The organism is Paraburkholderia atlantica, from assembly GCF_009362785.1.
GTDB classification, from domain to species: Bacteria; Pseudomonadota; Gammaproteobacteria; order Burkholderiales; family Burkholderiaceae; genus Paraburkholderia; species Paraburkholderia atlantica.
This window is the reverse complement of sequence record NZ_WHNQ01000033.1, coordinates 1-57,671: the sequence shown is the minus strand read 5'-3', so window position 1 is coordinate 57,671 and position 57,671 is coordinate 1. Positions and strand designations below refer to the sequence as shown.

Genomic DNA, 57,671 nt, shown 5'->3' with positions numbered 1-57,671 from the left:
GCCCTGCTTCGAAACGCGCACGCGGCCGGCCCGCGAGGCCCGCGGCGTCGAGCACGTCGGTGAGACGTTCGCCCTGCCGGTTGGTCGCGACGCGAATCGATTCGTCGACTGCCTCGCCGACGAAGCTGCGGCTACCGAGCAGGCCCGAGAACGTGCCCTCCTCGTCGATCCACGACGCGACGTCGACGGCGAGGTGCCGCGTCGCGTCGTTCTCCGCGAGCGCACGGGCGATTTCGAGCCCGTAGATCACGCCCATTGCGCCGTCGAGCCAGCCGCCGGTGGGCTGCGTGTCCGTGTGCGAACCGATCACGAGCGCGGGACCGCTATTGCGCGAGCGTCCGAACACGGTGCCCACGCCGTCGATACGCGCGTCGAGCCCCGCGTCCGTCATCCTGCCGACCAGCCATTCGCGTGCCGCCAGATCGACCGGCGACAGCGCGAGCCGGACCACGCCTGGGCCGGCCGCGCCAAATCCGCGCAACCGTTTGAGGTCGGCCATCAGCCGGTCCGGATCGATCTTTACCACGTTGTCATCTCCCTGAATTGATTGCGGATGCCGCCGCGCGAAAATCGCCCGGCGACATATCGTACGCACGTCTGAACGCGCGGTTGAAATCCGACGCGCTATTGAAGCCCCAGCCGTACGCGACGTCGATCACCGGCCTGCGCGGGTGGCGATACAGTTCGTCGGCCGCCTCGCGCAGGCGCCGGTTGCGAATATACGCGTGGAGCCCGCCCTCCGGCTCGAACAATCGATACAGCGTGGGCCGCGACAGCTGCGACATGGCCAGCACGCTGTCGACGGTCAGATCAGGTTGGCCGAGATTCGCGTCGATATAGCGGCGCGCCGCCGCGAACATCGCGGTGCGTGCCACCGCGCGCGCACTGCCGGTCAAGCCCGTCTCCTTGCCGAACGCCGCCGCCATCAACAGCCCGCAGGTGTGGAGCGCTTCCTGAGCCGCGGGCGCGTCCATCGTGGGCAACCTCCGGCATAGATCGTCCAGATGCGCGGGAATCAGCCGCGCAAGCGGCGTTTGATATTCGATCATGCGGCCATGTATCGACTCCGCTTCCGGCAGCACCGGATCGATCAGATGGCGCGGCAAAAACAGCGCGACCAGGCGGCACGGCCCCAGCGTCATCTGCATCGGCTGATTCATGTCGAGCGCGAGGACGCTCGGCCGCGTTTGCAGCGCGACGCGCTTCGGATAAAGGCCGGTGGTGGTTTCGAAGGTCCCTTCGACAGCTACATGAAACACGATCTGGCGCACGTTGTCGGTCGAAATGCGCGCAACCGAGCGCGTTTGCGCGACCGGATCGGTGCGGCAATCCGTGAAGGCCATGCCGCCGGCGCGATAGGTATCGATGCTGCCGCGAAAGCCGTCGGCGAGTTGCCGGCGCGAGATCGGCACGTCGAGAAAATGGCCGACGCGCTCCCGCCACATAGGCAATTGCCCGCGCGGCGCCATGGAGTAGGTGTCGAAGTGGGTGTAGTCGAAAGCCGCTGGCATTGCTGCGGCCGCGGTCGCGGTGCGGTTGGCTGCCTGATCGGTCGTCAAGGTCTCCCCGCCGGTTTTGTAGTGTGCGCGGCATGATAGCCGCGGTTGGCGAAAACGTCATGAGCCTGTTGCTTGTGCGTCGATGCCACGGCCGTCGAAGCTCATGCGCCTTCGCTCCGACCATGCCTGACAGGCATGAACACGAGCCTACAAAGTCTTTTTTCTTTGCGCAAGGCCTCGAGCCACCGCTCGAGCTCGCCTTCGTTGATGTCGGAGGCGCTCGCCCAGTCCCGCCCGGTGGCACCGGCCCCCTCAACATCGATACAGCATAAAAAATGGCCTCTAGACAGAGGCCATTTTATTTTTAACGAATCGCTTCGAAACGTAAATCGATTCAGATGAGAGCGCACCCAGCGGCTATCGTTTCGTCATCGCGGCTCGAAGCATTGCTGCCAACGTAATTAGCCCCGCCCCCAAAGGAGGTCCGTAGTCGTAAAAACGCAAGTGCCGCGCAAAGAAAATGGTGGAAGTCGAAATCACTATCAAAACTACAGCGGCAATAATGGAAAAAACCACCAGAAAATCTTTATTCACGATTGGCTCCTTGCGTCGAATTTTCCCGCTTCCGCATTCCGTCCCACAACCAGAAAGGTTCTGCTTTGACGCGACAAAAATTTGCATAGTACCCTCCGTACGCCAGCAACAGCCCTCCTGTCAACAGCAACTCCTGGAAGCCGGTGAACAGCTCGCGCGGATCGGGCGAAACGAAAAGGTTCAGGAAGACAATCGTGACGCTGATGCCAGCCATTATGATCAATGCGAGCGGCACCCCGATGTTTAGCAGCAGCATAGACCCAAGTACAACTTCCAGATACTTGACCATTTGGTAGAAGCCGACATCCGCCATAGCCCCTATGTAGGAGCCCACTTTTCCTGCGTGGCTGAAATCCGGAATGTATCTGAAAACCACGAAATTCAGACCGGAAGAGAGATAGTGGAAAGCGAAATATAGCCTCATCCACATGACCACGAACTTCCAAGGTGATTCATTTGCTATTTTCATCGCTTTTTATCCTTTTTGCGGATTAGAAATTCTGCCATCGGCCGTGGGGGTCCGGAGACCGTGATTTAAATGGCGCGTGCGATCTTGAAGTTAGTAACCAGTGTCTGCAGGCGTTCGGCTTCCGCATGAACGCCACGGGCAGCCGCTGCGGCCTCTTCGACCAAGGCTGCGTTGTGCTGGGTCACCGTATCGATTTCGCCGATCGCCTTGTTTATCTCCATGATGCCCCGGTGACCGTCATCGGATGCATGGGTGATCTCCTCCATCAAGGTCGATACGTGGGCGAACTCACTCACCACCTCGTTGATCTTGGACCCGGCATCGTTCACCAGCTGAGATCCCTGGTCGACGCGGGTGACCGAATTGCTGACCAATTCCTTGATTTCTTTGGCGGCCGATGCCGAACGTTGAGCCAGCGTGCGGACCTCTTGCGCAACGACGGCGAAGCCACGACCTTCGTTGCCAGCACGGGCGGCCTCAACCGCCGCGTTAAGGGCCAGGATATTGGTCTGAAAAGCGATACCCTCGATAGTCGCGATGATGTCGGCGACTTTCCTGGATTGATCGGCAATGCCTGTCATGGTGGTCACGACCACTTTCATGACCTCTCCACCGCCGTTTGCCAGATCGGACGTAGTCTGCGCGAGTTTGAGGCCCTGTCTGGCATTCGCCGCGTTGTTCTCAACGGTCGCCGTCAACTGCTGGATCGAAGCTACCGTCTGTTCGAGAGACGTCGCCTGTTCCTCAGTGCGCTGGCTCAGGTTCTCGTTACCTGCGGCGATTTCGGATGCGCCGGTCAATACGGCCTCGCTACCGGACCGGACCTGCATCACGATATCCACGAGACTCTCATTCATGCTGCGAAGCGCACGCATCAATTGGCCGAGTTCAGTATCCGAATGCACCCTGACCTGTGACGTCAAATCGCCCGACGCAACTGCCTCGGCAATTCTGACGGCGTCATTTAACGGGAAGACGATTGACGTGGCAACCGTGTTGCAGACATATATCGTCGCAATGATAGCGATACAGATCACGGTAAATGTCAGCATCAGAGCCATGTCATAGTCATGAATGGCCTTTTCCGCAGCTTGATCCGCCTGCTTCTGAATGAAGTCCATATGGGCGGTGAGCGTGTTCTCCGTGGACTTGAAAACAGTAAAGATCTTGGAGTTGGCAAGCGCCCGCTCGGTAGCAAAATCTGGATTATCAGACATTGCGAGCGTGTAGAGTTCCTTGTTGATCACCGCGTACTCGCCGATTGCTTTCTTATCGTTCTCGAAATACTGACGATCTTCGCCCGGCAACGCATTTTTCTCGTAGCGATTGACACCCTTTCTCAGCTGCTCCAAGGCTTGGGCCCGGATCGCAGCATTGGTATCTTTGGCTTGTTTGGAATCAGACAGGACCAGACCCAGCGTCGCGCGGCGGTCCGTACTGAGGGCCAGACGAAGATCAGCAATCGTTTTGATCGACTCCATCCAATTCTGTTTGATATCCAGTAGATGCGATTCAATCCGATGCGCCTGAAACAGCGCAAAACCCGCTGCACTGCATAGCAGGAGGATAACGATTGCGAAGCTAACAAACAGCCGGTTGCGTACCTTGAGATTGCGAAGAAGCATTAGCATGTTCTTTTGCCTACATTGATTGTATAACCTTTGATTTCGGCACAAACCCCCGGACTATGGATAGGGGGCAAGCATGATTGCGAAATCCGGCTTTGTGTGTTAGTGCCGGGCCCAAATGCGCCGGCCACGTTGTAGTGCGAAAGAGGGAGCGGTTTCGTTCACGCCGGTGCGCCCATGGCGCAGGAGAATCTTGGGCTCCCCGTCAGGGCGACGGCCGACACATCGGCTGGCCAATCCGTTGCGGAATTAACGAGTAAGCGCTTGAGCAACACAATGAAAATATCCGCTTCGTCCTCCGTTAGGAGGCTAATCAATTTCTTGTCGGTTGCCCCGAGAAACGCTGTAATTTTCGCGACCATTGCCACGCCGCTTCCCGTAAGCTGAACACACCAGCAGCGACAGTCGTCTGGATGCCGAGACCTCATGACAATTCCCGCGTCGATGAGGCGCGGAATGATTCTGGATAGCGACCCCATGTCGTAATTCAGCCGGCGGGCGAGTTGAACCTGCGTCATGAATTGCCGTCCAGCGAGGCTTGCGACGACCTTAGCCTGTGCAAATGAAATCCCAAGCGATGACTTCAGATGTCGATCAGCAGACTCGGAGATCGCCTTGTCGATTTCAACAAAACGAATTTGCCAATCCAAAGCTAGCGCTTCAGCCGCATGGCTTAGAGGTAGACCCTCCTCGCTCCTCATATCTGCTGCTCCTCAAATGTGATCGGAACCAGTAGGTCGTATGGGCCTATTCGTCCGAACACCTCCTCGTACTATGGGTGATCATCCGGTCCGACGCCGCTACTACCGCGTGCCCAGCGCACTAAATTGCTCCCAGCTTGCAGGTCCCGAATGTCGCCGACGTCGCTTGACTTCACTATCTAATTCTAAATTGTCTACTATCTGCGTGGTGATTTTTCTACTGCATTCCCGTGGCAACCACGGCAGCGATGACGGAAAACATGCTCATCGCTGCCGTTTCTCAACCAAGCATCAGAATCGATGCATCATGCCAAGCTGAAAAACTGACTGGATATTGCCGCTTGCCACGATGTTGCCGATTTCCGCGGCATATGCGCCATTGGTGCGTTGATATACGCCAGCCGCATAGAGCGAGGTGCGTCTCGACAACGTGTATGTCAACTGCAATGCGGCCTGGTTGATCGTCACGTTCTTCAGCAACTCGTTACCATTCTGGTAGGTGTAGGCGCCGCCGAGATTCCAGGCCGGTGAGAAGTCGTACCCGACGCCACCTGCTAGCGCATAAATCCTGGCACCCGTATGGGTGTTGCGCGCCTGGCTGTACATGCCCGAGACCGTGAAATGGGCGTACTTCGTCCTTGCGCCGGCGAGCAGGTTGGCGATGCCGCTATGTCCGTTATTGACCGGCGCGTAGTTCTGCTCAGTGTAAACAACGGCGGCACGTGTTTCCCCGTTCCTGTAGTTGATCGCGGCGCTCTTTCCGGCCCCGTTGTTGAAGTCCCCCGCCGTGCCGCCGAAGCTATACATCAAGCCAACCGACAGCCCCGCATATTCCTCAGAGACGACCTTGACGGCATTCGACATCCGTTTGCCGCCGACACGATCCCAGTTGATGGCCGCCAACCCAGTAATCTGGCCGTTCGTCGTGATAGGTGCGAACGGCCCGCCTGCAACGGCACCGGCAATCTGGGCTGGACCCGAAACCCCGAGCAGGTCGGCACCGAAGCTACCGGTACGGAAATTGAGCATACCGCCAGCGATGCCCGTTGCCGGATCGATACCGCCGAGCAGGTAATAATCAAAGGCGAAGTCGTTCTGCCGCCCGAGGCGGAAGCTGCCAATTCCTGCTTGACTGAGTCCGACCCAAGACGAGTTCTCGAACATCGCGCCGCGCGACTGCGGATCAAGAGCCCCTGTGCTCAGGCTGATCATCGAGTCGAGGCTGAAGTTGGCGCGCAGGCCGCCCCCCATGTCCTCGCTCCCGCGGAAGAAAAACTTGGTGGGAAAAATGGCGGAATCCTGCATTTGAAACAAACGTGACCCATGTGAATCACGATAGGTAGCGACACCCTCGTCAAGGAATCCTCCAAGCATGACGCTACTTTGCGCATGCGCGGCCGTAATGCTCATGCAAACTGATGCACATGCCAACGGTACCGTGGCCCATCGGTGTTTCCTCCCGGCCCCCTGGTGATTCATACATTCTCCTGATTGTTATATGTGATCTCTGAACCTGACTGCTGGTGAGTTTGAAAACACGACTACCTGAATTTGTTTCGCTGGTCGGTTGTCCTCCTGAAGTCGTGCAGCATCCGATGCGGGCGTCGGGATCCCTGTTGGACACCCGAAGCAACTCGTGAATCGTGCGAGCCGTGGCTGGCGCCAGTCGTCCGGAGGCACCGGCCGAATCGAGAAGGAAGCCGATCTCGGCCTGGCGGACGACCGAGCCCACTACGTTGGCGATCAAGCTGCTGTGTTCATGCCGGCTTCGATGACTTGCCCTATCTGGCATTCAAACGTTGCGAAGGCGTTGGCGAAAGACTGGCAGCCCGGTCTCGCCCACCTTGCCAGCCGCCCTTCGCGAACTTCTCCTCCAGCGGTATCGGGCCGGCGAATCGATTGGTCAGATCGGGCGCTGCCTCACTGCGATACATTTGCGGTGAACTGCCGGGCCGCTCAAATCTTGGCGCGGGCCGCGCTAGCAATACCCCACCAAATTCGAGCTGCGCGACAAACCACAACCGGATTCGCACTACACCCCGGTACCATCGCGTCGTGATTAGAATTCGTTATCATCAGTCAAAATAGTATTTACGACAGCCTACAATGTCAACGAACCATGCTCCGGTAAAAACCCTGGGCTTATCAGAGCGCCTCTATTGAGTCGAGCGTTATCAATTCGCAAGACCGGCGACCGCAGCGCGGCGGCCAAGTTCTTCTCGTGCTGGTACGCGTTTGCCCTAGTACAATGGTAGTCTTTTTTGCATACAAAATCGCGACCATCGCATCTTTTTAACCCAGCACAAAGGAGACGCTACTTGAACACGAATCGAAAAATCTTCGTTGGTGCGGCACTCGCTTTCGCCACAGTCGCCGGTATCACGATGTCGAGTCGTGGGTTCGCGGCACAGACGGCACCCGCCAAGGCCTCGGTCGCCAAAGCATCGGTGAAGTCGGCCCCGGTCAAGCTGATCGCCGCCGGGCCGAACCAGAATTCGGACATGGTTGCCCGCGCACTGGCGCCGGCATTGAGCAAGGCGCTGGGTACCGACGTCGTCGTCGAAAACCAGGTGGATGCAGCTGCGGTGTCGGCTGCAAAAGCAGCGCCGGCTGACGGGCTGACGCTTCTCGTCGGCGATACCGACCAGGTGGACGCCGCCCGCCAGGATTTGACTCCCGTGGCACAAGTCACCGGTCACGCGGGCCTCGTTTTGGTAGCCGGCAACGGCGCCGGTTTGAGCGGCACCGACATCAAGGACTACGCCGATCTGATCAGCCGTCTGAAGGACAATCCGAACTGCTATATGTTTGGATCGACAGGCACCACGTCGCGTGAATACCTGGCGATGGTGGCGTTCCAGAAGCGTGCGGGCGTCAAATTGATTCATACCGCCTACAAGAGCGACGCTGAACAGACTCAGGCGCTCTTGAGCGGCAAGGTGCAAATGATTGAGATTCCGTACGAAATGGCGGTGCCACAGATCAAGGCCGGCAAGATGCGTGCGTTAGCGGTCCTGGGCTCGCGCCGTATTCCCGAGATTCAGAACGTTCCCGCACTCGGCGAAATGTTCCCAGGCTTCGATTTCGCGTCGCACACGGGCGTGTTGGCGCCGAAGGATCTGCCGGCGCCGGTCCGCGATAAGATCGCGGATGCTGTGAAGACCGCAGTGCAGGACCCGAACGTCCAGAAAGCGCTGAACGTCAACGGTCAACAGGCTGCCTATCTCGCATCCGCTGACTATGCGAAGATTATCGCCACTGACCACGACAAGCTGAGCCAGCCCGCAAAGTAACGTTGTTCGTTGCGTCGGTAACGACAGGAACTCGATGTTCTGAAAAGGCATCGAGTTTTTTTCTTCTGTCGCTCATCAATCGCTTGTGGCAGCTTGAGGGTACCGCAGCCAGCAGTTACGCGTTAGCTTTGCGATCTAAGGTGTGATTTTATTTTATTGATCGCACGCCCACCGGTATGATGCTCATTCTCGAATTCGGTAAGGCCGCCCTTCTCACGGTACTCGCAACTACGCTCGTGGAATGTCGACGCCGTCGTGGTCATGCAGCCTGCGTGGCGCTCTATTCGACGTCAAATTCGAACTTTACTCCCTCGCTGACTCTGCTGCGCTTCATCTCGCGGCATCTCCTGCAGTTCGGCTGCTTGATCGGCCACGCGCCGGTCGTAAAATTCTGCATCGAAAGCACCGAAGTGATCCGCCAGGTCTCGACCGTAGTCACTTGGGCCCGGATGTGTGTTTGCGTGGGACTTAAAGGAATAGCTCATATCGTTTATCGCAATTTAGCCAGTCGAGCGAATGCCATGATCGACGGGCAAGTTAGTGCAACGGCGGCTCAGATTCACTCGCTACAACGTTACTTTCCGTTTTATCTATCGCAGCTCCTGGCCTTCCTCCTTGGGAAGACCGGCGAATGCCACGACAGACAGCAGCGTAAAGGTCCCGACGACGAAAAAAGTCATCGGGAAGTCATCGATTACCAGATGATCTGCGCCGTGCCCATGAACCTGCGCTGTGATCGTCAGGCATGACGCGCAGACTGCGACACCAAAGCTGATCGACGTTTGCTGCATCATCGTCGAAAGTGCCGTGGCCTTACTCATCAGGGTCTTGGGAATGCCAGAATAGCCGACCGTATTCATGGTTATCATCGCCAGAGAGTTAACGATACCCGCAACGAAAAGCACGAAGCACATAAGACCAATCGACGTGGTTGGTCTGAACAATCCATAGCAAGCGAATGTCGCGCCGGTCATCGCGGCGCCCAGCATCATGATCGGCCTGAATCCGAACTTCCTGATTGCACGATCCATGATGGGACGTACACCGAATGCGCCGACAGAGAGCCAGGCGCTCATCAAGCCAGATTGAACGGGCGTTAATCCCAAACCGACCTGCAAGAGCAGCGGTACAAAGATTGGAGCCGAGCCCACCGCGAGTCTCAGTGGCATGCCGCCAATCGTCGTGATGCTAAAAGCTTTATATCCAAAAATCTTGAGAGGGATAATGACATCGAGACGTCCACGGCTATAAAGTCCGTATGCGATCATTGCCAGCACTCCAATGACCGTGATTCCGATCGTTACGTTCACTGGGACGAAATTACGACCGACGGTTTCCAGACCACACACGATGCCGGAAAGCCCTATCGCCATCAGGATGAATCCCGTCATGTCGAACCGCTCAGATTTCTCCGGGCGCGAATCCGGCACAAACTTTAACGACAGCAGGATGCCCAACACACCGAATGGAATGTTGAGCAGAAAGATCCATCGCCAGGATCCCATCGTGACGATCAGTCCTCCGAGAAGCGGCCCAATCACACGCCCAATGGTACCTGGAACGGTAAACCAAACCATCGCGGCCACCAGCTGCGCTGCCGGAATACTTCGCAGCAGAATCAGCCGCCCTACCGGCACCATCATGGCGCCGCCCAGACCTTGCAAGACCCGGAATAGAACGATTTGAGTGATCGAAGTGGCCACGCCGCATAGCGCGGATGCCAGCGAGAAGATGGCAACTGCCGAACAGAAAACGCGCCGCGTTCCGAACCTGTCGGTGAGCCACCCGCTTGCCGGCAGGAATAGTGCGAGGCTCAACAGATACGCGGTAATCGCGAAGTTCAGATGAAGTATCTCGACATCCAGGGAAGTTGCAATCGACTGGAGAGCCGTGCCCAATATCGAGGTATCGAGACTCTGCAAGAACATCGGCACCGCGACGATCATCGGAATCAGTCGCGTACGCCTGGATGCAGATCGAGACTCCGAAGTGCGGTCTCGCACTTCCCCGACAGTTAAGTTTTTCTCAATCACCGGATTGGCTAGCGCTTTGCGATTTCACGTCGATAGATGTCGACAATCGTGGGATCGTAGTTGAGGAAGAATTGCTGTCTGACGGGCTCCGTCAGGCTGACCAGTTTTGCAATCTCGTCGGTGGTGAAGGTATAAACCGTCATTCCGTGACGCTCGAGCTCAGCACGATTGGTTTTCACCTGTTCTCGAATAAGGTCGCGCTCAAAGCGCCCAGCTTCTAGCGCAGCGTGTTGTAAAACGCTTCGATCCTGAACCGTCAACTTCTGCCAGACCGCCGAATTGGCAACCACTGCAATTGCGCTGTATGAGTGATTCGTGACCGAGACGGCCGATTGAACATCATAAAGGTGGCCGGCAAGGATTTGTGAATAGAAGTTATCTTCTGCAACGATACGTCCACTCTTTAACGCTCCGTATAGTTCGGCATACGGGAGTCCGACGACGTCAGCGCCCAAGACTTTAAACGTCTCCACAAACGCGGGTTCCGGGATCACACGAACCGGCCGGTTCGCCAGGTCCAGCGCGTGCCGGAACGGCTGGCCCGACGTCGTGATCTGTCGGAAGCCGTTCTCCCACCAGGCGAGACCCGTCAGGCCGTGACCCTCGAGGCGCGACAACAGAGCTCGTCCGAACGGACCATCGAGCAGCGCGTGTGCCTGACGTTCGCCGCGGACAACAAACGGCAGATCCATGATTTCGAATTCGGATTCGAGATGACGCAGTGCAGGCGTCACCAGCAGCATCAAATCCGGCGCGCCTGGGCCTCCTGCCTGCAATGTCTTGATCTGCTCACCCGGCGAACCCGGAACTGTATCCGCGCTCACGCTCACCACCAGACGACCGTGCGAGTCCCGGTTCACGATATCTGCGAACCTGGCCATGCCGCGCATTGTCGGCTGGTCCGGCGACATATGCGATCGATACTCTACGATCGTGAGCGTTTGAACGGGCTGCCCATGCCCCACCAACGGCTGCACGATCAACAGCATGCCAAATACCGCACCCCTGATATCGCTACAAACCCGGCTCAATGACCAACCCGATTTAAGACTTGAAAATCTTTTCGTCATGTTTTCGGAAATATCGCCAAATACTTAAACAAAAAAAGCTACGTTACCGAAGCAACGTAGCCAAATCCCTCACTTCACATCCGAAGTCAGATCAAATCAACAGTGTCCGATTTGAAAATTCTGGGCAACTTCTTCCAGTCGCTGATGCGGCCGATCGTCGTTTTGAACGTCATCATCGGCAGGTAATACTTGATGTACCAAACCATCAGGATCAGGTTCATATACAGGCAACCGACGCCCATGTACGGCGTGAACATCTTGTCAAAGCGATGGTTCAATATGATCGCGTTGTACCAAACGACGAACGACACCGGCAGAAGCATAAGCAGGCCAACCGGGACGAAGATACCGAGAATGAGCGAGAGGCCACCCAGAATTTCGCACGTCTTTACGATATGGAAAAATTGCGTGTGAACCATCGTGACCAGCAGCTCATTCGACGCGGGTAGCGTGCCGAACGGTTGCGGGAAGATCGGCGACATGCCGAGAGCCGTGCGCCAGTAGCTGGTACCGCTGACGACCATCCAGCCGCCGAGATACAGCCGGCAGAACGTCAGGATGACTTTGCCGATGAGTTGCGGCATCGTTTTGCGATCATCGTTGTCCATAGTGTGCTTTCATCCTTTGCTGTTTAGTTCGCAGCCTGCACCGGCGCAGCCTTCTGTTGCGTAATGCGATCATGGCGAATGATCCAGCCAGATCCGCTGATCTCATAGACATCGACGACGTCTTGCGCCGGTTGGCCGCGGGTGGCGCCGATGGTCTGATAAACCGCGACGTCCATGCCTTGGACGATGACCTTCTTCACTTGGTGGGGAATGGGTTCGCCATCCTGATGATCGATCGTGTTCGGCGCGTTATCGACAGCCTTTTCCGAAAAGTAAGTTTTGTACGCCTCGGCGCCCTTGCCCTCCGTATACGCCAGGTCCATGAACTCCTGAACGATGTCATGCGGCAGTTTTCCGGTGCCTGCATGCCAGTGCCAACGCGGATCCGAATGCAGACCGTAAGCGATCTGCGCGATGAACAGGAAGCCCACGATTGCCGTGACCACGCGTCCGGTCATACTGTCCATCCACACGTTGATGCGTGTGGCGATACACCCCGAGGAGAGAACTCCTTGGTTATTCGACATCCTGCCTCCTTGAAAGCATTGTGAAGAGTGAAACGCTTCGGCTTGAGATGGTTCGGTCCGGCGTTTTTGTATTTAATTTAGCCTACTGAATCGTATAGGCCGACAGGTCGTATGTAAACGTCGGGGTTTCCCTATTTCCGTTGTCGGCGGATAGGTGCTATTCCTTCGCGCGGAATGTAATCCGCGCGAAGCGAAGGCGCTGGGCCGGCGGCAAGGCGGGTTTAGGCGCTGACGGATGCGCCAGCACTGAGTCGGTCAGAGACGAGGAACCCGTAGGCCGGGATACTTAACCCCGCATGGTGGCGGAAGCCTTTGCCATCCTAGGCCGCCCGCAATGCCCCAGTCCTCGCCCCGAAGGGTAGACAGGAATATTCAATTCGTGAGCGAACACGATCCGCCACCGGCATTGGCCCTTGCGGCGCCCGATGCCGGATGATTGGCGTGTTGCGGTTACGTTACTACTGGGGCATCTGGCCAGCTGGAGTGCCGGCAGCCGCACGCCATTGCGCGACTATCGCGCCTGCGCGGATCGCGCTACCGGGGTAGTCGAACCAGTCGTCGGACTGATCGTAGCCCGCCTTCCGCCATTCGATCAGATCGGCGCGCACTTTGGCTCGTGTGAGCGGCACCGTCGAATCGTACGGTTGGGCCAGCGCCGCAACCGGCGCGAAGCAGCACGCCGCGGCAAGGACGCCGAGCGCTATACGCGGAAGGGGGTTCATGGCAAGGCCTTTCTTATCGGGGTTATCGCTAAAAGTATAGGCGCTGTCTTGACAAACGAAAGGCAAATCGAAACATATTCACTTCTCGCGTAATGCACAGACAAGGGACGAGAAATATGGTCCCGCAGGCGGCCGACAAACGGATCACTAATTGCGCATCGTTCGGCCCTGTCCCGGGTCAGCGGAGGAATTTCGAGCACACGGCCACCGCCAGAGCGAAGCGTTCGATAGATCGCGCAGCATCGAGGCGCGCCGCAATTGTCGATAGAATGCGCGCCGGAAGCCTCTGGCTGCGAGCGCCTTCTGTTCCGCCGAAAAAATGTTCGCCCCGCGGCCATTCACAACGCCGGCTTAAGACGCCTTGAACCAGTTGCGCAGCGGTTGCCTCGACATGTCCAATTTGCGCGCCATGGCTCCCATGCGTGGCAGCAGGTAAGTCGATTAACCAATGGTGTTTTATTTTATTTTGGAGAATCGATCCACACCATCGCTCTTTCCTTTGCAATCCCAAGCAATGACCACAAGGGAAAAGAACGGGCATCAGATGTCATCTAGGGAATACCCTCGAACACAACATTTTTGAAATTCCCTATCAGCCATATTCAACATAGTATATTCTTTTGCATTCGCACTGTTGTGCATCGCTTCGCTCGTGTGCAACGTCGGCCACTCTACGAATTAACACCACATGTAGGAGACACTGGAATTGCGTAAACTGCTCGTTAGCTGCGCCGTTGCGGCAGCAATCGCGCCTGTGATGGCACAGGCACAGACCAGCGTGACGCTGTATGGCGTTGCCGATGCGTTCGTCGGCTACTTCGGAAACTCCGAAGGCCAACACGTCGTCAGCATGAACAGCGGCGGCGCCGGTGGGTCCCGTTGGGGCATTCGCGCGAAGGAAGACCTTGGCGGCGGTTTGTCAGCCATCGCCGTGCTCGAAAGCGGCTTCAACATCAACAACGGTACGTCCGGCCAGAGTGGCCGTTTGTTCGGTCGTCGCGCCTACGTTGGCATCGACAGTCGCGACTTCGGCCAGATCATTGCGGGTCGCCTGCAAACGGCCGGCTACGAGTGGGGCGGCACCTTCGATCCGATGCTGCTGGCTGCAGCGTCGCCGCTCGGCTCGATCGGTGGCGAGGAACCGCGTCCATGGATTTTCAACATGCTGCAGGATCCGGCTCGCCAAGATAATACGATCCAGTACTCGTCGCCGACGTGGCATGGTCTGAACGGCACGGCGGCCTATTCGTGGGGCAACAATCAAGGTCTGCAGAACGCGACCCACTACCAACTCGCGACGCTCACCTACGCCAACGGCCCGTTGCTCACGAGCTACGGCTTCGGCCACAGCCTGCAACCGTCAGCGAGCATTGCACGCAACACGTACGAACACGTGCTGGGTGTCAGATACGACCTCAGCTTTGTAGCGCTCTACGGTTCGTACCAGGTGCGTCTGAACGATCCGGGCCGTACCGATAAGGGCTGGCAAGCCGGTGTCACGATTCCGACCAGCCCGTTCGGCACCATTCGCGCTTCTTACGGCGGACTGAGCGACCAGAACATTACCTATCTCGGCACAACCGGTCCGCAAACGGGTAACTGGGCGATTCGCTCGGCTGCTATCGGTTATACGTATCAACTCTCGAAGGCGACGATGCTGTACGGCTTCTTCAAGAAGCTCTGGAACAGCGGCATCGCTCACCAGACGATCTACCCGCCCGGTGGTCTCCCTGCCCCGACTGGCAACCACGCCAACGTCACGGCAATCGGTCTGGGTCTGGCAACGCGCTTCTAAGCCTACCTATCGTGAAGAAGAGCCCGCCTCGTGCGGGCTTTTTTATTCATAGTCCTCTGCATATCAAAACGTCGATGGTCTCCGTGTTCATAGGCTCCCGCCCATCGATCAATCCCTGCATACTCTCTTCTCGGTCGAGTCGGTCCAATGTGGTCATCATCCTCTTCTCGAGCTGAGCCTTCTCGCCCCCCTGAAAGCGGGTGCAATCCAGCCGAGAATGACAGGTGCCTCTGCGTCAGTCTAACCAGACTCCGGGCCTCTGTCTCAGGACTTTTGGATGCACTCGGGAACAAAGCGAGATCGGTATAAGTGTCGATGCTCCATCGTTCGACAGTTCAGACACGAAGAGCCTATGACTCGGATCGTGCGTAAATGGCACCCTACGCCACCAGCAGATTGCTCATGCTGAACCCCAAATCAGATGAAAACTCCAAGCCCGTATGCAAGCAAAAAGTCCGGAGAGAGAATTCTCCCCGGACTTTCTTGAATCTACAACTGCGGTGGCCGAAGCCTTATGCTTCGCCCTTGATCTTGTCGCGCACGAGCACGAAGATGAAGAGCAGCCAGGAGACGCCGAGGCCGAAGTAGTCGAAATTACGTAGCGGACGGTATTCCGTCCAGCCCCAACCCGTCGAGCCGTCGACGGCCGCCAGCGTCAGGACGATACAGATGGCGATTGCGATCCAGGTATTCTTTTTCATCGCGTGTGCTCCTTAAGCCAATTCTTTTTGCCGCTGTTCGAAGCCGGCCACATTTTGCTGCTGTTCGACGGCGGGTACACCCACGAGGCTCCCACCTTTGCCCTTCAGGCTGAAACCCTTCCAGCCGTCCCACAACCACATCGGGTTGAGCGTCGGACGGAAGCAAACCGCCATGTAGCCGCTGTACGCGAGGAGCAGGATGCCGTTCATCAAGAGTTCTTGCGGACCCGAGAACAATTGACGTGGCGTCGCCGAGATGAAAGTGTTCAGCCAGAAAATCGTGACCGTCGTCGGCATCTCGAGAATCAGCGTCAGGAACACGAAACGGTTCATCAGCAGCAATGCGCCGTAAACCGCTTCCATGTACTTAACCCAGTGATACATACCGATCGCATCGGCTCCCGCCACATACTGGCCGGCGAGACCTGGAATCATTGGCACATAGCCGTCGATTACGAATCGGATACCTGAGAAGAAAAGGTGAGCGCCAAAATACAGACGCAACCACGTGATGACATACTTCCACGGGGAAGAATTTGCGCTTTTCATGGGAGGGGCATTTCCGTAAAGGTTCTTGCAGAACAACGTTGAAATATGGTGCCGCACAAATTGCAATACGACAGGATATCTCGAAGGTGATGGGATTTTCCCCATCACCTAAGAGCCGTTTTATACGATGCCTTTACGGCGATCGCGAATCAGTACAGTAATGACGCAGATCCACGGAATTGCGAGGCCAAACATGTCACGCGCACGCAGAGGACGGTATTCGGTGTAACCCAATCCGGTCGATCCGAAGAAGACCCAGCACGTCATGACAAGACAAACGGCGAGACCGATATAAAGGTTCCGGTTGCTCTTCATCGCAGTTCTCCCGATTCGACGATGCCCCTTCGCATTTCAGGTGTCTTCTTCAACTTGAGAGACTCTTTCCAGACATCGACCTTAAACCCCTCCCACAATGCCAGAGGCGTGAGTTTTGGCTTAAATACCGAAGCCATGTAACCACTGTAGGCCAAAATCAATAGACCATTCATCAGCAGTTGATTCGGGCCGGAGAACAATTGGCGCGGAGCCGCAACGATGAAGGTATTAATCCAGAAAATCGAAACCGAAGTCGGAAACTCGAAAATCGCCGCAAGCAGCACGAAACGGTTGCTCAGCATCAGGATACCGAGCACGCATTCCATATACTTGACTACCGGAAACATGTGAATCGCATCCAGCGCTTGCACGTATGCACCTGCAGTGCCCGGAATGAATGGAACCCACCCGGTGGAGATATAACGGAAGCCCGACCACAGCAAATCGGCGCCGAAATAAATCCGGAGCCAAAGGACAGCGTACTTCCACGGCGGCGAATTGATACCTTGCATCAGATGTCTCCGTTGTTGGTTTCTGTTTTCGCAACGCGGCGGAATCGAGTCAGCCGCTGAGTGCCCGTTTACGCCTGGACGACGCGATGGGCGGCGCCCGGCGTGATGATCTTGTTCAGGAGCTTTTCATCGACCTCGAATCCGAAGCCAGGGCCTTCGCTTGGGTATGCGCGACCCTGAGCAAACCGCTGACCGCCGATTGCCAGATCTTCGCCTGCCGGAATCTCGTCGCTGTTGAATACCGAATGCACCGCGAGAGGCCCCATACTTTCGCTCATGAACTGGCAGGCCCAATGATCCGAGACCATCAAATGCGTGCTCGGGCCCGACTCGATACCGCCGCCAATCAAGGTGGAGCAGAACACGGGGATATCGTAGATCCGACATGCGGCCAGGAATCGTTGCGCCTTGAGCAGACCGCCGACTTTTTGAATCTTCAGAATCACGCCGTCAGCCGAGCGGCGTTCGGCGATTTCGCGCAGGTCGCCCAGTTCCTGCGCGCCCTCGTCTGCGTAAATCGGCGTGTTCACGCGCTCGCGGAGTTTGGACATGCTGTCGCGGTATTGATGCGCCAGCGGCTGCTCCATGAAAGCGAGGTTGTATTGGTCCAGACGACGCACCGTTTTCAGGGCCTGCTCGTAATTCCACGACCCATTCGCGTCGAGCGTGATCATCGCGTCCGGGCCGAGGGCCTTACGCACTTCACGGGCCGTCGCCACATCGTTGTCGAATGTGTGACGTCCAACCTTGAGTTTGAAGGCCGAGAAACCTGCCTCCCGAACCTGGACTGCTGCCTCAGCCACTTTTTCCGGATCGCCGGCTGATAGAACCCAACCCAAGGGAACTGACTCGCGTGTACGGCCGCCCAGAAGATCGTAAACCGGGCGACCGAGTGCTTTACCCTTCAGGTCATGCAACGCGCAATCGACGAGCGCTTTCGCCTGATTGTTGTCGCGTGCGAGCTGATCCATCATGCCGACGATTTTTTCGATATTGCACGGATCTTCACCGAGCAGTATTCGCGGCGCGAAAATATCGGAAATCATTGCCGTCATCGAGGCCTGACTTTCGCCGCGATACCACGACGAAGTGTCGCCGGATTCAGCGACGCCCACCAAACCGTTATCGGCGTAAATACGCACCACGAGCGTATTCAGACAGGTAATCGTGACGTTCGGAAGCTTCAGGGGCTTCTTAAGCGGCATCGAAACCGGAACGCACTCAACGCGGGTAATTTTCACTGGATTGAACCTATATGAACTCGAGAGATGAGTGCCCACATCGGACACTCCCGAAGCGGATATCAGCTATTCGCCGCCGCACGACGCAGCGCACCACAGACACGGATCAACAGAATGACTGCCAGTGCAACCGAGATCACATAGCAAACGACGAAGGAAGCGCCGAGTGCATTCGGCCCCGAGAACAGTTTGGCAACGAGCGCGACCACCGTGGGCCCGAGTGCCAGGCCGAGCAGGTTGGTGATCAGGTAGTAGACCGCCGTCAGTTTGCCCATCATGTTGCCCGGCGTGAAGTTGGCCATCGTCGCGCCGCCAGCTACCGCAAACATCGAGAACATGAACGTCTGCACGAAATAAGCGATCAACCCGACATTCATCGAGTGAATCAGCGGGAAGCACGCAGTAACGATTGCAGCGATTGCCGTCGTAACGGCCGCCACGCGAACCGGTGCGTCGATCATGCCGCGTTCACGCAGCCAGTCGGCGATACGGCCCAGGATCAACAGGCCCGCTGGCGACGCCAACAGTGCCACGCCGCCCAACGCCTTACCGATCTCCGGACGCGGGACATTCAGCGTGCGCGCGATAATTTCCGGGAGCCAGGCCATCTGCGAACCAACCGCAATGCCATACAAGCAGATCGCAATCCAGAGTTGAACGTAGACGGCCTTGTTGGTCCACGCGAAACAAAGCGCTTCACGATACGTGACCCCACCGCCTGCGTTGACGTCGCGGCGTGCCGGTTCACGTACGAGCCACAGAAGCACGGCGAACGGAATGCCGATAAGACCCGGCACCAGCAACACGAAATGCCATGGTTTGAGCCCGCCGACCAGCGGCAGGCCCGCAAATGCACCTGCCGATGCCGCTTTCAGAAGAAAACCGCCGAGCCCGAGAGCCAGACCGGTACCGAGAAGCGGCCCGATGTTATAGATCCCGAACGCGAGGCTGCGGCGTTGCGGCGGAAAAGCATCGCGAATCATCGACGCGGCGCCAGGCGACAGAGCGGACTCACCAACACCGAGACCCACACGCGTCAGGAACAACTGGACGTACGTCTGACTAAGACCGCACAAAACCTGAACAGCGGACCATGCCATGATCGCGCCACCGAGCAGGCGCCGGCGCTCGTACTTATCGACCAGCGCGCCCATGGGGACGCCAAGCACGCTGTACAGAAGCATGAATGAGAGCCCGAGAAGCCAACTGACTTCGAGATCGGAAATTCCGAGGTCTTCCTTGATCGGGCCGACGACGAGGGAAATCGCACCCCGGTCGATGAAGGAGATCACGTATGTCGCCGTCAAAATGACGAGCATCCACCATGCTCCCTTCGACGTTTTCGAATCCGAAGCGGCTTCGACGGGTGCGAACGTCGCCCGCACCTCTGCGGTCTCACTCATTGTTTTCTGTCTCCTGGTTTAGTTATACGTGTAGTCAATCAGCGAATCTTCCGATCCTCGCTATCGGAAAGTGCCGTCTTCGCCGCTGTCATGCCGGATACGATGAACTCCGCAATATCGCCCATCGAGTTGTAGAACGGACCCCACAAAGATCCACACTCCCCAACTGCATAGAGACCGGGAATCGGCTTGTCCTGATGATCGAGAACACGTTGCCCCGCATCATGTTTCGGTCCGCCGTGGGTATTGAGGTAAGTCGGCAGCATGGGTCCGATCGCGTAGTACGGCCCCTCGTCGTTGAGCGGCACCAGGAACGTCTCGCGTCCGAACTCGGGATCGGCATTCAGACGGCACTGCTCGTTATAGCGCTCGACCGTCTCACGCAGTGCCTGGGGATCGAGGTGACCCGACTTGGTCACGCCCGGGATTTCCGGCCACTGGCACTTCAATGCCAGCTCTTCGAGCGTATCGGCCTTGATGATCAGACCTTCTTCGAGTTCCTTGAGATTGTCCTGGCTCCACGGCGGCACGCGCGAGTTCAGCGTGGTCATCGCCGCACCACCGGCCCGAACCTTTTCGTCGAAGACGTGGAATGCCGGCACGTTGGTGAATTCCGGAATGCCCGGCGTCGTCGCTAGCCACGTGTCGCGATTCGCCAACCCGTGTTGAACGACCGACGTGTCGACCGTCTCGTTGTGGAAGCGCTTCGCCTGCCGGTTCACCCACAGCAGACTGCCGCCGTCCTTGAAGGCGCCCGACTTGTAACCGAAGCCTGCAACCTTGTTAAGGTCATAGGTGACGTAAACGTAGCCTTCCTTAGTCTTGATGCCCATGTTCAGCGGGCCGGCCACGGCGTTCATGTGCCACAGCTGGGCACCGACTTCCTGCGCCATGCGGATGCCGTCGCCGGTCAGATTCGGGCTTCCCAGGAAATAGATCGGGCATGCGGTGAGGAACTGCTTACACATGGCCTCGTTCGCTTCGAAACCACCGCTGGCGAGCACCGTCGCCTTGCGACCGCGAATCGTGATCGTCGTACCATCTTCGCGTTCGGCTTCGACGCCGAGAATTGCGCGCGTCACCGGATGCTGGATCAGACGCGTGACTCGCGTGCTGTACTTGACACGAGCACCCGCCTTCTCTGCTTGAGCCGAGATCGCGTTATAGAGACCTGCACCGCCCGGTGCGGCCACCACGCTCATGCCCTTGATGCTCTCGGCACCCGGCGCGCCCGCGAACTCGGGGAAGAAACCCGGGGCCGAGAACGGCTGCGGGTTGTCTTTGAGCGGCAATTCCAGTTTGTGCTGGAACGCAGGTATGTCTTTGAGACTTGCAACGAAATGACGAAGAACGCTCTCTTCGGTCTGACCTGCACACAACCAGTTCAGATACTTGAAAGACTCTTCTTCATCGACGGAGGTCATGATCAGACCACCCGCCACACAGACCGAGTTACCGCCACCCTGCGCACCCTTTTCGAGGATGAGCACGTCAGCGCCCTGCTCGGCGGCAGCAAACGCGAACGTTGCACCCGCACCACCATAGCCGACCACAACCATATCGGCATGTTCATCCCATCGGGGCTCGGTCCAGTTCACTTCCATCTTTTCGTTATCCATCGTGTCTCTAAACATACCTGCGCGGGTTGAGCTACTTAGGCTGCGGGAGCTGCTGCCTGCTCGGCTTCTTCCTTCGAGCGAAGGCCGTCATAGATCTCGTTGTAACGTAGCACCGGCTGATCCATCGCCAGCATGATCATCTTGCGGCCCGGTACCTTCTTGATCATTGCCTGCTGCGCTTCGATGATTGCCTTGTCTTCGGCGAATGCCGCGTCGGCGATTCCGAACGCGTGTTCCTTCAGATCGGCGTGCTCATGATCCGGACCGAAGTTGTAGAAGAACATCGACTGCGTATCGTTGATCGGCGTGATCATCTGGCACGTGCAGCGACGGAAGATCGGTTCCTCGTTCGGCTTACCGTCGACGAAACGATCTTGAACGCCCGGTGCGAAGGAGTTGATCTTCAGAATGAAGACGCCCGGCACCAGGAAGGTGCTGACCACGTTATCGTCGGAAGGCAGATCGAAATACGGGTTCGTCGGACGGCCCATGTGCCAACGATCGGCGACGACGCCACGTTCGAGAACCGTCGTGCCGCGCTTGGTCTCGCCATCCTTCTGAACCTTCAGCGAGACCTTGTTGTTCGCACCGAACGTCGATTCGTGAATGAACGGTGCGTGCGACAGATCGAGCAGGTTGTCGGCCACGAGTTCTGCATTGCCGTTCATCACGAACTTCGAGCAGACCATCGAGTACGTGTCGCTATCCGGACCTTCGATCGGCGGAATCAGTGCGACGTCGGCCTTTGCCGGGTCGCCCATCCAGACCCACGCGGCACCGTGCTTTTCTTCGATCGGATAGCTGCGCACGCAGACCTTCGACGAAATGCGCTCCTGGCCCGGGATTTCGGTGCAGCGACCATCGGCAGCGAACTTCAGACCGTGATACATGCAGCGCAGTTCGTCGCCTTCCTTGCGACCAACCGTCAGCGGCGCCAAACGATGCGGGCACAGGTCTTCCAGCGCGACGAGCGTGCCGTCGTCCTTGCGATAGAGCGCCAGCGGTTCGTCCATCACGGTGAACGGGACGATGTCAGTCGCCGAGAACTCGCTCGACCAGCCAACCATGTACCAACAGTTCCGAAGGAATTTCATTTGATGTCTCCTCAGAGAGAATCGAGAACGGACAAATCGAGCGGATTGCCTGACACGTGCGGTACAGCCGACCCCGTTGTCCCGGATCGGGTCTACCCCGCCCGTTCACCGAAAGTATTTAATTGGGTATTCTTTATCTTATCTTGTAGCACCGCTCGACAAGACTCGGGGATACCCTTAAAGGCGAAAAGCGGCGTCCCGCTTTTTCTTATTGGAACGCCGCATTTACGTATGCGGATATCAGCTGAAGTACACGCGTTCAGCAGTCGTGTGCAGGACCTTCCGCTGATCTGCTTCAGAGAGGGACGACACTGAGTCCTTGGCCAACTGGATCATGTCTTTGTACTCGCCCTTCGACTGCGCGATGTCCGAACCCCACATCACGCGGTCGGCGCCGAACGACCGGACGACACGCTCGACGACTGGCGCTGCCGGCAGCTCGAGCGCCTTCAGTTTGCCGAGGTTGATCATCGAATACAGCAGGTAGACGTTCGGCGAATCAACGAACTTGAGCAGCGCTTCATCCACGCCGTAGTCCGGCGCACCCGATTCGCCGACGATGTTCGAGAAGTGGTCGAGAATGACCGGCGTGTTCGGGAATTGCTTGACGACGTCTTGAAGCGCTTCAAGCGCGGCGACGCGATTCCAGCGATAGAAGTGCAGACGCACCGACCCGCCGAGCTCCGACACGGCCGACCATGCACGCAGCGCTTGCTTCGACGCGAACCAGCTCGAGTCCGCGCCCTTGTTCGGCTCCGTCAAACGAATGCCGACCGAGCCACGCTGGCCGACCCAGTAGCGCACGGTTTCTTCCACGTTGTCGGCCAGTGCATCGATCATGCACAGCGAACGCAGACGATCGGGATATTGCTCTGCGGAGTCCACGACATAGTCGTTGTGGAAGCCGTAGAGGTGAGCGCGCTGGACCGCGAGCGCCTTCTCGACACCATAAGCGTCGAGCAGGTCGATCAGGCGTTCGGCCGTCACCGGGTTGTCGAATGCGTTGGCTTCGAGCGTGCCGCTCAACGGCGACGGCGGATACTTCTCCACGTCCGTGGAAATCAGGTGGGCGTGACTGTCGATCATGACGTTCCCTTCTCTGTAAAATTCGATATCAACAAACGGTAGGCCGTTACTTCACTTCCACGGATCAACACAGACGTGGATAGCGCCTTCGACGCCACGCCCGGCCGTCGCGAGGATCGCTTCGTGCGTCTGTGCAAGTCCGAACGTGTGCGAGCACACCTCGTCGATCGGATAGCGGCCGGAACCGATATAGCGCAGCGCCAGTTCGACAGCCGCGTAGCTACGGCCACGCGGTGCCCGCACCGTCAGATAGCGCTTCTTGATCTCGCCGATGGGGACGTGCTGTTCCAGGCCGTTCAGGCTCAGGTAGGCGCCCTTCGCTGCCAGCGCGATCGCCTGCTTGACGATTTCGCCTTTGGGATCGCCCGTCGTATCGACAACGACGTCCACGCCACGGCCCTTCGTGATGCGCATTACTTCGGCTTCGAGGTCTTGCGTCTCCACATTGATCGCGTAGTCGGCGCCCAGGCGCAGCGACAGATCGAGACGAGTCTGATCACGTGTCATACCCGCGAGAACGACCGTGTACGAGCCCGCGGCCTTTGCTGCCAGCACGCAGCCCAAACCCTGCTGGCCAGGACCGAAGACGAGCACGACCTTGCCGGGGCCTGCGCCACCGTCCAGACACGCCCACTGCACGCCGTTGCCGAACGGCACGGCCAGCGTCGCGTGGGTCGCCCGCATGTCTTGCGGAATCTTATGCATCACCGTGTTGAGCGGCATGTGCATGTACTGCGCGTAACCACCCCACAAATGCGGCGCCTTGTTGGCGGTGGACATACCGAATCGATCGGTGTTCAGACGATCCTTCACGTTAAAGAAATCGACTTCCATGCACAGGCGGAAATCGCCCTTCATGCACCACTCGCAATTCCAGCACGGCAGGTATTCGTGCAGAGCAACGCGGTCGCCGGGCTTGACGCCCCACCGTTTGGCCGCGATCTCGCCAACTTCTTCAATCGTGCCGACGTTCTCGTGACCCATGATCACGGGAACGTGACCCGCCTTGCGATACAACTCGGGATCGCTGCCACCGACGCCGCTGGCTTCGATGCGCAGAATGCCGGTCTCAGGGCGCACTTGCGGATAGTCGAATTCACGCAATTCGGTGGTCTCGACATCCGTCTTGACTGCGGCCAATACCTTCTTCGTCATGTCTGTCTCCTGCTAGTTTTTCAATCTCAGGCTTTCGAAAATACGCGCAGGGCGTTGCCGCCAAAGATCGCGTCGAGATCGTGATTCGTCAGTCCGGCGAGCGCCTGACGCGTGAGTTTCAACGCCAGACCATATCCCTCGCGCGAACTCACGACAGGGAAGTCAGATCCCCACATCAAACGATCAGCGCCAAACGCGTCAACTGCTTCTTGTAGGAGCGTAGGATGGGCATCACCAAACGGCCGGCCCTGGTGCCATGTTTTCGAATCGCGAGGCAATAGTTCGCCAAGACCCGGCACTTTCATCATCACATTGGGAAACGCCGCAAGTTTGAACACCTGGCGGCGCAGGGCCAGCGCTTCATCCGTTACAGCCGGCGCGCTGGTGCCGCCAAGATGCTCGAGGACAATCGTCGTACCCGGCAATTTGGCGATCAATTCGATAAAGCCCGGTGCGTTGAACGTTTCAGCAGATCCAACGCAGCTCACTGGCAATCCCGAAGCCTGAACACCGCGCCAGGCCTCGGGAAGGCGACCGTCGTCAAGACATGCCGATGGTCTCAATCGAATACCGCCGGCACCAGTGCGTGCCAGCGATTCGATCGTCTTCGCAACGTCCGGGGCCTCGACATCGACCCAAGCCACGCTCGACAGACGGCCCGGAAATCGTGTAACGCATTCCTGCTGATACCGGTTATCCGTCTGTCCAATCATCTGGGTGAGCACGGCATGACCAACACCGTATTCATTCATCTGATCGAGCAGCATCTCGACGGGCTCATACCAATGAGGCGATACGTGAGCGTGGCTATCAACGATCATGCGAGCCTCAGGCCTTCAGAGCGACGTCCGGATTGAGGGGCACTTCTTCCTTCCACGTGCGGTCGTTCGGGAAGATCACTGTCGAAGCGTGAATCTGATTCCACGGAATCGTGTTCGTCAGCACGCTCGGCAGTTCACCGCTTTGTGCATACGCGCGTGCCGAACGAATCATCTGGCGACGCCATGCGACGACCGCGACGTCCGATGTGCCGAGGTGTTCCTTCGTGCGGTCGAGGATGCGTCCCTGCGTTTCGCTGACTGCGTGGTCTTGCGTCAGGATGCCCTTGATGCCGGACATCGACGACGTCTTCATCGCTTCGCGGTCCTGCTTGTACCAGTTGTCGATGTTGAGTTCCTTGCGGAAGTTTTCATCGACCCAGTGACCGCCTTCCTGAATGCGATATTCGATATCGACCGGCTGCGTTTCGTCGAAGAACCACTGGATGTGCCACGTCGATTCGTCGTCGCGCGGAACGAACGCGTTGGCCATGCGGCGGTTCTTACGAACGCCGAAGCCATCGGGCGGGATCAGCGTGAAGAACGGCAGAATCACTTCCGTGACGCGGGCGTGCAGCTTGCCTTCTTCACGGAAATTGCGCACGCCGGCATAGCGCAGACCGTACAGCGTGTATTCGACTTCGATCTTCGGACGCAGATCACGCTCGTGCTCGTACTTCGCCGGCGCCGACCACGGCTGCTCGCGGTGAAGGACACCCGCGTGTGCCGAGTCGATCGTGCCTTCGACGGCTTGAGCGTAGTTACAGTCTTCGAGAACCTTGAACGCTGCCACCTTTTCTGCCGGGTACGACAGGAAATCGAAGTCGGGGAATTGCGGAACCTTTGCCGGGTCGCCCATGTACGTCCAGATCACGCCAGCGACTTCACGCACCGGATAGGCGACCGCCTTGATACGCGAGCACAGCTTCGAATCTTCCGGCTCGGTCGGGGTGTCCATGCATTGGCCATCGACGGCGAACTTCCAGCCGTGGTACAGACAACGCAGACCGCCTTCCGAGTTGTCGCCCAGCGCGAGCGACGCACGACGGTGCGGGCACTGTTCTTCGAGCAGGCCGACCTTGCCGTCGCTGTCGCGGAACGCCACGAGATCTTCGCCCAGCAGACGCACACGCTTGGGCGCACCACCCGGCTCCTGAATTTCCGATGAGAGCAGCGCCGGAATCCAGAATTGACGGATCATGTCGCCGTTCGGGGTGCCTTTTCCTACTTGAGTCAGAACGTCGTTGTCTTCGCGGGAAAGCATGTTTGCTCCTAATCTCTTATATGTGAATTTGCGTGGGAGACCGAAGTCCCCCGTCGGCCTTAAACGAGTGCGACGGCTCTCAGCAGTCGTTCGCGAGCGTCTACGGTGTTACTTTCGTTGCCGATCAAGTCGTGCGCCTCGATGATCAGATTGCGCAGTGCCACGAGGTTCTGCCCTTCGGCCGAGTTCGCGGCATTCCGTGCAGCTACGGCGATATCGTTGTCGAGCAGCCGCCAGACTTCGTCCAGTTCGGACTCGCGATAAATCATCTGTTCGAACGTGCGCGAGTTCTCCACCCGTTCGATAATCTGACGCAGCGTTTCCGGCGAGTAATCCTCGATTGAATGAAGATCATCCACGTTCATTGCTAACTCCTATTTCTTGGGACCAGGGCCGAAGTTCGAAGGCGGCAGATCGAGTGCCTGACGTCCATAACTCGTCAGTGCGCTGTCCCACGTGAATGCGAAGTGCTGCGCGGCCGAATTGACGTCGCGCCAGATGCGCTGGAGGTCCGACGCGTTATAGATGCTGGTGCCGCCCGCGGCTTCGAACAGACTGTTGGCCGCACGACGAGCCGTTTGCGCCGAATATGCCCAATCGCGGGAGATGCGGGACCACTCGAGCGGCGTCAACGACTTTGCGCTTTCTGCTGTGTCGATGCGACGTGTGTCTTCGAGAATCAACGCATAGGCAGCGTCGAGATCCGCCGTCGCATGTGCGAGACGTTCGATCGTTGCCGACTGCTCTGCCATCTGGTCGGCCGGCATTGCCTTCAAACGTGGCGCCAGACCTTCGGTGAACGATTTGATTGCCGCCCGTGCCATGCCCAGGGGCGCACCGATCAGCGAGAACGGCGTGACGTTGTGGAACGGCATGCGGTAGATCGGAGCGCGCAGGGCATCGGCGCCTTCGACGTTGCCCGTCATCATTTCCTTCACGGACACCGAGCGGTGAGCCGGGATGAACGCTTCGGCGACCTTGATCGTGCGGCTACCGGTGCCACGCAAGCCTGCGGTATGCCAGTCATCGACGATCTGGATGTCCGAGCGCGGGATCACGAAGAAACGCGGTTCGGGCGGACCGTCTTCGCGCTGCACGGCATTACCGACGATGACCCACTCCACGTGATCGATACCGGAGCAGAAACGGCCTTCACCATTCACGAGCTTGTAGCCACCTTCGACTTCGGTAATCGTGCCGCCGAGGCGGAACACCGTGGCCGTCAGAGCGTGGCCTTTGCCCAGCACATCTTGCTGTGCTTTCAACGGGAACAGGTTCAGCATCCAGCTGTGGCCGGCGAGCACGCCGAACACCCAACCGGTCGAACCGCAAGCCGACGCGATTTCCGCCGTGACTTCGACGAGCGTCGTGAAGCCCAACTCGGAACCACCAAACGACTTCGGCGTGATGATGTTGAAAAGACCCGACTCACGTAGTGCGTCGATGGTTTCTTTTGGGACCACGCGATCGCTTTCGGTCTGTTTGACGCGTGAACGAATCACGTCATGCAAACTGCGGGCGATAGCGAGGGCGTCCTCGTGACTGGCAATACGACTCAAGGCGTTCTCCTGTTAGGACTTGCTGCGCCGCGCTCAATGACCCGGCGCGCAGAATAGTTTTTGTTTGGGTGCTGTGGCCGGGTCAGTGTTCGTTGCGGCCGTAACGACCTTCGACGTTCATGCGTTCCTTCGCATCGAGGAACCAGCGATAGTGGCCACCCTTCGAGATCGGCGGCACGTCTTCCGAGATGGCGTACCAGCTTTCGCCGTCGTTCTCCGTCGCGTAAATCTCGCCCGTCGCGGTACCGGCGATAAGCATGATCTTGTCGTCCCAGTGATAGAGGCCCATGCCCTCGATGTTGCCGATGATTTCCGTGGGCAAACCATTACGCATATGGTCCCAGGTGACGCCACCATCGGTGCTCTTGAGAACCGTGGCATTCGCCGACTTCCGTGCACCCCAGTCACGCGGCGCGTTGCCCGGGCCACCGAGATACAGCACGTTTTCGTTGCGGGGATCGATGAACATCGCGTCGGGATAACCGATCAGGTCTTGGCGCGTCATCAGGTGAACCCACGTCTCGCCTGCGTCTGCGCTGTAGTGCAGGCCTTCGCCGCCGCACATGAACATCTGCCTGGGATTGGACGGACGAATCAGCACGCGGTGGTTGTCGTGGTAGAACTTGTCGTTTTCCGATTCGTAGCTACGCGGCTCGGTCCATGTCTTGCCGTCATCGACCGTCTTGAGCAGCGCGCCCTGTTCGATACAGATATAGAGCGTCTCCGGTTCGGCCGGATGGAACGCGATGTTCTTTACGTGCGCGATGTGCGGGGGCGGCGGGAACGTCCACTTGTCCTGGTCCGGCACCGTCATCATCTCGGGGATTTCGACCCAGGTGGCACCCAGATCGTCGCTGCGATAGAGCGCGGACGGCTCCGTGCCCAGGAACAGAACGGTACGGCCATCGCGCTCCTGCTGCGCCATCGTGTAGATATGCGTGCTGTTGAGCCCGTTGTTGGCAGGCTCCCACGTCAGCCCGAGGTCCTTGCTGACCGAGAGGCTGCCTTGGCCGTGTGCGCCCGCGAATAACAGACCCGCTTTCGGCACGTAGAGCAGCGCGCTCACGTGACGATCTTCCAGCGCCTTGCGCGTGAGCTTCCACGGCGCATTGGCGTCAGCACGCTCGAACACGAGCATGCCGCGAATAGTGGCGACCAACAGCGTCGTTGCCGCACCCTCACCGTGCGTGACGGTTCCACCGTTGGTGGTCAGAACTGCGATCATTTCTCCTCCCTAGGGGAATACCCCGTGTGATGTCGCCTGTTTTCCTCAGAAACGTAGTCGCCACAGCTTCCGCCAGACCTTGCGCCGAAGAAGCTTTGACTTTTTTCTGGTCAGGCCAAATAATATGCAAAAAAGAATTACGCGTCAAACGGCCCACGGAACTTTCGGTGCCCCGTGATTCTGACGTTAGAAGGTTTTAAACAAGGAAGCGTGATGTGTAATTCTTGCGCGCCGTTTGCGCGGTTCCCCGCGTTCTACGATTTTGGAGGTGACATGAGTGAACAACTGAATGAAGTGATGACCCTGCGTTTGACGGCGATCAACTACCTGGCCCGAAACACGCTGGCCTTCACATTCGAAGACCCTGAGGGCAACCTGCTGCCCGGGGCGGAACCGGGCGCTCACGTCGGAGTCATTTTGCCGAACGGCCTGACCCGTCAGTACTCGCTATTGGAATACAGCAACAGCCTGACACAGCGTTCGTACGTGGTCGGCGTCAAGCTCGATCCGCAATCGCGCGGCGGTTCGCGCTATATGCACGAAACGATGCGGGTTGGCGATCTCATCCAGATCGAAGCGCCCCGCAACAATTTCCCGCTCAACGAAGATGCCGGGCACACCGTCCTGGTGGCCGGCGGCATCGGGATTACCCCTATTCTGTGTATGGCGCGTCGTCTGAAAGAGCTCGGACAATCGCCGCGTATCTATTACTCGTGTCGTGAACGGGTTGACGTCGCATTCGCCGACGAATTGAAAACCTTCGAAGGCGCGCTCGTTCACGTCGATGCCGAGGCCGGCACCTTCCTCAACATCGCGGACGTCGTCAAGAACGAACCGTCTACCGCTCACTTCTACTGCTGCGGCCCCGGCCCGATGCTCGAAGCATTCGAAGCCGCGTGCGCATCGCTGCCCCAGCAACAAGTTCACGTCGAATACTTCTCCGCCAAGCAGGAAGCCGCGCTCGATGGGAACTTCGTTATCGAATTGCGCAAGAGCGGAAAAACCCTGACGGTCCCGCAAGGCAAGACGATTCTCAACGTCGTGCGCGACGCGGGAATCCCCATTTCCTATTCCTGTGAAGAAGGCGTGTGCGGCGCGTGTGAAGTCCGCGTGCTCGAAGGCCAGCCCGATCACCGCGATGCCATTCTGTCCGAGCCCGAAAAGGCTGCGAACAACACGATGATCATCTGCTGTTCTGGCTGTAAGGGCGACCGTCTCGTCCTCGATCTGTAAGTAGAACAACGGGCGACGAAGTCGCCCTCATCTCACGTTAAGTCAAGGAGACAAGTAAGTGATTATCGATTGCCACGGTCACGTCAGCGCGCCCGCCGAACTCTGGGTCTACAAGGCACACATCCTCTCGCATCGCGGCGAGCATGGTCGCAAGATGCCGGAAGTGACGGACGAAGAGATTCTGCACTACGCGAACAAGAAGGAAATGGCGCCGGTCGGCCACATCGACATGCTCGATCGCGTGGGCACGAACGTCCAGCTGCTGTCGCCGCGTCCGTTCCAGATGATGCACAGCCAGAAGCCGGGCAAACTCGTGCACTGGTTCACCGAAGAAACGAACAACATCATCTCGCGCACGGTCAAGCTGCTGCCGAAGCGCTTTATCGGTGTCGGCGGCCTGCCGCAAGTCGCGGGTGACCCGATCGAAACCGTGCTGCCGGAACTCGAACGCGGCGTGAAGGAACTCGGCTTCAAGGGCGTGCTGCTCAACCCTGATCCGTTCGAAAACAGCGGCAGCGAAGCTCCGGGGCTGGGTGAGCGCTACTGGTACCCGCTGTACGAGAAGCTGTGCGAACTGGACATCCCGGCGCACATCCACGCCACGGGTTCACACTCGGCTCGCTCGCCCTACACCGTTCACTTCATCAATGAAGAAACGATCGCGGTGTTCAACCTCGTCAATTCGAACGTGTTCAGGGACTTCCCGAAGCTGAAGATCATGATCTCGCACGGCGGCGGCTCGATCCCGTATCAGATCGGTCGCTTCCAGTCGGGTGCGGCTCGCGCTGGCCGCAACTTCCTCGAGGGTATGCGTAACCTCTATTACGACACCGTGCTCTACTCGGAAGAGTCGCTGCGCCTGCTGATCAAGACCGTGGGTGCCGATCGCTGCCTGTTCGGCGCCGAGTGCCCGGGCGTCGGCTCGGCTATCAATCCGGATACGGGTCGTACGTTCGACGACATCAAGCCGTACATCCAGGGCTTCGACTGGCTGTCGCAGGAAGAGAAGGACAAGATCTTCTTCGGCAATGCTCGCGACTTCTTCAAGCTCGACCTCGCGGATTACGAATAATCCCCGGCGCCCACAGGAACCGAAACCATGGCAAAAATCGTACTGGGAATGGGGACATCGCACGGTCCCATGCTCGTGACGCCGCCTGAAACCTGGGGCGCTCGTGTACCCGATGATCGACTGAGTAAGCATCACTTCGAGGGCCGTGAGTGGTCCTTCGATGAACTCGTCGATTATCGGCGTGCCGAGAACCTCGGGGAACAGATCACGCTCGACGTATGGAAAACCCGGCACGCCCAATGTCTCGCGGCTATCGAGGAGATGGCGCGGGTTCTCGCTGAGGCGAAGCCGGACGTCGTTGTGATCGTCGGCAACGATCAGATGGAAATCTTCGATACCGACTGCATCCCCGCCCTCAGCGTCATGTGTGGCCCGACGATCGTGAACAACATGATCAGCCACGAAAAGCTTCAGACGATGCCCCCGGGTGTGCGTCACGCGATGCCTGGCTATATGCCGGATACCGCGAGTTACTCCGCCGTACCCGAACTCGCGAAGCACATCATCAAGACCGCGATGAACGATCAGTTCGACGTCGCAGCCCTTCAGCGTCTGTCGGAAACCGAAACGCCGCATGCGTTCGGCTTTGTGTTCCGTCAGTTGATGAAGGATCAGGTGATCCCGACCGTGCCGGTGCTCGTCAACACGTTCTACCCGCCGAATCAACCGACCGTTGCCCGCTGCCACGCGTTCGGCCGCTCGATCGGTCGTGCTATCCAGTCGTGGGACACGGATGCACGCGTCGCCGTCATCGCCTCGGGTGGTCTGACGCACTTCGTGATCGACGAGCGCGTCGACCAATTGGTCCTCAGCGCGATGAAGAACCATGATTTTTCGCCGGTCTTCGAACTTGACGAAGCGATCTTCCAGGCAGGCACGTCGGAAATCAAGAACTGGATTCCGGTCGCTGGCGTGATGGACGAAATCGGCTTCGACATGACGGTGGTCGATTACGTGCCGTGCTATCGCAGTGAAGCCGGTACCGGCAACGCGATGGGTTTCGTCTACTGGAAGTCGCCGGACCAGCAATAAGGATTAGCAAAGATATGAAAAGCAAAGACGAATACGTCCACCGCCTTCGGCGACTGGACTGCTGTGCCGTCTCGGATGCGCTGGACAAACTCGGTTTGACCGGCGTCGTCAGCGGTGTGCAGCAGGCTTCGGGCACCAAGCGTATCGCGGGTCGCGTGATCACGATGAAACTCGGTGTCGGTGATCCGCCGCCGGGCCCGCCGCGGCACCTCGGCACCACCGCTATCGAACTCGGCGGCGCCGACGACGTGATCGTTGTCGAGCAGCGCACTGGCATCGAAGCCGGTTCGTGGGGCGGCATCCTGTCGTTGGGCGCCAAGGTTCGCGGCATCGCTGGCGTGATCGCCGACGGTCCGGTCCGTGATATCGACGAATCCCGCGAGATGGATCTGCCGATGTTCGCAAACGCGTTCACCGCGCGCACTGCCCGAGGTCGCATCGTCGAGAAGGGCGTCAACGTTCCAGTCGAAGTCTTCGGTACCGCCGTCGAAGCCGGTGATTATGTGATCGCCGACAGCAGCGCCGTGATCTTCATCAGCGCTGCCAACGTTGCGCGCGTGGTCGAGACCGCCGAGTCGATCGTGGCTCGTGAAGCCCTGATGGCGAAGGCTGTACTGGCAGGCACCCCCATCCACGAAGTGATGGGCGGCAATTACGAATTCATGCTTAAGGATTAGTCATGTCCGAAATAGAACAAGACAAGAACGTCGCCCGTGCAGCGAAACTCGAAACGGCGACGCTGAGCGACGCTCTCGATCGTCTGGGCCTCAACGGTCAATGCAGCCGTATCAAGCCCCGTGATCCGTCCTTCCGGATGGCCGGCCGTGCATTCACGATCCTCTACGGCCCGGCGGCTTCTCCCGCAGGCACGGTCGGCGACTTCATCGACGACGTGCCGCCCGGCAGCGTGATTGTTCTCGACAACGGCGGTCGCACCGATGCAACCGTTTGGGGCGACATCCTGACCGAAATCGCACACCGTCGTGGTATCGCAGGCACGGTGATCGACGGCATCAACCGCGACGTCCATCTCTGCCTGTCGCTCGGTTATCCGGTGTTCTCCAGGGACAACTGGATGCGCACGGGCAAGGATCGCGTGCAAGTCGAAGCCACGAACGTGCCGGTCAACATCGGCGACGTACGTGTTGCTCCGGGTGACCTGCTACGCGGTGATGCCGATGGCGTCATTTCGATTCCTAAAGAACACGAAGAACGCGTGCTCGCCGCTGCGGAAGAAATCGACGCAGCAGAAAGAGCCATTCGTGCAGCAGTCGCGTCCGGCATGCGCCTCGACGAAGCGCGCAAACAGTTCAAGTACCACCAATTGCAAACGCGCGCCACTGGGAGCAAAGCATGACCGGCCCGCGCTTCAACCCGGCAGAGACGACCCGCCTCGAGATTCAGCGTCCGGACACCGCACTGATCAAGGCGGCTGGCAAACTACCCTCTGCCACGCTGCATGAAGCGGCCGGAAAGATTGGTGCGCTGCCGGCAGCGATCCAGCCTGTGGCATCCGGTTTCAAGGTATGCGGCCCTGCTGTGACCGTCCATTCACCGGGTGGTGACAACCTGTGGCTGCATCGGGCGATCTACGCCGCACAGCCGGGCGACGTGCTGGTCGTCTCTGTAAGCGAAGCGTACGAGCATGGGTACTGGGGCGAGATCATGTCGACGGCCTCGAAGGTTCGCGGGCTCGCAGGTCTCGTCATTAACGGGTGTGTTCGTGATCAGCGACTGCTGTCCGAGATCGGGTTCCCGGTTTTCGCACGCGGGCTTTGTATCCGCGGCACCGGAAAGGATTTTGGCGCCCGTGGCTGGATCAACGCACCGATCCGACTCGACGACGTGACTGTTAATGCAGGTGACCTGATCGTTGGCGACGAAGATGGTGTCGTCTGCATTCCGCGCGAGCAAGTCGCAACTGCTATCGCAGCGTCGGAAGCACGTGAGGCAGCAGAAGCACAGCAGTTGAAACGGCTCGAGGCAGGTGAAAGCACGCTCAGTATCTTCGGCTGGGATCAGTAACTGGCTGAGACGTTCGAGTCTCTCTCACGGGGCGGCCGTCTTTGGGACGCCACCCGTGTTTCTATTGGTGTCACCAAATTTTTATAGCCTGGGGGCGCAATTGAGCATCGAAGAATCCGAATTTAGGCGCGCCATGCGCAGTCTCACCGGGCACGTTTGTTTGATCACCACCGGCTCCGACGCCAATGGTCCACTTGCTGGCATGACGGCAACCGCCGTGACCTCCGTGAGTGCCGCGCCCCCTATCCTGCTCGTCTGTATCAATCGCGCGAATTCCTCGTTGGCACACGTGCAGGCGACCGGTCATTTCGTCGTCAATGTCCTGGCGCGCAGCGAGCAGGAATTGGCACAACGGTTTTCTCGCCCTATCGCGCCTGAGGAGAAATTCCAGGCCGGCACGTGGAATCGCATCAAGACCGGCGCCCCGGCGCTGGCCACGGCCATGGTGAATTTCGATTGCAGCGTCGAACGTATCGTCGAAATCGGCACGCATGCCGTAATTTTTGGCCACGTGGAGGCAACCGCCATCAATACGGACACAAAGACTCCGCTATTGTATTCGCAGGGTTCCTACGGTGAATTTCAAACCAATAAGGCCGTCGATTTCCACGACATGCTTTGGATTTCGAACTGGGGGTCCGACTAATTAGCAAGTTGGCAGGAGTATTCGCGTGGGCGTCAAATGACAAACACGTTGCGCGATACCGACTGTTGATGTGAAAAAGGGGCACCGTGGGTGCCCCTTCTGTTGATCAGGTCTCTCTGGCCGCAAGCACCGCCATCAAGCCGCTCAAAACGATTGAGCGCCCCTTTTCGTAAGTTGCGAGCAGCAAGTCTTTGTCCTTACTCTGCAGCGCCTTCACCAATCGCGCCTCGATATTCGCACTGCGGTGTTCAGGGTTCGCTGAGATATCTGCGGCCAATGCGCGATAGCGATCGGTCAATCGCATCAATCGCAGCACTTCGCGCTTAAGCACCTTGTTCGGCGACAGATCGAAAATCATGTCGTGGAACGCGCGGTGTTGCTCGATCCAGCCTTCGCGATTACCCGCACCGAGCAAATGCTCCAGATCCGTGAGCATTGCCTTGAGTTGCTTCATCTGCGCGGGCGTGGGCCACTCGATGGTCATCAGCAATTCCGCTTCAAGCAGTTGCCGCATCCGATATAGTTGCCTTGCCTCGTCGCTCGACAGTTGGGCGACAAAGAACCCACGATTTGGATCGTGTTCAATGATGCCTTCAGCGGCCAGCAGTTTCAGCGCCTCGCGCACGGGCACTCGGCTAATCCCGAAGCGCTCGGCAAGATCGGACTGTCGTAGTTGGAAGCCGGGTGCAAGCACTCCCCGGTTGATCAGTTTGCGTGTCTCTGCCGCCACCTGAGCCGGGAAATCACTGCCGTCCAGTTCCAGAAGTTCGCCGGAAGTCACTCGGCCTGGGATCGCAATCGTATTCATTTTCGTATTATATCTCAGAATATTCCGACGCAAACGTCAACATCAACGTCAACGACACGCCGTGGCCCGGCCCTTGGGCCCCCGACGCTCGCCGCCCTGCGTATTGCCTCGGGCTCGCGAATTTCACCTTGGGTATTAGGTAGGTACTTAACTGTATTAGCCGGTACTCGACAGGTCAGACAATGTCTGCGGAGATGTCGCCCGTTCCCCCTCGGGAATGAAGCTTTCAAGTCAAACAACGAAATGAACCGACACCGTCTGCGAGTTAAGTGCTGCTGTCTACAACTTAACCGAGCATTCCAATACCGTTTAGCATTTTATGTTGGCTTTGCTTTCAAATGCAATTCATGAGAGACGCATCCGATAAGGAAAACTACGTTTGCGCCAAATCAGGTAGTTCACATCCGCCGTCTTGGCAACGCCATTGAATACGCAGGGTTTGAAGCGCACCTCTATAATTGGGAACAGGCTGCATAACAAAACGGCCGCGCTGCAAAAACAGCGCGGCCACATCACGAAAGCGCCACGACCGCTGGCACTCTAAACAAGCGGACGAGCCGTCCGCTTCCGCCATTCACCGGTTCATTTCCACAGCGTGCGGCCAAAGAACGTCAGCGTGCGATCCCACGCCTGTTGCGCCCAGACCGGATCGTATTGTGTCCTCGCGATGCGGCCCGACCCAACCGCCGTTTCGTTCGCAAACGCGTGACGCGCCAGATAACGATGAAACTCGATGTCGACCTTCGCGTCGGTGAGTTTCTTTTCGAGCGCGTCGACGGTGTCGGCAGCGAAGAACTCATCTTGCAGACCCCAGTGGCCCATCACCGGAACCTTGATCTTCGACGCGTCGATATAGTCGAGCGGCGGAAAGCCATACCAGACGACGCCGGCCGCCACTTCGGGCACGTTGCACAGCGCGAGGAACGTCAGCGCGCCGCCCATGCAATAGCCGGTCACACCGACCTTCGCAGCGTGCTGCTGCAAATACTGGACCGCGCCCCGCACGTCCTGCGTTGCGGCATCGCCGAAATCGAGGCCGCTCATCAGATGGTGCGCCTCGTCCTCTTCGACCGTCGACTTGCCGCGATACAGATCGGGCACGAGTGCAAAGTAGCCGGCTTTCGCGAGGCGATCGGCGACGCCGCGAATCTGGTCGTTCAAGCCCCACCATTCCTGGATCACGACGATTGCGGGCGCGCCCGCGGTTTTTTCCGGCTTCGCGAAATAGCCTTGTAGCTGCTTGCCGTCGGGACGGTTGAACGTGATCATCGAACCTGCATGTTGGGTCATCGGTCGCTCCTCGAGTAGACGAAACCGCTAGCATAGCGCCACTACCCCGTTTCCTGTTCTATCGGAACCGTGTCGGCGCGGTCGTGCTCCGGTTGAATCTGCGCATTATGTAAATCCAACCATACGACGTTAAACATCGGGAAAAACTCATTAACCCATTCGCCGAAGTGCGGTTCCACAAAGTCGATTGGCGACGCTATACTCACCGCCATGCTTTCTGGATCGGCATTCGAACGAAGAGCAATCAGCGGAACGCGCTCTCAATCTTCTCGCGCTGAAAGCTAACGTTAAAGTACGACGCAGATCGACCGCCCGAAATACAGCGCTGGGGTTGCTCTGCGAGTCAATGTCTCTCAGGTTCTGGCCATCATCCTCGGATGCCAGAATCTTTAGGCCGACACACTGTGTCGGCTTTTTTTTATTCGCGACGCTTTTGCAATTCCGACTCGCGCGACTCTCTCGTCAATTCGCAGCCGCATCAAAAGTGCATTCGACATATACCAATTAATCACGTATTGCGATGCGCGCTAGAAACGCTCGATCACACCGAATTGAACACCCGCCACAGGCGCACCCGGATAGGCGACCGGCAGCCCGGTCACGTTGACACCGCGCAGCGTGAAGCTCGAGTCGTCGTGGTTCGCGAGATACGCGGCGCTGAAGTACAGCAGCAGCGTGGGCGACATGCTGTATTCGAGTGCCGCGCTGAACTGGTCCGCGCTGCCGCCGGGCGTCGTGTAGTCGCGCACGTGCGCATAGCCGAGCGACGCACGCGCGTTGGTCGAAAAACTGTACTGCGCCGACAGCGAACCGCCCGCGCCGTGATAGACCGGCGCGCCGCCATCGCCATTGAAAAAGGACAGCCACACGCGCAGCTTGCCGAACGCGTAGTTCGCGCCGCCGAGATTCGCGCGCAGTGCGCCGGCACCGTGGGTCTGCTGGCGCGCGTACAACAGATGCAACTGGTCGAGCCGATACGACGCGGTCACGTAGTAGCCGTCGATACCGTTGCCGTCCTTCCCGGACGGGTCGCGCATCGCCATCATCAGCGTCGCGCTAAAGCCGGCGATGCGCGGCGACAGATACGCCACCGCGTTGTTCGCGTACGGCGTGATCTTCGACAGGTTGTTGAGCCCCGAAGCGATCGTGCCGGCGCCGAACGCGTCGAGATCGCCCTTGAACGGGATATAGATCGGCGAATACTGACGGCCGAAGCGCAGTTCACCCCAGCCGCCGCTCGCGGCGATCCATGCCTGGCGATTGAAGATCGAGCCGGGCACCTGCAGGCTGCCATCGGTCGAGCTGAAGCCGTTTTCGAGCGTGAAGACGATCGCGTTGCCGCCGCCGAGCGGCTCCGCGCCATGCAGCCCGACGCGCGAGCCGCGATATGCACCGGAATCCATGCGCGCGACCCAGCCCGAACCGGGGTCGGTGATTTCGACGCTCGTATCGATCACGCCATACAGCGAGACGAAGCCGGTGTGGATTCCGGAGGCGGCGCCGGCACCGGTATCGATGTCGGTGACGGCGGCCGCGCCCTGCGCATAGAACAGCAGCGCGCCACCTATCCAAGCCGCTGTTACGCCGACGCTGATCGTCGAGGCTTCGCGGACTGTGTTCAGCAGGCAAGCCATGACGTGACGCAGGATGAGTCCCCCAAAACGCATCGATCGGATATTCCGCGAGCGAACTTACCACGTTCGAGCGAGCCCATGCGGGCCGTCCAGTACGCCGGCGCACATCCGAACCATGGTGCATGCGCGCGGCGGCGTCGGCCGCTGCGCGGCCTTTCGCGCGAAAAATAGTTTTACCCAGGGAAAACCCGTATAATCCTCAAGACGTCAGACAACTTGTGTACAATCGCCGGGTCCCTGACCGCGATACGCCGTGCAGCGTCCAACCCGAACCGCCTTCTGCCCGATCCGTGAATTCCACCGCCCCTGCCGCCAGTTCGACCGCCGCCCCCGCCCCCGCGCTGCCGTTTCGCCATGCGCTTTATGCGATGCTCGGCATCGGCCTCGTCAATATGCTTGTCGCGCTCGACCAGACCGTCGTCAGCACCGCGCTGCCGTCGATCGTCGCCGAGTTGCACGGCTTCGAATTTTTCGCATGGATCGCGAGCGCGTACCTGCTAGCGTCGGTCGTCACGGTGCCGGTGTTCGGGCGGCTCGGCGACTACTTCGGCCGCAAGCGCTTCGTGATTGCCGCGGTGATCACGTTCACGGTCGCATCGGTGTTGTGCGGCCTCGCCAACAGCATGCTGTTTCTCGCGATCGCGCGCGGACTGCAAGGCGTCGGCGGCGGCATGATGGTCGGCACCGCGTTCGCGTCGATCCCCGATCTGTTCCCCGATCCGCGCACCCGCGTGCGCTGGCAGGTCGTGCTGGCCGCGACCTACGGCATCGGCACGGCGACGGGCCCGTCGCTCGGCGGCTGGATGAGCGAGCACCTCGGCTGGCGCTCGACGTTTCTCATCAACCTGCCGGTCGGCGCGGCTGCGCTCTATTTCGTCTGGATGCATCTGCCGAACTTCCGGCGTCCGCACGAAGGCGAAGTAAAGATCGACTGGCTCGGCGCGGCACTCGTCGCGGGGGTGCTCGGCGGCTTGCAGGCGTTCATCGAAGCAGTGCCGAAGAGTGGCCTCACGGTGGGTAACCTCGTGCTCGGCGCGTGCGTGATCATCGGCGCTGTCGCGCTCTTCAAGTGCGAAAAACGCGCCACGCATCCGATCATTCCGCTCGATCTGTTCAAGGACGCGCAACTCGTCACGCTATTCACGCTCGGCATGCTGTCCGGCTTCGTGATGTTCTCGCTGATCTTCTTCGCGCCTTTGCTGCTGCAAGGCGGCTTCGGTCTGTCGCCGCAGCAGGCCGGCTTGCTCGCGACGCCGATCGCCGCGTGCATCGCGCTCGGCAGTCTGCTGAACACGCGCATCGTGATTCACATGAAGAAGCCCACGCGCATTCTGACGATCGGTTTCGGCCTGCTGATGTTCGCGTCGATCGCGCTCGCATTCGCGAATCCCGACACACCGCATTTGCGCATCGTGCTGCCGATGGGCGCGGTCGGCATCGGCCTCGGCTTCATCCTGAACAATCTGAACGTGTTCGGCCAGGAAATCGCCGGACGGGAGCGCTTCGGCATCACGACCGCGCTGCTTCAATCGACCCGCATGGTCGGCGGCATGCTCGGCACCAGCATCGTCGCGACCGTCGTGCAGCATCACTATCGCGACGTCGTCACGCGCACGATGAGCGTGCTCGGCGAGCCGGCCTCATCGCAATGGCGGCCGCGTTTCGTCGATCTGCGCATCCTGATCGACGATGCATCGCGCACCCAGTTAATTGCGGATATGAAGTCGTCGGGACTCGATACGCTCGCGCTGATCGATAGTGCACGCGATGCCCTCGTGCAGTCGATTCATATGGGCGTGTGGCTGACGGCGGTGGCATCGCTCGCGGCCGCACTGCTGGTGCAGCGGATCTCGCACGTGGTATTTCGCAAGAGCTGAGTGCGAGAAAAAGAGCGGCAAATAAAAAAGCTCCCCGATCCGAATGAATGACCGGGGAGCGAATGGGTTGGACGAGGAAGTCCAATGCCGTCACATCAGGCTCTCAATCGCATCCCAAGGATGACGAACGTGATTCGGCCGCTTATTGAATGGTGGCTTTCGCTCTGAGATTCTTCACCATCCTGTCGACGAGTTCCGCTTGGGCCTGCTGGTACAGCATCGGCTTCATGTCTTCGAACGACGGAACCTGCAAAGGACGAGTGTCATCGACTTCGATCACATGAAAACCGTATCCGGTCTTGACCGGCGTCCGCGTGTATTCGCCCTTGTGCAAATGCGAAACCGCGTCCGCAAACGGTTTGACCACCTTACTGGAAGTTATCCAGCCCAGATCTCCGCCGTTGTATCGAGTGTCGGCATCGATCGATTCCTTTGCGAGGTCGCCGAATGACGCACCCTTGTTCAGCTTCGCAATGATGTCTTTCGCCTCGCCCTCATCCTTGACGAGGATATGGCGGACTTTATATTGCGTGCTTCCGCCTTTCGCTTTCATGTCGTTGTACATCGCCTTCAATTGATCGTCGCTGACAGGATTCTTTTTCAGGAAGTCCTGCATATACGCTCTGACGATCTCGATCTCCCACGTCGCCTGCGCCTGCGCGAGAATCTTTTGCCGCGCCGCTTCTGCGCGTGCCGCGACTTCAGGGTTGCGGTCGAAGCCAGTTTTCTGCGCCTGCTGGAACAGAACTTCGCGCCGGATCAGTTCGTCGCGGACATGGTCCGTCAATTGGGGGGAATCGGAAAATCCTTGCGCATGCGCCTGTCCGACGTACAAATCGGCGTCGGCCTGAGAAACCGGTTTGCCGTTGACCGTGACGAAGGGCTTCTCTGTCGCACTCGTCGCCAGCGAGAGCGTTGCACCGAGCACAAGTGCCAGCATCCGTCGTGATAGTACTTTCATGTAGCGGATCACTTTCGTTGGTGTGTGTAACTCCGGGTCTGATCAGGGATCGAACCTGATCAGACTCTGGCGCTTTACTCGACTTTATTTAGTAATAGTTCCCGCGAGTGTCAGGCTGCGCGACGAGTTCCCGATATACACGGAGTAGGAACCGGTCGGCGTCGTCCACTGCTGCGCATCTTTACTCCAGGTGCTGAGCGGATGATTCGGCGCGGCGGGATCGATCGTGATCGACACCGTCTGCGTTGCGCCTGCATTCAGACTGACCTTCTGGAATCCCACCAGACGCCTGGGCGGCTCTCCCGCCGAGGTCGGCAGCGCAACGTACACCTGCGGAACTTCCGCGCCCGCGACGGAACCCGTGTTCTTCACCACCGCGCTAACCGTGTAAGTGCCGTTTGCTCCGGTACTGACGGTCGGATTGGTAATCGTGAAGGTCGTGTACGAAAGACCATGACCGAACGGGAATGCCGGAGTTTTGCCCATCGCGTCATACCAGCGGTAGCCGACATTCAGCGCTTCGGAGTAGGTGACCGTCGCGCTTCCGTTGATCGACACGCCCGGGTATTGGTAAGGCGTAATCGAATCCATGAAGCCCTGGCCGATCTGCGGGAACGTCACAGGCAGCTTGCCGGACGGATTCGCGACACCCCACAGCAGATCCGCCACGATATGCCCGTCTTCCTGGCCGGGGAACCACGTTTCGAGAATCGCGCTCGCGGCAGAGGTCCCGCCGGTGAGGATCGACGGATCGAGCGCTTCGGCGGCACTGTCCTTCAGAACGAGCACGGTGTTGCTGTTTGCCGCGACGATGGTCTGCAGCAACGCGAGCGTGTTGCTGTTCTTTGCGGTGCTCGAGGTAGTGATCGAGCTCGCCTTCGGCGAATACCAGTCGAGCGTATTCAGGTACTTGCCGGTGTCGAGCGTCAGGCCCGTCGAGTCGGTAAAGGTCGCCTGGTCGGCACCTTCCTCCGACATGGAGCCGGCCATGAAGATCACGGCGTCGGCGCCGGTCGCTGCTGTCGTGACGTCGGAGATGGTGGCGGCCGCGCCGTCGATCGTGCCGGTCGAATTGTTGTCGTCGACGAGCGCGAGATGAACCTGAGCACCGGTATTGCCGAGGTTCGCAAGCGTGTCCTTGATGCCCTGCACCGGCGTCACGGTGTACAAGGCGACGACGTCGGAGCTGCCGCCGCCCGAACCCATCGGGTGGCCGACCGAGCTGCCGCCAGCAACAGCTTGCTGCGCATAGACCTGGGTCGTCTTGCCGACCACGAGGACATTTCGAACCGTCTTTTTCAGCGGCAAAGTCCCGTTGTTCTGCAGCAGCACGGCCGACTGTTCGCCGATCTGTTTCGCGACCGTGCCGTCAGCCGTTGCGTTGATGGCGGTCTGCGCAATGGGCCGATCGAAGATGCCCGCGCGGAACATCTGCGTGTATCGGCGCAGCAGCGCATTGTCGATATCCGAGGTCTGAATCTGTCCCGCGGCCAAAGCCGCATTCAGGTTCGCCGGCGACCAGTTCTGCGGCAGCGGCATTTCGTTATCCATGCCTGCGAGAAGGGTCGGCGCGGTACTGTGCGCGGCAAAGAAGTCCGACTGCACGTAGCCCTTGAAGCCCCATTGTCCGCGAAGCACATCGGACAGGATGTGCTTCTGCTCGCACATCGAAAAACCGTTCACCGAGTTATACGAACACATGACGGCGCCGACGTTGCCTGCCTTCACCGCCATTTCGAACGGCAGCATATAGAGTTCGTGCAACGTCTGATCGTCGATGCTCTCCTGAATCGTCATGCGATTCGTTTCCTGCTCATTCGCCACCAGGTGCTTCGCCATCGCGATCATGCCGTGGGCTTGCACCGCCTGAATTTCAGCGACACCCATCGTGCCGGTGAGATAGGGGTCCTCGCCCATGTACTCGAAGTTGCGTCCGCCCACGGGCAATCTTGCCAGGTTCATACCCGGCGCTTCGAATACGTGCAGAGCCAGATTGCCTCCTTCGATGCCCACCACGTTGCCAAACTGGGTTGCAACGGAAGGATCGAACGACGCCGCCATCGCGATGGCTGAAGGCAGAGCGGTCGCCTTGGCGGAGCTGGAATCCGTATAGGCGGCAAAGCCTGATACGGACGGAGAAACGCAGTCGTTCTGGCCGATACCCACAGGCCCGTTGGTGATCCGCAATGTCGGAATCGCGTACTTCGTCAGGCCGAGAATGTGCCGCGCCCCGTAGCACTGCGGCAATTCAGGCAGGATGCCGGGATTAGAACCGGCCAATTGCTCTTCCTTGTCGGCAAGCGCCATCGCGGGGACTAGCAGTGCCGCGCGTGCTTCGGGAGAAAGTGACGTATTCATCCATGGCATGGTGGATGTCTGCGTCGGGGCTGGGGTCGAAGCCGCCGTTGTGTTCGGACTATCGCTGCCACCGCATGCCGCCAGAATGAATACGAAACTTGCGGCAGCGGCCGTTCTCCTCTGAGTGAATTTCACAGACATGTCTTTCCTCAATTGTTATATGCACAAATGCGAGACGCGCATCGGTCGTTCTGGTTTTCCGCTTGCTGCTACTCCGAGGCCCGAATCAAGAAGACATGCAGACCTGGCTGGAAACTTCTCGCCCCCGACGCTCACCTCAGGGCCAAAAAGGCGTTGGCCATCGACACGGGCACGATCTGCTTTCCAGTGAAGCCATCGTAATGATTTAAGCGTCATCAGACGACTAGGGTTTACGTCATATCCATAAAAACAAAGACTTAATAACAATGCACGGACGTCTGATGAGTAGTGAGAGGCGAGTGAGACTGTCGGCGGCCGGAAAACAAAAAAGCCTGGTGGGCCGCACTGTTCGTGCAGCCCGCGAGGCTTTTGATCGAGTTAAAGCTTCTTTAACGCACGAGACACGGGCGCTTGTTATCGAACTTCCAGTTCGGAATCAGATATTGCATGGCAACGCCGTCGTCGCGTGCACCGAGGCCGTGCTGCTGATACAGCGCGTGCGCCTTCTCGAGCTCATCCATATCGAGCTCGATGCCGAGGCCCGGCTTCTGCGGCACCTTGACCTTGCCGCCGACGATCTGCAGCGGATCGCGCGTCAGGAACTGACCGTCCTGCCAGATCCAGTGCGTATCGATCGCGGTAATCTTGCCAGGCGCCGCGGCCGCGACGTGCGTGAACATCGCGAGCGAAATGTCGAAGTGGTTGTTCGAATGCGAACCCCACGTGAGGCCCCAGTCATTGCACATCTGCGCGACGCGCACCGAGCCCTGCATGGTCCAGAAATGCGGATCGGCGAGCGGAATATCGACCGATTGCAGCTGGATCGCGTGACCCATCTGACGCCAGTCGGTCGCGATCATGTTGGTCGCCGTCGGCAGGCCGGTCGCGCGGCGGAACTCGGCCATGACTTCGCGGCCCGAATAGCCGTTTTCCGCGCCGCACGGATCTTCCGCGTAGGCGAGCACGTCGTGCTTGTCACGGCACAGGCGCACCGCTTCGGCGAGCGACCACGCGCCGTTCGGGTCGAGCGTCACGCGCGCTTCCGGGAAGCGCTCGGCCAGTGCAGTCACCGCTTCGATTTCCGCGTCGCCTTGCAGCACGCCGCCCTTCAGCTTGAAGTCGTTGAAGCCGTAGCGCGCCTTCGCGGCCTCGGCGAGACGCACGACCGTTTCCGGCGTCATCGCTTCTTCGGTGCGCACGCGCTCCCAGTCGTCACGCGCGCCGGCGTTGTTCGCGTACGGCAGATCCGTCTGGTTGCGATCGCCGATATAGAACAGGTAGCCGAGCATTTCCACTTCGTCGCGCTGCTGGCCTTCGCCGAGCAGTGCCGCGACGGGCACGCCGAGATGCTGACCGAGCAGGTCGAGCAGCGCCGCTTCCAGCGCGGTGACCGCATGAATCGTCGTGCGCAAATCGAAAGTCTGCAGGCCGCGGCCGCCCGCATCGCGATCGGCGAACTGCGTGCGCACCTTGTTCAGGATCGCCTGCAGATTGCCGATCGACTGACCGACCACGAACGGCCGCGCGTCGTCGATCGTCTTGCGGATGTTCTCGCCGCCCGGCACTTCGCCGACACCGGTATGGCCCGCGCTGTCGCGCAAGATCACGACGTTGCGCGTGAAGAACGGACCATGCGCGCCGCTCAGATTCATCAGCATGCTGTCGCGGCCAGCGACGGGCACGACGCGCAGTTCGGTGACGACCGGCGTGGCGTTCGATTCGGTAGGTTTGGTGGACATGGGAAAAGCACCTGTGTGATGAAGTAAGCCGGCCGGCGGAAGCCGCCGCGCGCTGCGTGCGCGTTCGACCGGCCCGGATGAAAACTCGAATACAGAAAAACTGACGGCCGCATACGAGCCGTCAGTGTAGTCAATGCGCGTTGCCGCGCAACGACTCGGGCGAAGGCTCGCGATTGCCGGGCTTGTTGCGCGTCAGGAATCCGGCTGCCGCCGCGAGCAGCGACGCAACGCCGAGGCCGTACAAGCCGCCCGTGATCGAGCCCGTGTGCTGCTGCAGATAGCCGAAGGTAGCCGGCGCGAAGAAGCCGCCGAGGTTGCCGAGCGAGTTGATCAGCGCGAGCACGCCGGCGGCGACGCGCGCATCGAGGTAGCCCTGCGGAATCGGCCAGAACAGCGACGACGCCGCCTTGAAGCCGATCGCCGAGAAACAGATCGCGACGAACGAGAACACCGGGTTGCCCGACGTCGACGCGAACAGGCCAACCGCGGCGATGACGAGCGCGACCGCGAGCCAGCCCTGCTGATGACGCCACTTCGCCGACACGACCGCGAAGCCATACATCGCGACCATCGAGATCAGCCACGGAATCGCGTTGAACATGCCGACCTCGAAGTCGGACAGGCCGCCCATCTTGCGGATGATCGTGGGCAGCCAGAAAGTGGCCGCGTAGATCGTCAGCTGGATCGCGAAGTACAGGAAGCAGAACAGCGCGATCTGCGGGTCCTTCAGCAGCTTCATCGTCGGTTGATGCGCGCCGCCCTGCGCTTCGCGCTCGGCCTGTTCGGCCGCGATCGATCGTTCGAGCACGCGCTGTTCTTCGCCGGTGAGCCAGTGGGCGTCGCGGATGTGCGACTTGAGCAGCAACCAGCTGACGATGCACAGCACGATCGAGAACCCGCCTTCGATCAGGAACATCCACTGCCAGCCTTGCAGGCCGAGGCCGCGAATCGACAGCAGCGAACCGGTGATCGGACCGGACAGCACCGACGCGAGCGCCGAACCCGACAGAAAGATCGCCACCGCCTTGCCGCGTTCCTTTTGCGGCAGCCACTGCGTGAAGTAATAGACGACGCCGGGAAAAAAGCCCGCCTCGGCGACGCCGAGCAAAAACCGCAGCACGTAAAACGACGTGTCGTTCCACACGAAAGCCATCGCGCCGGCCACCAATCCCCACGTGCCCATGATGCGCGTGAGCCACGCGCGCGCGCCGAACTTCTGCATCAGCACGTTCGACGGCACTTCGAACAGCGCGTAGCCGATGAAGAACAGCCCGCTGCCGAGCCCGTAGGCGGCCGCGCCGATGCCGAGATCGGTCTTCATGTGCGCGTTGACGAAGCCGATGTTCACGCGGTCGATATAGTTCGCGATGAACATGATCAGGAAAAGCGGCAACACGTTGCGCTTCACCTTCGCGACCGCCGATTCCAGCGGGTCGAGCGCGGTAGTCAGAACTGATGTCAAGTTTTGTCTCCCCTGTGGGCCATGTGGCCTGGTGGAACGTAGCGCGACGCAATAGCTGGGTGCGAGACCCGCCGATGCGGCTGATACGTTGTCTGACGACAGTCTACCTCGTTATTTTTCTCAAATCCAGTTGGGTGTTTACCCTGCGTGTGTCGATTGATTCCCATTGAATAGCGGACGATTCAAGGCTTTAAAGGCTGTAGCCCATTTCTGAATCTAACGCGAACTAAGACGTCTGATGTCTTTAATGGCGGCTCGCTACCAGCAGCTCATGCGCTTGCGCAAAAACGCCCGCCTCGTCCTCGTTCCATCGCGCGTCCGCACGGAAAAATAGCCCGCGACGATGCCGCCGAACCCGGCAGAATCGAGTACAGTCCTGTGCGATACTTTGTTGGATCAGTCAACCAGCCACAAAAATGAGCAGCCTAACTGAAAAGGTGGTGGCCACCCTTTCCGATGAAATTCGCCGCGGGGCGCTAAGGCCAGGCGATCGCATCCCCACCGAAGTCGCGATGATGAAGCAGTTGTCCGTGAGCCGCTCCGTGGTCCGCGAGGCGATTTCGCGTCTGCAGGCAGCGAGGATCGTCGAGACGCGCCACGGTATCGGCACGTTCGTGCTCGCGCCCGCCGCGGAAAAGCCGATGCAGCTTCCCGCCGCCGACCTCACCAGCATGCTCGACGTGATGGCGATCATCGAATTCCGGATCGACGTCGAAGCGGCTGCGGCCGCGCTCGCGGCATCGCGGCGCACCGAACAGAACCTGAAGCAGATTCGCACCGCGCTCGACCGCTTCGAGGCTGAACTCGAGCGCGGCAGCACCGACACGCTCGCACACGACATCGAGTTCCATCTGCAGATCGCACGCGCGAGCGGCAACCGCTATTTCTTCGACGTGCTGAGCCAGCTCGGCCGCTCGGTCAGCCCGCGCACGCGGCTCGGTTCGGCCGAGATCGCGGAGCTCGACCATATCGAGGTATTGCGTAGCGTGCTCGGCGAGCACTTGATGATCTATCGCGCGATCGAGCGTCAGGACGCCGACGACGCGCGCGCCGCGATGCGCATGCATCTGAGCAACAGCCGCGAGCGTCTGCGTCGCGCGCATGACTTGACCAAGGCTGGCGTGTGACGGCATGCGGGGCTGATCGACCGCCCCGCGACTCGACACTTAGCCAGCAACACCCGCTCACTCCCCACTTGCAGATCGCCACCGCGCGTCACATCGCGCAGATGTGCATCGACGCGCTCGGGCATCGGCACACCGCGCAGTCAAGTGCGCGTAGCGCCATCGCGTTCGTTTTGCACTCGCGCGCACGCAGCCCCTAATTTTCACGATACGAAACGATGCCGCGCGTCGTAAAAAATCATGGTGCGTGGCACAAACGGGTCATTTCACGATGTCCGGCGTCGTTGCACATCGCAAAATTAAACGCGCAACCCATTGTTTTTACGAAGTTATTTTTAAGATAAAGAACGGTTTGACGCCCGCTTGCCAGCCGACTCGCTGACGTAGACTCTTTCACAAGAGCACGCGCTTCACGCAGTCGGATTCGAGGGGCCTCACGACACGGGCCACCCAAATCCCAGAGATTGCGAAGAAGCCGTCACGAATCGCAGCTTTTTAATTGGCAACTGGGAGACTAAAAATGAAAGGCTTTCGCTTTGGTTCGACGCAGGGAGCGTTCTACATTCTGCCGGGTCAGGACGGCTGGGAAGCCACCTACGGCAACGAAACGCTCGGAGAATTCTCGAGCCCGCAACAGGCCGCCGACGACCTCGCGCGCGGTCTGAGCTGCGAGCATCTGTCCGAGCTCGACACCTCGACGCTCGAAATTCCAGAGAAGCTCGCCGATTGGGAAATCGTTCACGTATAAGGACGGATATGACCGACGGCGACGTAGCAGTAAAAGCAGAAACGACAATGGCGCCCGAAGGCGCCATTGTCGTATTTGCGGTCCTGCAGCCGCTTTGACCGCGGTTGCGCTGCGTGCTTACCGCGTCGCTTTTCCGGCCAAGCGCAGTTGCGGCCGCAACGCTACCGCATCAATCGCCCGCGCAGGCTCAAGCCACCGAATCGACGATCGCGTTCAGCGTAGCGCTGGGGCGCATCGCCTTGCTGGTCAGCTCGACGTTCGGGCGGTAGTAGCCGCCGATATCCACCGGCTTACCCTGCGCCGCGCCGAGTTCCGCGACGATCTTCGCCTCGTTGTCGGCCATCGCCTTCGCGACGCCCGCGAACTGCGCCTGCAGCGCCGCGTCGTCGGTTTGCGCGGCCAGTGCTTCGGCCCAGTACATCGCGAGGTAGAAGTGGCTGCCGCGATTGTCGATACCGCCGACCTTGCGCGCCGGCGACTTGTCGTTGTCGAGGAACTTGCCGGTCGCCTGATCGAGCGTCTTCGCGAGAACCTGCGCCTTCGGGTTGTGATACGCGCTGCTCAGATGTTCGAGCGATGCCGCCAGCGCCAGGAACTCACCGAGCGAATCCCAGCGCAGGAAGCCTTCCTCGACCAGCTGCTGCACGTGCTTCGGCGCCGAACCGCCCGCGCCGGTTTCGAACATGCCGCCACCGGCCATCAGCGGAACGATCGACAGCATCTTCGCGCTGGTGCCCAGTTCCATGATCGGGAACAGGTCGGTCAGGTAGTCGCGCAGCACGTTGCCGGTGACCGAGATCGTGTCCTTGCCCGCGCGAATGCGCTCGACCGAGAACTTCGTCGCGTCGACCGGGGTCATCACGCGGATGTCGAGACCGTTGGTGTCGTGATCCTTCAGGTACTGCTCGACCTTCTTGATGATCTGCGCATCGTGCGCGCGCACCGGGTCGAGCCAGAACACGGCCGGTGTGTTGGTCGCGCGGGCGCGGTTCACCGCGAGCTTGACCCAGTCGCGGATCGGTGCGTCCTTGGTCTGGCACATACGGAAGATGTCGCCTTCTTCGACCGGCTGCTCCAGCAGCACCGCGCCGGCTTCGTCGGTCACGCGGACCACGCCGTTCGCCGCGATCTGGAACGTCTTGTCGTGTGAACCGTATTCTTCTGCGGCTTGCGCCATCAGGCCGACGTTCGGCACCGTGCCCATCGTGACCGGATCGAACGCGCCGTGCTTCTTGCAGTCTTCGATTACAGCCTGGTACACACCGGCGTAGCAACGGTCCGGAATCACCGCCTTCGCGTCGTGCAGCGCGCCGTCGGCGCCCCACATCTTGCCCGACTCGCGGATCATCGCCGGCATCGACGCGTCGACGATCACGTCGCTCGGCACGTGCAGGCTCGTGATGCCCTTGTCCGAGTTGACCATCGCGAGCGGCGGACGCTGTTCGTACTGCGCCTTGATGTCAGCTTCGATCGCCGCTGCCGTTTCAGCCGGCAGATCCTTCAGACGCGCGTACAGGTCGCCGATACCGTTGTTCGGGTTGAAGCCGACCTTGGCGAGCGCGTCAGCGTGCTTCGCGAGCACGTCCTTGTAAAACACCGACACCACGTGACCGAAGATGATCGGGTCCGAGACCTTCATCATCGTGGCCTTCAGGTGCACCGAGAACAGCACGCCGTTCGACTTCGCGTCGGCGATCTGCGCTTCGATGAAGCTGCGCAGCGCGTTCTTGCTCAGCACCGACGCGTCGATGATTTCGCCTGCCAGCACCGGCGTCTTCGCCTTCAGGACCGTGGTCGTGCCGTCCGCGGCGGCCAGCTCGATCTTCACGCTACCGGCTTGCGCGATCAGCGCCGACTTCTCGCTGCCGTAGAAATCGCCGCCGCTCATGTGCGAGACGTGCGACTTCGAGGCCGCGCTCCATGCGCCCATCTTGTGCGGATGCTTGCGCGCGTAGTTCTTCACTGACAGCGGCGCGCGGCGGTCCGAGTTGCCTTCGCGCAGCACCGGGTTCACCGCGCTGCCCTTGATCTTGTCGTAGCGGGCCTTGACGTCCTTCTCGGCGTCGGTCGTCGCGACGTCCGGGTACGACGGCAGCTTGTAGCCCTGGTCGCGCAGTTCGGCGATCGCGGCCTTCAATTGCGGCACCGACGCGCTGATGTTCGGCAGCTTGATGATGTTCGCTTCCGGGCGCGTGGTGAGTCCACCGAGCTCCGCCAGATCGTCGGAAGCTTTCTGTTCCGCGCTCAGGTAGTCGGGAAATGCGGCAATGATCCGGCCGGCGAGCGAGATGTCACGCGTTTCGACGAGCACGTCGGACGAGCGCGTGAACGCCTTGACGATCGGCAGCAGCGAGTACGTCGCCAGTGCGGGCGCTTCGTCGGTCAGGGTGTAGATGATCTTCGGCGGTGTGGACATGATTAATGCTTTGCTAGGAAGTGATAGACAGAGCGTTGGCAGTCGATGCCAGCGCAAATCCGCGCGACGGCGACGGCGTCGGTCCGGCACGACGCAACCCCGCGACCTTCGTTTTGCGATACGACCGAGAGTATATGCGCGTTTTCCACTAAATGTGGGTAAACAAACAGGTCGCGGGACCCTGCCGAAAAGGCTCGATCCCCGACTGACAAGGGTTTGCGGCCGATTACCTAGGTCTTAAGACAGATATCTTATAGATGACCTGCGACATATTATTTTTGGCTAAATGCGAATGAATCGCATTGAGGAGCCGCAAATCACGCTCGCTTCAGCGGCCGCCGTTCCCGCAGGTCCGCGCTTCGTGCGCTCCGACGTCCCGTGCCGGCGCCGTCGACGCACGGCGCACCAGCGTCCACAGCAGCGTCGCGCCGATCAGATCGCCGAAACCGAGCGCGACGAAAAACGGCGTATAGCCGACGCGGCTCACGAACCAGCCCATCGTCATCGTGAACGCGAAGTTGCCGAGCCCCGCGACGAGCGCGGCGAGTCCGGTCACCGTGCCGACTTCGCGGCGCGGGAACAGATCGGCCGACATCGAGATCACGGTGATCGACAGCGCCTGATGCGCGAACCCGCCGAGGCACAGCAGAAATACCGCCATCGCCGGATCGTGGACGAAGCCGACGCCGGCCATGCCGATCATCAGGACCGCGGCCAACGAGAATGCGATGCGCTTGCCGTCGACGATCGGCACGTCGAAGCGGCGCTTCAGCCACGCCGACAGCGGACCACCGACCATGCAGCCGAGGTCGGCCGCGACGAACGGCAGCCACGCGGTCAGCGCGATCGCCTTCAGATCGAAGCCGCGCGCCTGGTACAGATAGAGCGGCATCCAGTACACCAGCGTGCCCCACACCGGATCGGCGCAGAAACGCGGCAGCGCGATGCCCCAGAAATTGCGCTGTTTCAGGATCTCGAACACCCTTGGGCCCGCGCTTTTCGCGGCGCGCGAACTGGCGTCCTGCGTCACGCCGATATAGTCCGCCTCCTCGCGCGACAGCGCCGGATGACGGTCCGGTTGCCGATAAAGCCACAGCCACAGCACGGCCCACGCGAGCCCCAGCCCACCGACGACCATGAACCCGACGTTCCAGCTGTAGTGCAGGATCGACCACGCGACCAGCGGCGGCGCGAGAATCGCGCCGGTCGACGTGCCGAGGTTGAACACGCCGGCGGCGGTGCCGCGCTCGTGCGACGGAAACCAGGACGCGGCCGCGCGCATGCCGCCCGGAATGAACGCCGCTTCCACGAGACCGAGCATGCCGCGCAGCACGAAGAGCCCGATCCAGCCCGACGCGAAACCATGCGCGGCGCAGATCAGCGACCACGCGACGCCGCACAGCGCAAAGCCCATGCGCAAGCCGACCCGATCCATCAGATAGCCGGTCAGCGGCGCGCCGATCGGATACATGACGAGAAACGCGCCCGTGATCCAGCCGTATTCGTGCGTCGAAATGTTCAAATGCTGCAGCACCGTCGGCGCCGCGACGCTCAGCGAACTGCGCGCGAGATAGTTGGTGATCGTGCCGAGCGTCAGCAGCCCGATCATCCACCAGCGCAGCCCTTTAACCTTGATAGTCATCGGTTGCCTCGTGTCTCCTCCGTGCGTCATGCGTCTGGCGTCGAAGCGCAGCGTGCCGCGCACGAATTCTTCGTGCGGCAGTTTGCCAGCCGCATGCGGTTCCAGCCAGTGCAACGCGGCACTGCAAGGCGTTCGCCTTTACGCGTTTTGCGATAGCCGATACTATTAAAAAATCACAGGAAAACGTTATCCTCTACCGATGAAGAAGGGTGCCACCACCATCCGCGACGTCGCGGCCGCCGCGGGCGTGTCGGTCGCGACCGTATCGAAGTACATGAATGGGACCCAGCGCTTTACCCCCGCGGTCGAGGCGCGCCTGAAGGAGGCGATCGAGCAGCTCGGCTACCGTTCGAATCCGCTCGCGCGTTCGATGATCACCGGGCGCACGCGCACCATCGGTCTCGCGATTCTCGATATCCGCAATCCGCATTTCACCAACATCGTGAAGGGCGCCAATCGGGTCGCGCTTCAGCACGACTACACGCTGCTGCTAGTCGATACCGAAGAGAGCCAGGAGCGCGAACAGACGCTGATCGAGTCGCTCGCGCAACGCGTCGACGGCATGATCGTCAGCTCACGGATGCCCGACGATTCGGTGCAATGGCTGCTCGATCTCGGCAAGCCGGTCGTGCTGTTCGGGCGCAGCTCGCGCTTTCAGATTTCGAGCGTCGGCACCGACAGCAATCTCGCCGGCTATATGCTCGCGAACCATCTGCTCAAGCTCGGTCACAAGCGCATTGCGTATCTCGGCTTTGGCCGCTCGCGCTGGAACGACGAGCGCATTCGCGGCATTCGCAATTGTCTCGACGAATACGGGCTGTCGCTCGACGTTTACGATGCACAAAGTCCGTCGGCCGCGGCCGGCGAGCGCGCGTGCTCGGGCCTGATGCTCGGCCCGAAACGACCGGATGCCGTGATCTGCTACAACGATCTGATCGCGCTCGGCTTCATCAAGGAAGCGCGCGAGCTGGGCTTCTCGTTGCCGCGCGATGTTTCGATCGCCGGGTTCGATAACGTGCCGTATGGAGAGTACGCGTCGCCGGCGCTGACCTCGGTGGACTTTCAGAGCGAGAGGATGGGTGAGCTGGCGATGACGAAGCTGCTCGACGAACTGCACGGCAAGAGCGAAGAAAACGCCGGTTATTCGATGCTCGATCCGCATCTGGTGGTGCGGGAGTCGACGGTTAGGCGGGAAGTGGGTGCGGCAGCCGACGGCGATGCTCGCACGCGAAAGAGTATGAGTGGGATGCGGGCGGCGGAGTGATTGGGTCACTCGCCGCGCACGCGGCTTGGGTCATATCGTCTTTCCCGTCATTCCAGAATCGTTTGAAGGCGAGCAAGCGCGTCCTCGACCACCTCGGCGGGAGCGCGCTCGACTTTGCGCGCGCCGCGCGCCTCGAGGTCCAGAGTGCGAACCATGTTCACCAGAGCGACTCCCTGAGTTTCTGTTCCTGAACCCGAGAGCGGTACTGCGAACCCGGCGTATCGAGCGAACTCACCGCCTTGCGTGATCGGCGCAACGAGGGCAACCCCAAGAGCATTGAATGCGGCAGGCGACAAAACCAGTGCGGGACGGAAATCGCCTTGTTGCTCCTTGCCAAGCGTCGGATTGAGGCTTACGCGCACGATATCGCCGCGCTCAAACTTGACGCGCCTTACCATGCTTCGCGCCCCACGGGCTTAACTTCACTCCAAACGTCGAGATCGGCCGGCAGTGGCGCCCGCGGATCACACTGCCCGACGAGTTCATCCAGTGAATACTTCCGGCGCGCGGGCGTGAGCAACACGCCCTCGGGGCGCACGTCGGCGTTCAGCGAACTGCCCACCGACGCATGGATTTGCTCCAACAACACGGCCGGCAAACGCACTGCGGCGCTGTTGCCCCACTTCTGTATCTTGAGTTCCATATTCCCGCTCCAAATGTATATCCATTGTAGATACTCGCAACGGAAATGGCAAGTCACCCGTATCTACATTGACTCTACATATGGAATGGTGAAATCGCCGATGATTTGTCAAATTGCCGCAACCGGTCCACGTTCAGCGGCGGCGAAGCAAAAAGCCCGAACCAGGCAACCAGGCCGCCACCGCAACGGCGCGCCAATCGCCCGCAATAACAACCCGCCTTACCCCTCGCGTCCCAGGAACTCAACCACCATCCGGTTGAACTTGTCCGCATGCTCCCACTGCGCCCAATGCCCGCAGCGGCCGAACACATGCAGATCGGCGTTGGGCATCCCGGCGACGAGCCGCAGGCCAACGTCCATCGGCACGAAGCGATCGTCGCGACCCCAGATCACGAGCGTCGGCGCGGCCACTTCGCCAAGGCGCGGCCCGTAGTCGTTGAACTGCTTCGGATTCGCGGCGAGGCTCGCGACGAAATTCTCCAGGTGGTCGCGCCGCGCCACCATATTCGCGAGACGCGCCTGCATCAGGTCTTCGGTCAACGCTTTCGTGTCGAACACGAAGACGCTCATCATCCGCTGCAGGTTCTCGATAGTCGGGTTGCGGTACAGCCCCTGCAGAAGCTTGATGCCTTCGGTCGGCATCGGCACGAACTGGCTCGGGCCGCCGGTGCCGCCGCCCATCAGCACGAGCTTGCCGACGCGCTTCGGTTCCAGGAGCGCGAACGCGACCGCGCTATGCCCGCCCATCGAGTTGCCGATGAGATGAGCGCGTTCGATATCGAGCGCATCGAGCAACGCTTTCAGGCAGCGCGCGTTGAGTTCCGAGCGCGAACCCTTGCAGACGATCGGGTCGCTCTTGCCCCAACCGAGGCAGTCCATCAGGATCACGCGATAGCCCGCCGCGACGAGCGGCTCGACGTTGCGATTGAAGTTGGCCCAGCCGGTCGCGCCCGGTCCGGAGCCGTGCAGCATCACGACCGTCTCCTTGCCCTGCCCCACGTCGTTGTAGTGCAGTTGCATCTCGCGGCCATCTTCCGTGATCCGGACGAATCGGCTGGTCGCTTCTTCACTGATCGCCACTGCTTGCGCGTTGGTATTGCTCATGTCGAATTCCTTTCTTTCACGAGTTAAGTGACTGCGGGCCGCCGCCGACGGCAGACCCGCCCGGTATTTCGCGCCGCAAAAACTACTGCGCGGCCGCCGCGGTATATCGAAGCGTCGAGCGATTCACGACGAGCCATGCGCCAATCGCGGCAACCGCAATCAGCGGAATGCTCGCGCCGAGCAGCACGCTCGCGCCCTGACCGATCGCGAGCAGTTGCCCCGCGATCAAAGGTCCGAGGATCGAGCCGAGACGGCCCACCGCCACGGCCGCGCCGACACCGGTGCCACGCACTTCGGTCGGATACAGGCTGCTTGCCAGCGCGTACAACACCGACTGGCCGCCGACCAGGAACAGCCCCGCGAGCAGACCGCCCCACGCCATCGACGTGCCGCCGTTCGCACTCAGCAACGCGCCAAGCGCAACCACGATGCCGACATACATGCCCGCGACCGTGCGGCGCCGGCCCATCCGGTCCATCATGCCGGCGATCACGATTGCGCCGATGCCGCCGCCGATGTTGAACATCATCTGCACGACCCCCGACTGCACGCGCGTCAGACCGCGCGTCAACACGAGCGACGGCAGCCAGTTGATCAGGAAATACAGCACGATCAGCGTGCCGAGATAGCTGATCCACAACGCGATCGTCGTGCCCGCGCGTCCTTCCTGCCACAGTGCGCGCGTCACGCTAGCGGCTGCATCGCGCCGCGCGTCCGTGGTTGCACGCGCCGCGACGAACTGCGCCGACTCGCGCATGAACAGCGCAAGCAACGGCAGCACCAGCAACGGCCCGAACCCGCCGACGTAGAAGATATGCCGCCAGCCCTCATCGCCCGGGCTGATGATCCCGACCACCGCCGCGAGCGCCGCGCCGAACGGCATGCCGCAGTACATCGCACCGACCGCGGTGTTGCGCTGATGCGGCGGCGCCGCTTCCGAACACAGCGCGATCAGATTCGGCATCGCCGCGC

The 57,671-nt window shown here is 59.7% G+C and carries 53 protein-coding genes (1 of these 53 running past the window's edge); 13 read left to right on the top strand and 40 right to left on the bottom strand.

Annotated features, from left to right (window positions below):
• The 7 genes from GCT19_RS32320 to GCT19_RS32295 form a co-directional block, all read right to left on the bottom strand.
• A protein-coding gene (locus GCT19_RS32320) for a Zn-dependent hydrolase (protein WP_321576903.1) crosses the window boundary here: on the bottom strand, positions 1 to 526 show its 5' end (the start). 716 nt of this gene lie to the left of the window's left edge; 526 of the gene's 1,242 nt are visible here — the first part of the coding sequence; its start codon is at positions 524 to 526; its stop codon lies off the left edge, out of view.
• Positions 527 to 530: 4 nt separating this feature from the next.
• Positions 531 to 1,559 (bottom strand): helix-turn-helix domain-containing protein, encoded by a 1,029-nt coding sequence (locus GCT19_RS32315; protein ID WP_152854184.1) that lies wholly within the window; start codon positions 1,557 to 1,559, stop codon positions 531 to 533.
• Positions 1,560 to 1,916: 357 nt separating this feature from the next.
• Positions 1,917 to 2,093 carry a hypothetical protein gene (locus GCT19_RS42955; protein WP_157646362.1) on the bottom strand — a complete coding sequence of 59 codons (177 nt, stop codon included), beginning with the start codon at positions 2,091 to 2,093 and terminating at the stop codon, positions 1,917 to 1,919.
• Positions 2,086 to 2,562, bottom strand: a complete 477-nt coding sequence (locus tag GCT19_RS32310; protein ID WP_152854183.1) for a hypothetical protein — start codon at positions 2,560 to 2,562, stop codon at positions 2,086 to 2,088. Before GCT19_RS32310 ends, GCT19_RS42955 begins: the two co-directional genes overlap by 8 nt.
• A 65-nt stretch (positions 2,563 to 2,627) precedes the next feature.
• Positions 2,628 to 4,193 (bottom strand): methyl-accepting chemotaxis protein, encoded by a 1,566-nt coding sequence (locus tag GCT19_RS32305; RefSeq protein WP_152854182.1) that lies wholly within the window; start codon positions 4,191 to 4,193, stop codon positions 2,628 to 2,630.
• Positions 4,194 to 4,351: 158 nt separating this feature from the next.
• Complete coding sequence (locus tag GCT19_RS32300) at positions 4,352 to 4,891, bottom strand: MarR family winged helix-turn-helix transcriptional regulator (RefSeq protein WP_152854181.1); 540 nt, start codon at positions 4,889 to 4,891, stop codon at positions 4,352 to 4,354.
• Positions 4,892 to 5,182: 291 nt separating this feature from the next.
• Positions 5,183 to 6,301: a porin gene (locus GCT19_RS32295; protein ID WP_227717667.1), complete on the bottom strand. Its 1,119-nt coding sequence runs from the start codon at positions 6,299 to 6,301 to the stop codon at positions 5,183 to 5,185.
• A gap of 908 nt (positions 6,302 to 7,209) precedes the next feature.
• Between GCT19_RS32295 and GCT19_RS32290 the strand changes: the two genes are divergently transcribed.
• Entirely contained in the window at positions 7,210 to 8,184 is a 975-nt protein-coding gene (locus GCT19_RS32290) for a Bug family tripartite tricarboxylate transporter substrate binding protein (protein ID WP_152854180.1), read from the top strand.
• A gap of 290 nt (positions 8,185 to 8,474) precedes the next feature.
• Here GCT19_RS32290 and GCT19_RS32285 read toward each other — a convergent pair whose 3' ends face one another.
• From GCT19_RS32285 to GCT19_RS32260, 6 genes are all read right to left on the bottom strand, one after another.
• Positions 8,475 to 8,669 (bottom strand): hypothetical protein, encoded by a 195-nt coding sequence (locus tag GCT19_RS32285; RefSeq protein ID WP_152854179.1) that lies wholly within the window; start codon positions 8,667 to 8,669, stop codon positions 8,475 to 8,477.
• A gap of 105 nt (positions 8,670 to 8,774) precedes the next feature.
• Entirely contained in the window at positions 8,775 to 10,130 is a 1,356-nt protein-coding gene (locus GCT19_RS32280) for a DHA2 family efflux MFS transporter permease subunit (RefSeq protein WP_152854178.1), read from the bottom strand.
• 95 nt (positions 10,131 to 10,225) lie between these two features.
• Positions 10,226 to 11,206 carry a TRAP transporter substrate-binding protein gene (locus GCT19_RS32275; protein ID WP_152854177.1) on the bottom strand — a complete coding sequence of 327 codons (981 nt, stop codon included), beginning with the start codon at positions 11,204 to 11,206 and terminating at the stop codon, positions 10,226 to 10,228.
• A gap of 167 nt (positions 11,207 to 11,373) precedes the next feature.
• A complete protein-coding gene (locus tag GCT19_RS32270; protein ID WP_013092439.1) occupies positions 11,374 to 11,895 on the bottom strand; it encodes a DoxX family membrane protein in 522 nt (173 codons plus the stop codon).
• A gap of 23 nt (positions 11,896 to 11,918) precedes the next feature.
• Positions 11,919 to 12,422, bottom strand: coding sequence for a hypothetical protein (locus tag GCT19_RS32265; RefSeq protein ID WP_152854176.1), 504 nt, complete (start codon positions 12,420 to 12,422; stop codon positions 11,919 to 11,921).
• Between the two features lie 458 nt (positions 12,423 to 12,880).
• Positions 12,881 to 13,144, bottom strand: coding sequence for a DUF4148 domain-containing protein (locus GCT19_RS32260; protein ID WP_152854175.1), 264 nt, complete (start codon positions 13,142 to 13,144; stop codon positions 12,881 to 12,883).
• A 706-nt stretch (positions 13,145 to 13,850) separates the two neighbouring features.
• Between GCT19_RS32260 and GCT19_RS32250 the strand changes: the two genes are divergently transcribed.
• A complete protein-coding gene (locus tag GCT19_RS32250; RefSeq protein ID WP_035490981.1) occupies positions 13,851 to 14,939 on the top strand; it encodes a porin in 1,089 nt (362 codons plus the stop codon).
• 512 nt (positions 14,940 to 15,451) lie between these two features.
• Here the strand turns inward: GCT19_RS32250 and GCT19_RS32245 are convergent.
• The 14 genes from GCT19_RS32245 to GCT19_RS32175 form a co-directional block, all read right to left on the bottom strand.
• A complete protein-coding gene (locus tag GCT19_RS32245) occupies positions 15,452 to 15,640 on the bottom strand; it encodes a hypothetical protein (protein WP_013092444.1) in 189 nt (62 codons plus the stop codon).
• A gap of 12 nt (positions 15,641 to 15,652) precedes the next feature.
• Complete coding sequence (locus GCT19_RS32240) at positions 15,653 to 16,189, bottom strand: hypothetical protein (protein WP_026228566.1); 537 nt, start codon at positions 16,187 to 16,189, stop codon at positions 15,653 to 15,655.
• A 311-nt stretch (positions 16,190 to 16,500) separates the two neighbouring features.
• Positions 16,501 to 17,016 (bottom strand): hypothetical protein, encoded by a 516-nt coding sequence (locus tag GCT19_RS32230; protein WP_152854173.1) that lies wholly within the window; start codon positions 17,014 to 17,016, stop codon positions 16,501 to 16,503.
• 68 nt (positions 17,017 to 17,084) lie between these two features.
• Entirely contained in the window at positions 17,085 to 18,257 is a 1,173-nt protein-coding gene (locus GCT19_RS32225; RefSeq protein WP_026228567.1) for a mandelate racemase/muconate lactonizing enzyme family protein, read from the bottom strand.
• 62 nt (positions 18,258 to 18,319) lie between these two features.
• Positions 18,320 to 19,660 carry an MFS transporter gene (locus GCT19_RS32220; RefSeq protein ID WP_018434871.1) on the bottom strand — a complete coding sequence of 447 codons (1,341 nt, stop codon included), beginning with the start codon at positions 19,658 to 19,660 and terminating at the stop codon, positions 18,320 to 18,322.
• Between the two features lie 38 nt (positions 19,661 to 19,698).
• Positions 19,699 to 21,279, bottom strand: coding sequence for an FAD-dependent oxidoreductase (locus GCT19_RS32215; protein WP_227749382.1), 1,581 nt, complete (start codon positions 21,277 to 21,279; stop codon positions 19,699 to 19,701).
• 35 nt (positions 21,280 to 21,314) lie between these two features.
• A complete protein-coding gene (locus GCT19_RS32210; protein ID WP_227749381.1) occupies positions 21,315 to 22,373 on the bottom strand; it encodes an aromatic ring-hydroxylating dioxygenase subunit alpha in 1,059 nt (352 codons plus the stop codon).
• Between the two features lie 240 nt (positions 22,374 to 22,613).
• A complete protein-coding gene (locus GCT19_RS32205; protein ID WP_152854172.1) occupies positions 22,614 to 23,459 on the bottom strand; it encodes an amidohydrolase family protein in 846 nt (281 codons plus the stop codon).
• A gap of 51 nt (positions 23,460 to 23,510) precedes the next feature.
• Complete coding sequence (locus GCT19_RS32200; protein WP_152854171.1) at positions 23,511 to 24,614, bottom strand: zinc-dependent alcohol dehydrogenase; 1,104 nt, start codon at positions 24,612 to 24,614, stop codon at positions 23,511 to 23,513.
• Positions 24,615 to 24,640: 26 nt separating this feature from the next.
• Complete coding sequence (locus tag GCT19_RS32195; protein WP_227749380.1) at positions 24,641 to 25,381, bottom strand: amidohydrolase family protein; 741 nt, start codon at positions 25,379 to 25,381, stop codon at positions 24,641 to 24,643.
• A gap of 61 nt (positions 25,382 to 25,442) precedes the next feature.
• Positions 25,443 to 26,696, bottom strand: coding sequence for a Rieske 2Fe-2S domain-containing protein (locus GCT19_RS32190; RefSeq protein WP_013092455.1), 1,254 nt, complete (start codon positions 26,694 to 26,696; stop codon positions 25,443 to 25,445).
• A gap of 59 nt (positions 26,697 to 26,755) precedes the next feature.
• Positions 26,756 to 27,061, bottom strand: coding sequence for a hypothetical protein (locus tag GCT19_RS32185; protein ID WP_013092456.1), 306 nt, complete (start codon positions 27,059 to 27,061; stop codon positions 26,756 to 26,758).
• A gap of 9 nt (positions 27,062 to 27,070) precedes the next feature.
• On the bottom strand, positions 27,071 to 28,255 hold the full coding sequence (locus tag GCT19_RS32180; RefSeq protein WP_026228571.1) for an acyl-CoA dehydrogenase family protein: 1,185 nt from the start codon (positions 28,253 to 28,255) through the stop codon (positions 27,071 to 27,073).
• Positions 28,256 to 28,337: 82 nt separating this feature from the next.
• On the bottom strand, positions 28,338 to 29,480 hold the full coding sequence (locus tag GCT19_RS32175) for a WD40/YVTN/BNR-like repeat-containing protein (RefSeq protein ID WP_152854169.1): 1,143 nt from the start codon (positions 29,478 to 29,480) through the stop codon (positions 28,338 to 28,340).
• A 273-nt stretch (positions 29,481 to 29,753) separates the two neighbouring features.
• Between GCT19_RS32175 and GCT19_RS32170 the strand changes: the two genes are divergently transcribed.
• The 7 genes from GCT19_RS32170 to GCT19_RS32140 all read left to right on the top strand — a co-directional run bounded on the left by GCT19_RS32170 (position 29,754) and on the right by GCT19_RS32140 (position 35,488).
• Positions 29,754 to 30,713, top strand: a complete 960-nt coding sequence (locus tag GCT19_RS32170; protein WP_013092459.1) for a PDR/VanB family oxidoreductase — start codon at positions 29,754 to 29,756, stop codon at positions 30,711 to 30,713.
• Positions 30,714 to 30,771: 58 nt separating this feature from the next.
• Positions 30,772 to 31,785 (top strand): amidohydrolase family protein, encoded by a 1,014-nt coding sequence (locus GCT19_RS32165; RefSeq protein WP_321576902.1) that lies wholly within the window; start codon positions 30,772 to 30,774, stop codon positions 31,783 to 31,785.
• 27 nt (positions 31,786 to 31,812) lie between these two features.
• Positions 31,813 to 32,817 (top strand): DODA-type extradiol aromatic ring-opening family dioxygenase, encoded by a 1,005-nt coding sequence (locus GCT19_RS32160; RefSeq protein ID WP_152854168.1) that lies wholly within the window; start codon positions 31,813 to 31,815, stop codon positions 32,815 to 32,817.
• 14 nt (positions 32,818 to 32,831) lie between these two features.
• Entirely contained in the window at positions 32,832 to 33,494 is a 663-nt protein-coding gene (locus tag GCT19_RS32155) for an RraA family protein (protein ID WP_152854167.1), read from the top strand.
• 2 nt (positions 33,495 to 33,496) lie between these two features.
• Entirely contained in the window at positions 33,497 to 34,174 is a 678-nt protein-coding gene (locus GCT19_RS32150) for an RraA family protein (protein ID WP_013092463.1), read from the top strand.
• Positions 34,171 to 34,842, top strand: coding sequence for a 4-carboxy-4-hydroxy-2-oxoadipate aldolase/oxaloacetate decarboxylase (locus tag GCT19_RS32145; protein ID WP_152854166.1), 672 nt, complete (start codon positions 34,171 to 34,173; stop codon positions 34,840 to 34,842). The genes GCT19_RS32150 and GCT19_RS32145 overlap by 4 nt, the downstream gene beginning before the upstream one ends.
• 100 nt (positions 34,843 to 34,942) lie before the next feature.
• The gene (locus GCT19_RS32140) at positions 34,943 to 35,488 is read left to right on the top strand and encodes a flavin reductase family protein (RefSeq protein ID WP_227749379.1); all 546 of its coding nucleotides are present in this window, start codon (positions 34,943 to 34,945) and stop codon (positions 35,486 to 35,488) included.
• 106 nt (positions 35,489 to 35,594) lie between these two features.
• On the opposite strand, the gene GCT19_RS32135 is transcribed toward GCT19_RS32140, so the two are convergent.
• The 3 genes from GCT19_RS32135 to GCT19_RS32125 all read right to left on the bottom strand — a co-directional run bounded on the left by GCT19_RS32135 (position 35,595) and on the right by GCT19_RS32125 (position 39,253).
• The gene (locus tag GCT19_RS32135; protein ID WP_026228573.1) at positions 35,595 to 36,296 is read right to left on the bottom strand and encodes a GntR family transcriptional regulator; all 702 of its coding nucleotides are present in this window, start codon (positions 36,294 to 36,296) and stop codon (positions 35,595 to 35,597) included.
• A 582-nt stretch (positions 36,297 to 36,878) separates the two neighbouring features.
• A complete protein-coding gene (locus tag GCT19_RS32130) occupies positions 36,879 to 37,586 on the bottom strand; it encodes a dienelactone hydrolase family protein (protein ID WP_152854165.1) in 708 nt (235 codons plus the stop codon).
• A gap of 527 nt (positions 37,587 to 38,113) precedes the next feature.
• Positions 38,114 to 39,253 carry a porin gene (locus tag GCT19_RS32125; protein WP_227749378.1) on the bottom strand — a complete coding sequence of 380 codons (1,140 nt, stop codon included), beginning with the start codon at positions 39,251 to 39,253 and terminating at the stop codon, positions 38,114 to 38,116.
• 335 nt (positions 39,254 to 39,588) lie between these two features.
• Between GCT19_RS32125 and GCT19_RS32120 the strand changes: the two genes are divergently transcribed.
• Positions 39,589 to 41,097, top strand: coding sequence for an MFS transporter (locus GCT19_RS32120; RefSeq protein ID WP_018434889.1), 1,509 nt, complete (start codon positions 39,589 to 39,591; stop codon positions 41,095 to 41,097).
• A gap of 142 nt (positions 41,098 to 41,239) precedes the next feature.
• Here GCT19_RS32120 and GCT19_RS32115 read toward each other — a convergent pair whose 3' ends face one another.
• The 4 genes from GCT19_RS32115 to GCT19_RS32100 all read right to left on the bottom strand — a co-directional run bounded on the left by GCT19_RS32115 (position 41,240) and on the right by GCT19_RS32100 (position 47,758).
• Positions 41,240 to 42,070, bottom strand: coding sequence for a peptidylprolyl isomerase (locus GCT19_RS32115; protein ID WP_321576901.1), 831 nt, complete (start codon positions 42,068 to 42,070; stop codon positions 41,240 to 41,242).
• A 72-nt stretch (positions 42,071 to 42,142) separates the two neighbouring features.
• Positions 42,143 to 44,416, bottom strand: a complete 2,274-nt coding sequence (locus tag GCT19_RS32110; protein ID WP_227749377.1) for a beta-glucosidase family protein — start codon at positions 44,414 to 44,416, stop codon at positions 42,143 to 42,145.
• 530 nt (positions 44,417 to 44,946) lie between these two features.
• The gene (gene gudD, locus GCT19_RS32105; RefSeq protein WP_152854163.1) at positions 44,947 to 46,296 is read right to left on the bottom strand and encodes a glucarate dehydratase; all 1,350 of its coding nucleotides are present in this window, start codon (positions 46,294 to 46,296) and stop codon (positions 44,947 to 44,949) included.
• 130 nt (positions 46,297 to 46,426) lie between these two features.
• Positions 46,427 to 47,758, bottom strand: a complete 1,332-nt coding sequence (locus GCT19_RS32100; protein ID WP_018434893.1) for an MFS transporter — start codon at positions 47,756 to 47,758, stop codon at positions 46,427 to 46,429.
• A gap of 416 nt (positions 47,759 to 48,174) precedes the next feature.
• On the opposite strand from GCT19_RS32100, the gene GCT19_RS32095 reads away from it, so the two are divergent.
• Both GCT19_RS32095 and GCT19_RS32090 read left to right on the top strand, forming a co-directional pair.
• Positions 48,175 to 48,885, top strand: a complete 711-nt coding sequence (locus GCT19_RS32095; RefSeq protein WP_013092474.1) for a FadR/GntR family transcriptional regulator — start codon at positions 48,175 to 48,177, stop codon at positions 48,883 to 48,885.
• A gap of 517 nt (positions 48,886 to 49,402) precedes the next feature.
• Positions 49,403 to 49,630, top strand: a complete 228-nt coding sequence (locus GCT19_RS32090) for a hypothetical protein (RefSeq protein WP_013092475.1) — start codon at positions 49,403 to 49,405, stop codon at positions 49,628 to 49,630.
• A 187-nt stretch (positions 49,631 to 49,817) separates the two neighbouring features.
• Here the strand turns inward: GCT19_RS32090 and GCT19_RS32085 are convergent, their stop codons facing one another.
• Positions 49,818 to 52,046: an NADP-dependent isocitrate dehydrogenase gene (locus GCT19_RS32085; RefSeq protein WP_152854162.1), complete on the bottom strand. Its 2,229-nt coding sequence runs from the start codon at positions 52,044 to 52,046 to the stop codon at positions 49,818 to 49,820.
• Positions 52,047 to 52,374: 328 nt separating this feature from the next.
• Positions 52,375 to 53,688, bottom strand: coding sequence for an MFS transporter (locus GCT19_RS32080; protein WP_227749376.1), 1,314 nt, complete (start codon positions 53,686 to 53,688; stop codon positions 52,375 to 52,377).
• Positions 53,689 to 53,887: 199 nt separating this feature from the next.
• Here GCT19_RS32080 and GCT19_RS32075 point away from each other — a divergent pair, with 199 nt between their 5' ends.
• Positions 53,888 to 54,952, top strand: coding sequence for a LacI family DNA-binding transcriptional regulator (locus GCT19_RS32075; protein ID WP_152854160.1), 1,065 nt, complete (start codon positions 53,888 to 53,890; stop codon positions 54,950 to 54,952).
• Positions 54,953 to 54,999: 47 nt separating this feature from the next.
• Here the strand turns inward: GCT19_RS32075 and GCT19_RS32070 are convergent, their stop codons facing one another.
• The 4 genes from GCT19_RS32070 to GCT19_RS32055 form a co-directional block, all read right to left on the bottom strand.
• Positions 55,000 to 55,350, bottom strand: a complete 351-nt coding sequence (locus GCT19_RS32070) for a type II toxin-antitoxin system ChpB family toxin (protein WP_018434899.1) — start codon at positions 55,348 to 55,350, stop codon at positions 55,000 to 55,002.
• Positions 55,344 to 55,595: an AbrB/MazE/SpoVT family DNA-binding domain-containing protein gene (locus GCT19_RS32065; RefSeq protein ID WP_018434900.1), complete on the bottom strand. Its 252-nt coding sequence runs from the start codon at positions 55,593 to 55,595 to the stop codon at positions 55,344 to 55,346. The genes GCT19_RS32070 and GCT19_RS32065 overlap by 7 nt, the downstream gene beginning before the upstream one ends.
• 219 nt (positions 55,596 to 55,814) lie before the next feature.
• Positions 55,815 to 56,699 (bottom strand): alpha/beta fold hydrolase, encoded by an 885-nt coding sequence (locus GCT19_RS32060; RefSeq protein WP_152854159.1) that lies wholly within the window; start codon positions 56,697 to 56,699, stop codon positions 55,815 to 55,817.
• A gap of 82 nt (positions 56,700 to 56,781) precedes the next feature.
• Positions 56,782 to 57,671: MFS transporter (locus GCT19_RS32055; protein WP_152854158.1), on the bottom strand; the 890-nt coding region annotated here is incomplete at its 5' end.

Coding starts and splice junctions, on each gene's coding strand:
- GCT19_RS32150 (WP_013092463.1), top strand. CDS start 33,497: ATGTCCGAAATAGAACAAGACAAGAACGTCGCCCGTGCAGCGAAACTC.
- GCT19_RS32190 (WP_013092455.1), bottom strand. CDS start 26,696: ATGCTTTCCCGCGAAGACAACGACGTTCTGACTCAAGTAGGAAAAGGC.
- GCT19_RS32285 (WP_152854179.1), bottom strand. CDS start 8,669: ATGAGCTATTCCTTTAAGTCCCACGCAAACACACATCCGGGCCCAAGT.
- GCT19_RS32210 (WP_227749381.1), bottom strand. CDS start 22,373: ATGAAATTCCTTCGGAACTGTTGGTACATGGTTGGCTGGTCGAGCGAG.
- GCT19_RS32155 (WP_152854167.1), top strand. CDS start 32,832: ATGAAAAGCAAAGACGAATACGTCCACCGCCTTCGGCGACTGGACTGC.
- GCT19_RS32060 (WP_152854159.1), bottom strand. CDS start 56,699: ATGAGCAATACCAACGCGCAAGCAGTGGCGATCAGTGAAGAAGCGACC.
- GCT19_RS32310 (WP_152854183.1), bottom strand. CDS start 2,562: ATGAAAATAGCAAATGAATCACCTTGGAAGTTCGTGGTCATGTGGATG.
- GCT19_RS32085 (WP_152854162.1), bottom strand. CDS start 52,046: ATGTCCACACCGCCGAAGATCATCTACACCCTGACCGACGAAGCGCCC.
- GCT19_RS32305 (WP_152854182.1), bottom strand. CDS start 4,193: ATGCTAATGCTTCTTCGCAATCTCAAGGTACGCAACCGGCTGTTTGTT.
- GCT19_RS32275 (WP_152854177.1), bottom strand. CDS start 11,206: ATGCTGTTGATCGTGCAGCCGTTGGTGGGGCATGGGCAGCCCGTTCAA.
- GCT19_RS32160 (WP_152854168.1), top strand. CDS start 31,813: ATGGCAAAAATCGTACTGGGAATGGGGACATCGCACGGTCCCATGCTC.
- GCT19_RS32260 (WP_152854175.1), bottom strand. CDS start 13,144: ATGAACCCCCTTCCGCGTATAGCGCTCGGCGTCCTTGCCGCGGCGTGC.
- GCT19_RS32075 (WP_152854160.1), top strand. CDS start 53,888: ATGAAGAAGGGTGCCACCACCATCCGCGACGTCGCGGCCGCCGCGGGC.
- GCT19_RS32175 (WP_152854169.1), bottom strand. CDS start 29,480: ATGATCGCAGTTCTGACCACCAACGGTGGAACCGTCACGCACGGTGAG.
- GCT19_RS32070 (WP_018434899.1), bottom strand. CDS start 55,350: ATGGTAAGGCGCGTCAAGTTTGAGCGCGGCGATATCGTGCGCGTAAGC.
- GCT19_RS32230 (WP_152854173.1), bottom strand. CDS start 17,016: ATGCAAGGTATCAATTCGCCGCCGTGGAAGTACGCTGTCCTTTGGCTC.
- GCT19_RS32220 (WP_018434871.1), bottom strand. CDS start 19,660: ATGAGTGAGACCGCAGAGGTGCGGGCGACGTTCGCACCCGTCGAAGCC.
- GCT19_RS32095 (WP_013092474.1), top strand. CDS start 48,175: ATGAGCAGCCTAACTGAAAAGGTGGTGGCCACCCTTTCCGATGAAATT.
- GCT19_RS32120 (WP_018434889.1), top strand. CDS start 39,589: ATGCTCGGCATCGGCCTCGTCAATATGCTTGTCGCGCTCGACCAGACC.
- GCT19_RS32185 (WP_013092456.1), bottom strand. CDS start 27,061: ATGAACGTGGATGATCTTCATTCAATCGAGGATTACTCGCCGGAAACG.
- gudD (WP_152854163.1), bottom strand. CDS start 46,296: ATGTCCACCAAACCTACCGAATCGAACGCCACGCCGGTCGTCACCGAA.
- GCT19_RS32205 (WP_152854172.1), bottom strand. CDS start 23,459: ATGATCGACAGTCACGCCCACCTGATTTCCACGGACGTGGAGAAGTAT.
- GCT19_RS32215 (WP_227749382.1), bottom strand. CDS start 21,279: ATGGATAACGAAAAGATGGAAGTGAACTGGACCGAGCCCCGATGGGAT.
- GCT19_RS32270 (WP_013092439.1), bottom strand. CDS start 11,895: ATGGACAACGATGATCGCAAAACGATGCCGCAACTCATCGGCAAAGTC.
- GCT19_RS32245 (WP_013092444.1), bottom strand. CDS start 15,640: ATGAAAAAGAATACCTGGATCGCAATCGCCATCTGTATCGTCCTGACG.
- GCT19_RS32090 (WP_013092475.1), top strand. CDS start 49,403: ATGAAAGGCTTTCGCTTTGGTTCGACGCAGGGAGCGTTCTACATTCTG.
- GCT19_RS32200 (WP_152854171.1), bottom strand. CDS start 24,614: ATGACGAAGAAGGTATTGGCCGCAGTCAAGACGGATGTCGAGACCACC.
- GCT19_RS32300 (WP_152854181.1), bottom strand. CDS start 4,891: ATGAGGAGCGAGGAGGGTCTACCTCTAAGCCATGCGGCTGAAGCGCTA.
- GCT19_RS32280 (WP_152854178.1), bottom strand. CDS start 10,130: ATGATCGTCGCGGTGCCGATGTTCTTGCAGAGTCTCGATACCTCGATA.
- GCT19_RS32135 (WP_026228573.1), bottom strand. CDS start 36,296: ATGAATACGATTGCGATCCCAGGCCGAGTGACTTCCGGCGAACTTCTG.
- GCT19_RS32065 (WP_018434900.1), bottom strand. CDS start 55,595: ATGGAACTCAAGATACAGAAGTGGGGCAACAGCGCCGCAGTGCGTTTG.
- GCT19_RS32110 (WP_227749377.1), bottom strand. CDS start 44,416: ATGAATACGTCACTTTCTCCCGAAGCACGCGCGGCACTGCTAGTCCCC.
- GCT19_RS32145 (WP_152854166.1), top strand. CDS start 34,171: ATGACCGGCCCGCGCTTCAACCCGGCAGAGACGACCCGCCTCGAGATT.
- GCT19_RS32080 (WP_227749376.1), bottom strand. CDS start 53,688: ATGACTATCAAGGTTAAAGGGCTGCGCTGGTGGATGATCGGGCTGCTG.
- GCT19_RS32240 (WP_026228566.1), bottom strand. CDS start 16,189: ATGAAAAGCGCAAATTCTTCCCCGTGGAAGTATGTCATCACGTGGTTG.
- GCT19_RS32265 (WP_152854176.1), bottom strand. CDS start 12,422: ATGTCGAATAACCAAGGAGTTCTCTCCTCGGGGTGTATCGCCACACGC.
- GCT19_RS32295 (WP_227717667.1), bottom strand. CDS start 6,301: ATGAGCATTACGGCCGCGCATGCGCAAAGTAGCGTCATGCTTGGAGGA.
- GCT19_RS32130 (WP_152854165.1), bottom strand. CDS start 37,586: ATGACCCAACATGCAGGTTCGATGATCACGTTCAACCGTCCCGACGGC.
- GCT19_RS32125 (WP_227749378.1), bottom strand. CDS start 39,253: ATGCGTTTTGGGGGACTCATCCTGCGTCACGTCATGGCTTGCCTGCTG.
- GCT19_RS32195 (WP_227749380.1), bottom strand. CDS start 25,381: ATGCTGCTCGATCAGATGAATGAATACGGTGTTGGTCATGCCGTGCTC.
- GCT19_RS32170 (WP_013092459.1), top strand. CDS start 29,754: ATGAGTGAACAACTGAATGAAGTGATGACCCTGCGTTTGACGGCGATC.